The 57671-nt window shown below is 73.2% G+C and carries 48 protein-coding genes (2 of these 48 running past the window's edge); 33 read left to right on the top strand and 15 right to left on the bottom strand.

The window, feature by feature from the left end; all coding sequences use genetic code 11:
* Window positions 1-362, bottom strand: the 5' end (the start) of a protein-coding gene (locus IO39_RS11555) for an acetylxylan esterase (protein WP_043620126.1). Its footprint begins 622 nt before the window's first position; only the first 362 of its 984 coding nucleotides appear in the window; it begins with the start codon at window positions 360-362; its stop codon lies off the left edge, out of view.
* A gap of 115 nt (window positions 363-477) precedes the next feature.
* On the opposite strand from IO39_RS11555, the gene IO39_RS11560 reads away from it, so the two are divergent.
* From IO39_RS11560 to IO39_RS11580, 5 genes are all read left to right on the top strand, one after another.
* The gene (locus tag IO39_RS11560) at window positions 478-753 is read left to right on the top strand and encodes a hypothetical protein (protein WP_052422760.1); all 276 of its coding nucleotides are present in this window, start codon (window positions 478-480) and stop codon (window positions 751-753) included.
* Window positions 754-926: 173 nt separating this feature from the next.
* Entirely contained in the window at window positions 927-2219 is a 1293-nt protein-coding gene (locus IO39_RS50495; protein ID WP_157548201.1) for an alpha/beta fold hydrolase, read from the top strand.
* Window positions 2220-2408: 189 nt separating this feature from the next.
* Complete coding sequence (locus IO39_RS11570) at window positions 2409-2951, top strand: DUF4142 domain-containing protein (RefSeq protein WP_052422762.1); 543 nt, start codon at window positions 2409-2411, stop codon at window positions 2949-2951.
* Window positions 2952-3011: 60 nt separating this feature from the next.
* Entirely contained in the window at window positions 3012-3725 is a 714-nt protein-coding gene (locus IO39_RS50500; RefSeq protein ID WP_052422763.1) for a hypothetical protein, read from the top strand.
* A 117-nt stretch (window positions 3726-3842) separates the two neighbouring features.
* Window positions 3843-4805: a DUF2382 domain-containing protein gene (locus IO39_RS11580; RefSeq protein WP_063765255.1), complete on the top strand. Its 963-nt coding sequence runs from the start codon at window positions 3843-3845 to the stop codon at window positions 4803-4805.
* 131 nt (window positions 4806-4936) lie between these two features.
* Here the strand turns inward: IO39_RS11580 and IO39_RS11585 are convergent, their stop codons facing one another.
* Window positions 4937-6637, bottom strand: a complete 1701-nt coding sequence (locus IO39_RS11585; protein WP_043620128.1) for an exo-alpha-sialidase — start codon at window positions 6635-6637, stop codon at window positions 4937-4939.
* Between the two features lie 254 nt (window positions 6638-6891).
* On the opposite strand from IO39_RS11585, the gene IO39_RS11590 reads away from it, so the two are divergent.
* From IO39_RS11590 to IO39_RS11615, 6 genes are all read left to right on the top strand, one after another.
* Window positions 6892-7929, top strand: a complete 1038-nt coding sequence (locus tag IO39_RS11590; RefSeq protein ID WP_157548205.1) for a hypothetical protein — start codon at window positions 6892-6894, stop codon at window positions 7927-7929.
* Between the two features lie 69 nt (window positions 7930-7998).
* Window positions 7999-8301: a hypothetical protein gene (locus IO39_RS11595; protein WP_043620132.1), complete on the top strand. Its 303-nt coding sequence runs from the start codon at window positions 7999-8001 to the stop codon at window positions 8299-8301.
* A gap of 71 nt (window positions 8302-8372) precedes the next feature.
* Window positions 8373-9773, top strand: coding sequence for an FAD-binding oxidoreductase (locus tag IO39_RS50505; RefSeq protein WP_084772702.1), 1401 nt, complete (start codon window positions 8373-8375; stop codon window positions 9771-9773).
* 194 nt (window positions 9774-9967) lie between these two features.
* Entirely contained in the window at window positions 9968-11542 is a 1575-nt protein-coding gene (locus IO39_RS11605; RefSeq protein ID WP_169789053.1) for an MFS transporter, read from the top strand.
* Between the two features lie 26 nt (window positions 11543-11568).
* Entirely contained in the window at window positions 11569-12732 is a 1164-nt protein-coding gene (locus IO39_RS11610) for an FAD-dependent monooxygenase (RefSeq protein WP_043620139.1), read from the top strand.
* Window positions 12733-12973: 241 nt separating this feature from the next.
* A complete protein-coding gene (locus tag IO39_RS11615) occupies window positions 12974-14011 on the top strand; it encodes a fatty acid desaturase family protein (RefSeq protein WP_211266980.1) in 1038 nt (345 codons plus the stop codon).
* On the opposite strand, the gene IO39_RS11620 is transcribed toward IO39_RS11615, so the two are convergent.
* Entirely contained in the window at window positions 14001-14291 is a 291-nt protein-coding gene (locus IO39_RS11620) for a hypothetical protein (RefSeq protein WP_043620145.1), read from the bottom strand. The genes IO39_RS11615 and IO39_RS11620 overlap by 11 nt on opposite strands.
* A 73-nt stretch (window positions 14292-14364) precedes the next feature.
* On the opposite strand from IO39_RS11620, the gene IO39_RS11625 reads away from it, so the two are divergent.
* The 3 genes from IO39_RS11625 to IO39_RS11635 all read left to right on the top strand — a co-directional run bounded on the left by IO39_RS11625 (window position 14365) and on the right by IO39_RS11635 (window position 16882).
* Entirely contained in the window at window positions 14365-15027 is a 663-nt protein-coding gene (locus IO39_RS11625; RefSeq protein WP_157548206.1) for a hypothetical protein, read from the top strand.
* Between the two features lie 195 nt (window positions 15028-15222).
* Window positions 15223-15885, top strand: coding sequence for a copper resistance CopC family protein (locus IO39_RS11630; RefSeq protein WP_052422767.1), 663 nt, complete (start codon window positions 15223-15225; stop codon window positions 15883-15885).
* A complete protein-coding gene (locus IO39_RS11635; RefSeq protein ID WP_043620149.1) occupies window positions 15875-16882 on the top strand; it encodes a hypothetical protein in 1008 nt (335 codons plus the stop codon). The genes IO39_RS11630 and IO39_RS11635 overlap by 11 nt, the downstream gene beginning before the upstream one ends.
* 46 nt (window positions 16883-16928) lie before the next feature.
* Here the strand turns inward: IO39_RS11635 and IO39_RS11640 are convergent, their stop codons facing one another.
* Window positions 16929-17915 carry an aldo/keto reductase gene (locus IO39_RS11640; RefSeq protein ID WP_043620152.1) on the bottom strand — a complete coding sequence of 329 codons (987 nt, stop codon included), beginning with the start codon at window positions 17913-17915 and terminating at the stop codon, window positions 16929-16931.
* Window positions 17916-18102: 187 nt separating this feature from the next.
* Here IO39_RS11640 and IO39_RS11645 point away from each other — a divergent pair, with 187 nt between their 5' ends.
* Window positions 18103-18960 carry a helix-turn-helix domain-containing protein gene (locus IO39_RS11645; protein ID WP_043620155.1) on the top strand — a complete coding sequence of 286 codons (858 nt, stop codon included), beginning with the start codon at window positions 18103-18105 and terminating at the stop codon, window positions 18958-18960.
* A 119-nt stretch (window positions 18961-19079) separates the two neighbouring features.
* On the opposite strand, the gene IO39_RS57605 is transcribed toward IO39_RS11645, so the two are convergent.
* The 4 genes from IO39_RS57605 to IO39_RS11665 form a co-directional block, all read right to left on the bottom strand.
* Complete coding sequence (locus IO39_RS57605) at window positions 19080-20987, bottom strand: hypothetical protein (protein WP_043620159.1); 1908 nt, start codon at window positions 20985-20987, stop codon at window positions 19080-19082.
* Between the two features lie 119 nt (window positions 20988-21106).
* Window positions 21107-21724, bottom strand: coding sequence for a pentapeptide repeat-containing protein (locus tag IO39_RS11655; protein ID WP_043620161.1), 618 nt, complete (start codon window positions 21722-21724; stop codon window positions 21107-21109).
* Window positions 21725-21757: 33 nt separating this feature from the next.
* Entirely contained in the window at window positions 21758-22921 is a 1164-nt protein-coding gene (locus IO39_RS11660; protein ID WP_043620163.1) for a cation:proton antiporter, read from the bottom strand.
* 8 nt (window positions 22922-22929) lie between these two features.
* Window positions 22930-23412, bottom strand: a complete 483-nt coding sequence (locus IO39_RS11665) for a cation:proton antiporter regulatory subunit (RefSeq protein WP_043620166.1) — start codon at window positions 23410-23412, stop codon at window positions 22930-22932.
* 426 nt (window positions 23413-23838) lie between these two features.
* Here IO39_RS11665 and IO39_RS11670 point away from each other — a divergent pair, with 426 nt between their 5' ends.
* From IO39_RS11670 to IO39_RS11680, 3 genes are all read left to right on the top strand, one after another.
* On the top strand, window positions 23839-24483 hold the full coding sequence (locus IO39_RS11670; protein WP_043620169.1) for a response regulator transcription factor: 645 nt from the start codon (window positions 23839-23841) through the stop codon (window positions 24481-24483).
* Between the two features lie 170 nt (window positions 24484-24653).
* A complete protein-coding gene (locus tag IO39_RS11675) occupies window positions 24654-25073 on the top strand; it encodes an ATP-binding protein (protein ID WP_157548208.1) in 420 nt (139 codons plus the stop codon).
* 70 nt (window positions 25074-25143) lie between these two features.
* Window positions 25144-26163 carry a PAS domain-containing sensor histidine kinase gene (locus IO39_RS11680; RefSeq protein WP_245641920.1) on the top strand — a complete coding sequence of 340 codons (1020 nt, stop codon included), beginning with the start codon at window positions 25144-25146 and terminating at the stop codon, window positions 26161-26163.
* A 29-nt stretch (window positions 26164-26192) separates the two neighbouring features.
* Here IO39_RS11680 and IO39_RS11685 read toward each other — a convergent pair whose 3' ends face one another.
* Together IO39_RS11685 and IO39_RS11690 are read right to left on the bottom strand one after the other, a co-directional pair.
* Window positions 26193-27383 (bottom strand): acetate/propionate family kinase, encoded by a 1191-nt coding sequence (locus IO39_RS11685; RefSeq protein ID WP_043620459.1) that lies wholly within the window; start codon window positions 27381-27383, stop codon window positions 26193-26195.
* A complete protein-coding gene (locus IO39_RS11690; protein WP_043620174.1) occupies window positions 27359-29662 on the bottom strand; it encodes a phosphoketolase family protein in 2304 nt (767 codons plus the stop codon). Before IO39_RS11690 ends, IO39_RS11685 begins: the two co-directional genes overlap by 25 nt.
* A 271-nt stretch (window positions 29663-29933) precedes the next feature.
* Here IO39_RS11690 and pgi point away from each other — a divergent pair, with 271 nt between their 5' ends.
* From pgi to IO39_RS11705, 3 genes are all read left to right on the top strand, one after another.
* Window positions 29934-31565, top strand: a complete 1632-nt coding sequence (pgi, locus tag IO39_RS11695) for a glucose-6-phosphate isomerase (protein WP_043620176.1) — start codon at window positions 29934-29936, stop codon at window positions 31563-31565.
* 58 nt (window positions 31566-31623) lie between these two features.
* Window positions 31624-31974, top strand: coding sequence for a spore germination protein GerW family protein (locus tag IO39_RS11700; protein WP_043620179.1), 351 nt, complete (start codon window positions 31624-31626; stop codon window positions 31972-31974).
* 196 nt (window positions 31975-32170) lie between these two features.
* Window positions 32171-32797, top strand: a complete 627-nt coding sequence (locus IO39_RS11705; RefSeq protein ID WP_043620182.1) for a LysE family translocator — start codon at window positions 32171-32173, stop codon at window positions 32795-32797.
* 104 nt (window positions 32798-32901) lie between these two features.
* Here IO39_RS11705 and IO39_RS11710 read toward each other — a convergent pair whose 3' ends face one another.
* The gene (locus IO39_RS11710; RefSeq protein WP_052422769.1) at window positions 32902-33624 is read right to left on the bottom strand and encodes a VIT1/CCC1 transporter family protein; all 723 of its coding nucleotides are present in this window, start codon (window positions 33622-33624) and stop codon (window positions 32902-32904) included.
* Window positions 33625-33855: 231 nt separating this feature from the next.
* On the opposite strand from IO39_RS11710, the gene IO39_RS50510 reads away from it, so the two are divergent.
* Window positions 33856-34515, top strand: coding sequence for a Uma2 family endonuclease (locus tag IO39_RS50510; RefSeq protein WP_052422770.1), 660 nt, complete (start codon window positions 33856-33858; stop codon window positions 34513-34515).
* 52 nt (window positions 34516-34567) lie between these two features.
* Here IO39_RS50510 and IO39_RS11720 read toward each other — a convergent pair whose 3' ends face one another.
* Together IO39_RS11720 and pulA are read right to left on the bottom strand one after the other, a co-directional pair.
* Entirely contained in the window at window positions 34568-35227 is a 660-nt protein-coding gene (locus tag IO39_RS11720) for a hypothetical protein (protein ID WP_245641921.1), read from the bottom strand.
* 151 nt (window positions 35228-35378) lie between these two features.
* Window positions 35379-38204: a pullulanase-type alpha-1,6-glucosidase gene (gene pulA, locus IO39_RS11725; protein ID WP_245641922.1), complete on the bottom strand. Its 2826-nt coding sequence runs from the start codon at window positions 38202-38204 to the stop codon at window positions 35379-35381.
* Between the two features lie 387 nt (window positions 38205-38591).
* Here pulA and IO39_RS11730 point away from each other — a divergent pair, with 387 nt between their 5' ends.
* The 9 genes from IO39_RS11730 to IO39_RS11765 all read left to right on the top strand — a co-directional run bounded on the left by IO39_RS11730 (window position 38592) and on the right by IO39_RS11765 (window position 53538).
* Window positions 38592-39881 carry an extracellular solute-binding protein gene (locus IO39_RS11730; RefSeq protein ID WP_043620188.1) on the top strand — a complete coding sequence of 430 codons (1290 nt, stop codon included), beginning with the start codon at window positions 38592-38594 and terminating at the stop codon, window positions 39879-39881.
* Between the two features lie 3 nt (window positions 39882-39884).
* Window positions 39885-40886: a carbohydrate ABC transporter permease gene (locus IO39_RS11735; RefSeq protein WP_043620191.1), complete on the top strand. Its 1002-nt coding sequence runs from the start codon at window positions 39885-39887 to the stop codon at window positions 40884-40886.
* Complete coding sequence (locus tag IO39_RS11740; RefSeq protein WP_245641923.1) at window positions 40883-41734, top strand: sugar ABC transporter permease; 852 nt, start codon at window positions 40883-40885, stop codon at window positions 41732-41734. The genes IO39_RS11735 and IO39_RS11740 overlap by 4 nt, the downstream gene beginning before the upstream one ends.
* Window positions 41735-41806: 72 nt before the next feature.
* Window positions 41807-44077 (top strand): hypothetical protein, encoded by a 2271-nt coding sequence (locus IO39_RS11745; RefSeq protein WP_043620197.1) that lies wholly within the window; start codon window positions 41807-41809, stop codon window positions 44075-44077.
* 29 nt (window positions 44078-44106) lie between these two features.
* On the top strand, window positions 44107-44250 hold the full coding sequence (locus IO39_RS56015; protein WP_169789051.1) for a hypothetical protein: 144 nt from the start codon (window positions 44107-44109) through the stop codon (window positions 44248-44250).
* 62 nt (window positions 44251-44312) lie between these two features.
* Window positions 44313-47711 carry a phosphodiester glycosidase family protein gene (locus IO39_RS11750; RefSeq protein ID WP_245641924.1) on the top strand — a complete coding sequence of 1133 codons (3399 nt, stop codon included), beginning with the start codon at window positions 44313-44315 and terminating at the stop codon, window positions 47709-47711.
* Between the two features lie 253 nt (window positions 47712-47964).
* Window positions 47965-49119, top strand: coding sequence for an amidohydrolase family protein (locus IO39_RS11755; protein ID WP_043620203.1), 1155 nt, complete (start codon window positions 47965-47967; stop codon window positions 49117-49119).
* Between the two features lie 88 nt (window positions 49120-49207).
* Entirely contained in the window at window positions 49208-50542 is a 1335-nt protein-coding gene (locus tag IO39_RS11760) for a M20 metallopeptidase family protein (RefSeq protein ID WP_084772710.1), read from the top strand.
* A gap of 104 nt (window positions 50543-50646) precedes the next feature.
* Window positions 50647-53538 carry a glycoside hydrolase family 2 TIM barrel-domain containing protein gene (locus IO39_RS11765; RefSeq protein ID WP_043620206.1) on the top strand — a complete coding sequence of 964 codons (2892 nt, stop codon included), beginning with the start codon at window positions 50647-50649 and terminating at the stop codon, window positions 53536-53538.
* Window positions 53539-53826: 288 nt separating this feature from the next.
* Here the strand turns inward: IO39_RS11765 and tuf are convergent, their stop codons facing one another.
* On the bottom strand, window positions 53827-55005 hold the full coding sequence (gene tuf / locus IO39_RS11770) for an elongation factor Tu (RefSeq protein ID WP_043620209.1): 1179 nt from the start codon (window positions 55003-55005) through the stop codon (window positions 53827-53829).
* 226 nt (window positions 55006-55231) lie between these two features.
* A complete protein-coding gene (locus tag IO39_RS11775) occupies window positions 55232-56527 on the bottom strand; it encodes a UDP-glucose dehydrogenase family protein (protein ID WP_043620213.1) in 1296 nt (431 codons plus the stop codon).
* A gap of 455 nt (window positions 56528-56982) precedes the next feature.
* On the opposite strand from IO39_RS11775, the gene IO39_RS11785 reads away from it, so the two are divergent.
* Together IO39_RS11785 and IO39_RS11790 are read left to right on the top strand one after the other, a co-directional pair.
* Window positions 56983-57249: an alpha/beta hydrolase family protein gene (locus IO39_RS11785; protein ID WP_281200072.1), complete on the top strand. Its 267-nt coding sequence runs from the start codon at window positions 56983-56985 to the stop codon at window positions 57247-57249.
* Window positions 57213-57671 carry the start of a serine hydrolase domain-containing protein gene (locus IO39_RS11790; protein ID WP_245641925.1) on the top strand. Its footprint extends 852 nt past the window's final position, so 459 of the gene's 1311 nt are visible here — the first part of the coding sequence; its start codon is at window positions 57213-57215; its stop codon lies beyond the right edge, outside the window. The genes IO39_RS11785 and IO39_RS11790 overlap by 37 nt, the downstream gene beginning before the upstream one ends.

Genomic DNA, 57671 nt, shown 5'->3' on the forward strand with positions numbered 1-57671 from the left:
CCGTGCCCGCGCGTCTCCATGACGAACACCGCGTACCCCGCGACCGGCCACATCAGGTGGTCCTTGGGGAAGCCGCGACCGCCGCTGTAGCCGATGTACTGCATCACGCACGGCAGCGGTCCCTCCGCGCCGGCGGGGAGCAGGAACCAGCCGTTGATGCGGTGACCGCCCCAGCCGGCGAACGACGCGTCGTACACCTCGACGCCCTTGAGGGGCAGGTCGTAGGGGACGTACTCGGCGGCCAGGTCGAACTCGCGCGCCTCGGCCAGGGTCGTGGACCAGAAGGCGTCGAAGTCGGCGGGCTCGTCGCGCTCGGGCAGGTAGCTGCGCAGTTGCTCCAGCGGGAGGTCGAACAGTGGCACAGTGGCACTCCAGCTTGTAGAAAAGGTTGTTGTCATTTTCACCCCAGGGCGCCGGAAAGCGCTATCCCACGTGCTGATTCTGCTGAAAGCGGGATATCTGGGTAGACGCTGACCCGTGACGGTGCATGTTATCGAGGTCCCCTACTCCCACCTCTATCCCGGTCTGATCCTCGACGCCCCGGCGGGCGCCGACGACTTCCTCGTGCAGTTCGGCGACGAGTCCGAGTCGCGGGCGCAGCTGCTCCGTGACGACACCGGCCGCCCGGTGCTCAGGCTGGGCGGCTACATGACGGCCAGGGGCACGGTCATCGACGAGCGCATCTGGACGGTACGCGAGTCCGTCCGGCACGGCGACCGCCTCCGCCTCCGCCTCGGCCGTGCCCTCCCCTGACCCGTGCCCTCCCCTGACCCGTGCCCTCCCCTGACCCTTGCCGGCCCCGCGTTCTTGGCCGGGCCCGGCTGCCGCCCGGCCCCGCCTGACGTCATGACAGGGCCGCCGGCTTGGGCGGACCGGGTTGCCGACTTTCCTGAAGCGGGTCGGAGGTGTGGGCTACCGTCCCTTTTGTGGCTTCTTTCGCCGGTGTGGCCGGGCGGGCGCTGACGGGTGTCGCGGTGCTGGCGCTGTCGCCGGTCGCGGGCCTGGCCGCGCTGGCCGGGACGGCGATGGTGGCCGGGGAGCCGGTGGCGTTCGCGGTGGCGGGGCTGGCGGTGTTCGCCTGGGTGTTCCTTCTCGGGCTGCTGCTCTGCGTGCCCAGGCCGCGCCCGGCGTGGGGGCGCCGGTTACGGGCGGGGGCCGTGCTGGCGGTGGAGGGCATGGTCGTCTGGCAGGTCTCCTCGGCCACCCTGACCTCCACGCCGGGCTCCACGACCCAGGGCCCCGGGCCGGGCTCCGCGCAAGGGCCGGGGGCGGGCGTGCCCGCCGAGGTGGCCGGGCAGCGGGAGTGGCGGCTGCCGACGGGGTCGCGGCTGGCGTACGTGCGGGTCGCGCCGAAGCGGGTCACCCGGCCGGAGCCGGTGGTGTTCCTGCACGGTGGCCCCGGCGTCGGCGACCTGGCGGGGGACGCGGCCTTCTTCGGCCGCCTGGCGGCCGCGGGCTTCCAGGTCTACGTCTACGACCAGCTCGGCGCCGGCCGCTCGGCCCGGCTGGCCGACCCCGCCGGGTACGGCCTGGACCGGGACGTGGCCGACCTGGAGGCCATCCGCCGGGCCGTACGCGCCGAACGGCTGAACCTCGTCGCCAGGGACCACGGGGCCCGGCTCGCGGCCGCGTACCTGGCGGACCATCCGGACCGGGTGTCCAGGGCGGTCCTGCTGTCCCCGGCGGGCCTGGCCCCGGGGCGCGCGGCGGACCGGTCCGTGGCCGCCGCGTTCCCGCTCGGGCCCGGGAGGTGGCCCGACCCCCGTACGCTGGCCGTCTCCACCCTGCTCCAGGTGGATCCGCGGGCCGCGCACGCCTTCGCCGGTGACCGGGGGCTGGACGCGCATCTGACGCTCACGCTGCGCCGCCGCCCGGCGGATCCGTGCCTCGAACGCCCCGGGCAGGCGGGCACGCCCGGACACGGGGGATATGTCGCCCTGGCCGGGCGGCCGGTGCCCGGGTCGTTGCGGTCCGACCTGGCGCGGGTGACGGCGCCGGTGCTGATCGTCAAGGGCGCCTGTGACACGCAGAGCTGGTCGGCGGCCGGCGAATACCGGCGCGCGCTGCCCGAGGCCCGCCTCGCCTACGTCGGGGACGGCGCCACCGCCTCCGGCCACGGCAACGCCCATCTCGGCGTGCTGCGCGCGTTCCTCACGGACGGTGACGTGCCCGCCTACGAGGGCGACGGCCCGCCTCCCGGCTACCGCGGCCCCGCCTGAGGAGGACGCGCCCCCGCCCGAGCACCACGGGCCCGCGTCAGGAGCGCGGCCCCTCCTGAGCACCACGGGCCCGCGTGTGGAGCGCGGCCGCCTGAGGACGCGCCCGGGTGTCCCGAATGCGGGGGTGGCGCCCGACCGGCGGTTACTGTCTGTAGCGGAGACACGTATCACCATGTCAGAGGAAACCTCATGCGCACTCGTCTGTCCCTGTCGCTGACAGTCGTGGCCCTGGCGGCCCTTCCCGGCTGTGCCGGTGACGTGGCGCCGCAGGAGGCGGCGGTGGCCGTACAGACGGACACGCAGCCGTCCGAGCAGGACAAGGCCTGGATGCGGACCATCCACCAGGGCAACCTGGCCGAGGTGCAGGCCGGGCGGCTCGCGCAGGGCAAGGGCACCACGAAGCGGATCAAGTCCATCGGCGAGATGCTCGTCAAGGACCACACCCGGCTGGACGTCAAGGTCACCCAGGCGGCCACGCAGCTCGGCGTGGAGCTCCCCACGTCCCCGTCCGCCCACCAGCGGGCCGAGGTGGCCCGGCTGCGCAGCTCCACGGGCCAGGACTTCGACCAGGACTTCCTGTCGGGCATGGTGAAAGCGCACACGGAGGCGCTGGCCGCCACCAAGGTAGAGGTCTCCCACGGCTCGTCACAGACGGTGAAGGCGCTGGCCAAGACCGCGCAACAGTCCCTCCAGGAACACCTGGGCGTCCTCCGCCAGGCCCAGGGCGGCTGACGGCGTGCCGCTGGGGCCGGCGCGCTGAAGAGCGCGGGTGGCGGGAGGGGTGACGGGCGGATGATGCGGTCACGGGGGCTGCTCGTGCGGGGCACGATCACCGTCGAGTCGCCGCTGCTGGGCGAGCACGGCGAGCACGAGGTGCCGCTGCGCCTGTCCAAGGGGCTGCCCCTGCCGGGCCGGCTGCCGGACGTGCCCGCGCTGCCCGGCCGGCTGCCCGGCGTGCTCGGCCTGGCCGTGCGCCTGCCCAGCGGCGTGGACCTGCTCCTCGCGTCCGGGCACGGCGCGTTCCCGGTGCCCAGGCGCGCCTTCACCTCGGGCCCGTACTCCAGCCTGGCCTGCTACCAGTGCGGCCGCCGCAGGCACCGGATCGTGGCCAGGCCCGAGGGCGAGCGGGTGCCGGCCGACCCGGCGCTCCTGCCGGCCGCCCTGGCACGCGGCCCGCTGCTGTTCCACCTGTGGGCGGGCGTCCACTACCTGGCCCGGCTGCGCGCCCACACCCCGCTGCCCGGCCGTGACCTGGTCTTCGACCCCTTCCGCAACAGCGATCCCGCCCTGCATCCCGCCTCGTGGAGCCTGTGGCGGTTGTGGCACGCCACCCGCACGGGGAACGGCGCGGCGAACGGGTACGCGGAGGCCGGCTCGGCGCACGGCCCGGCGCCCAGCCAGCCGCCCAGTCAGCCGCCCAGTCAGCCGCACGGCCCGGTGCGCGAGGCTCGGGACAATCCGTCGGAGGGGGCGGGAAGCTGGCGAGATCGGGAAGGCGGGCCCTGAGCCGTTCCACGAATTAGCACCAATCGTGCCCTTCTCTTGCGTGGCGTTATAGCGATTTGGGGTATTTGTCCCATTTGAACCATCGACGAGAACACACATGGGGGGATCGTCGTGGCCATGCAAACAGAGATCCGTAACCTGCTCGACTGTCACGTCGTCGGGTCGGACGGGCAATCGATCGGAAAGGTGGGACAGGTCTACCTCAACGACGGTACGGGGGAGCCGGAGTGGGTCACCGTACGCACGGGGTTCTTCGGGATGAAGCAGACCTTCGTGCCTCTGGCCAACGCCCGCCGCACGGGCGAGGAGATCCACGTCCCGTTCGACAAGGAGATGATCAAGGGGGCGCCCAACATCGACGTGGACGGCCGTCTGTCGCTGAACGAGGAGGCCGACCTCTACCGCTACTACGGCATGCAGCCGACCGACATCCCGCGCCAGCGCGGCGAGACCCGCACGCGCGGGCCGGTGACCGGCGAGGACCGGACGGCCGGCCTGGCCGGCGAGACGACCGGCGGCGTGACCGGCGAGACGGCCGGTGGAATGACCGGTCAGACGCGCCCCACCCCGGCCGCCGGCGGACCGCGCGGCCTGGGCGGTGAGATGCGGGGCCGGCTCGCCGAAGACGGCGACATCGACATGACCAGGTCGGAAGAGCAACTGCACATCGGAAAGGAGAGCAGGGAGACCGGCCGCGTACGCCTGCACAAGTACGTCGAGACCGAGAACGTCACGGAGAGGGTCCCGCTGTCGCACGAGGAGGTCGTGATCGAGCGGCAGCCCATCCGTGAGGGTGAGGCCACCGGGACGTACGAGATAGGCGAGGACGATCGGGAGATCATCCTGCACGAGGAGCGGGCCGTCGTCGGCAAGGAGACCAGGCCCGTCGAGCGCATCCACGTGAGCAAGCAGGACGTCAGCCACGAGGAGACCGTCGAGGGGCAGATCCGCAAGGAGCGGCTGGAGATCGACGAGGAGGGAGTGCGCAAGGGCGAGACCGGCACCGCCGGCGAGCGCGAGAGCGGCCCGGCCGGTGATCGCGACTACGAGCCCTACGGCTACCGGAAGAACCGCCCGTAAGGCTCACTCTCGGAACGGGAAAGGCGTCGAGCGGGGCGCCCGCGCGGGCCCCCGCGGGCGCCTGTCCTTTTCCCTGGCTGACCATTGTCGATAACCGCGAGAAAACTTTATGGTCCGGCCCGGCGGGCATTTCAGGAATAGAGCTCGACCTCGTTCAGCATGCTGCACGCCCGGCCTATTTCCGGATCGCAGCCGGCGCCGGGCGGAATGACGATCTTGACGTGCCTGGCGGTGCGGCCGAGGTCGTCGTAGCGCAGGGCGTGGTCGGTCCTGCGCTTGATCGTCACGACCGGCTCGCCCCACGAGCGGCCGTCCATGGACAGGTAGACCCGGGCGCTCGCCGGATGCCCCGGGCGCAGGCTGAGGCCGATCCGGCTCAGCCGGTGGGCGCGGCCCAGGTGCAGCACGTAGCGCCCCCGGCCGGCGCCGACCGCGCTCGACCAGTAGCCGGTGCTGCCGTCCAGGGCCCCGCCGGGGCGCGTGCGCGGCCGGGCGCGGCTCGTCCACCGCATCGTGGTGGAGATCCGCAGCGTGCCGCGGTTGCGCATCCTGGCCAGGTCGAGCCGGGTGCCGGGGGTGCGGACGTCGAACAGCAGGCGCTTGATCGCGTACCAGCCGCCGTCCTCGAACAGGCCGTGCGCCGGGCACGCCGTCTCGTCGAGCCGCCCGTCCGGCAGCACCCCCGGCAGCTTGCAGCTGTCGAACACCTGGATCAGCCGGTGCGGCCCGACGGCGGCCAGCCCGGTGTAGCCGGACGAGCCGTGCGTGTCCCAGACGCCGTCGCGGTTGTGGTACGTCACCCGGGGCTCCAGCCACTCCTCCCCGAGCCCGTCGGGGGAGGCCGCCAGCCAGTTGTCCGGCCGGCCCGCGCTCAGCACGAGCACGCCGCCGGGCATCAGCAGCAGCCTCGGGGCCACGCCGCGCACCACGCAGTCCTGCCCGGCGAAACGCAGCTCGCGCGGCGGCGACCAGGTGCGCCCGCCGTCGGTGGAGCGGCTCTGGCGCAGCGTCGAGTACGGCCCGCCGTCGCGCCGCATCACCGCCACCAGGCTGCCGTCCGCCGCCTGCGCGATCGCCGCCTCGTTGTAGGCGAACCCGGCCTCCTCCGGCACGGCGATCACCCCGCGCCGCTGGAAGGTGCGGCCGCCGTCGCGGCTGGCGTACACCTCGGACTGGTAGGCGCCCGTCTCGCGGTAACGCGCGTACACCGTGATCAGGATCGTCCCGTCGGCGAGCTGGATCGGCGCGCCGTGCGCGGCGCCGCCCGGCAGCAGGTCGCCCGGCGTGGTCAGGGTGGCCTCCGAGCGCACCCAGCTCTCGCCGTCCTGCAGCGCCGAGGAGGTCAGCACGCCCAGCCGCGCCGTGTGCGGGCCGCTCCTGCGCGGATAGTACTCGGTGGCGAAGAAGCGGCCGTCGAGCAGCTCGACCGGCGACTCGCGCAGCGGCGTGGCCTCGGACGGGCCGAACGTGCGCCCGTCGTCGTCGGAGACCGCCGCGGAGCTGGTGAGCGTGACGACCTTGTCCACGTTGGTGGTGAAGGTGGCGATCACCTTGCGGGCGGGAGCGCCGCGCGGGCCGGTCACGTCGAGGGCCGAGACGTTGGGGAAGCCGGCGAAGTCGAGCCGCTGCGCGGCCGTCGGCTCCCGCCCGCCGGGCGGCGGATTGGGATGAATCCAGTCTAGTGAGGAAGCAGTATCGATCAGGTAAGCCCCGGACTCGGGGGAGTGATCCGGTAGCGCGCAGTAACCGCCTCCTGCCTGCGGCTGGCCGGCGTACGCGGGCAGCCCCACGGCCACGGACAGGGCCGCGACCACGGTCTTGGGCACCGGCACGGGCTCACTCCTCGCCTGTCGTTCACCATCCGCCGCACGTACGGACTCTAGATCATCCGCCTCCCGTAACCCGGGATTCACCTGCGGGAATTCGCGGTGTCACCCGCCGCCCGCCCGGGTCCGCCGAAGAGTCAAGCGTTAGACGTTAAGTGACAGTTGACAGGAAAGCCGCGTCTTACGACGATCGGGACGGCACTATTAAGTGTCAATTTACGAAGGTCGAGTCAGACCGCACGGGTCAGGAGGTGGCCCCGATGAGCATCGAGCCGCGGGCGAGAGTGGCCCCAGAGCGCGTGCTGCCAGGCCCGGTGCCCATGGCGCCGGAGACCGCCGCGCAACAACGCGTCGTACGACGCATCTGCACCAGGGTCGCGCCCGAAGGCATGGACATCGGCGTGGCCGAGCTGCCCCCGGGCGGTCTGCAGGTGTGGATCGACACCCCGGTGCCGGTGGGCCCGCAGGAGTCATGGGTCCTGCACCACCGCATGGCCCGCGAGGTCGCGCTGGTCGGCTGGCACTGCGAGGCCGACGCCGACCGCCTGCTGGTGCTGGGCTGGAGCGCGGCGTGCCTGCACAACCGGGTGCGCCTGCTGCAGAGCGGGCTGCGCCGGCTCACCGACTTCGAACCGACCGCGCAGCGGGCCGTGCAGCTCGACGGCCACGGCCCGGACGACGACCGGCCCGCCGCGCTGCTCGTGTCCGGCGTGTGCGCCGCGATCGAGCGGCGGCTGCGCTGGCCCCGGCGGCTGGCCGAGCTCGACGGGTTCGAGCGCGGCTCGGCCCTGCCGCACCTGCAACTGCTCCTCGCCCAGGTCACCGGCCTGGAGGCGAAGGTCGCAGCCGCCTGCCAGGAGCACCTCGTCATGGCGCGGGTGCTGGCGCGGGCCGTCTGCGAGCACTACGCGCGGCACGCGGACCTCGCCCGCGCGCAGCGGGAGGTGCTGGCGGAGACCCGCCGCTGGGTGCACGCCAGCTCCATGATCCGCGGCTCGGCCGGCGCCCGGCTGGGCTCCGCCGGCGCCGGCCGTCCCCACATGGGCCTGGCCGAACGCCGCATCGCCGCGAGCGTCATCAACCACGGCGTCACCAACCACGTCACCAATCACGGCGTCACCAACCACGGCGTCACCAATCACGGCGTCAACCAGGGCATCAAGCACGGCGTGCCGCGGGCCACCCCCGCGGCCGTCGCTCCACGAGCCGGGCACGACGACCCCGTCGCCCCACGGGTCACGCCCGCCCGCTCCGCCGCTCCACGGATCGCCCACGATTCCGAGGAGGGCGCGCGCTGACCTCGATCCGCTCAACGGCGAGCGGTCGCCCGGAAAACCCCACCCGAGTCCGGTAGGAGAGCTCCCGTCATGCGAACCCCCCCGCACCTTCCCGCCCGCCCCAGGCGCGAGCACGGCGACCACGTCCGGCGTCACCCCTACGGCCTGCACGATCTGCCCGCGCGCGGCCTGCACGACGTCCCCGCGCAGACCGGTCCGCGCGGCCTGCACGACCTGCCCGCGCAGGCCGTGCCGCGCAGCACGCTCGACTTCGCCGACCCCGCCCCGCCCCCCGGCGCCGACCTCTACGTCGAGCAGCGCCTGCTCGACATCAGGGAGATGTCCAACCAGGCCATCGGCTCGATCGACGACCTGCTCCAGCACACCGCCTGACGGGGTGCCCCCACGGCCCGGGACCCCGGAGCCGGAAGCGAATCTCACCTTTGAGCACTTTGAGGAGAGCCATGCAGGGACCATCGCGACTGGAGCTGCGGTCGCGCGACGTGGGGGGCCACCGTACGCGGGCCGTGGCGGGCGTCGAGACGCCGCGCAGCCTCGACGAGGTGCGCGCGCTCGTACGCCAGGCCACGGCGGACGGGCACCGCCTCTACCCCGTCAGCACCGGCAGGAACTGGGGCATGGGCTCGGCCGTCCCGGTCACCGACGACAACGTGGTCGTCGACCTCGGCGGCATGAACCGGGTGCGCAGCCTCGACCTGGACGCCGGCTACGCCGTCATCGAGCCGGGAGTCACCCAGCGCCAGCTCGCCGCACTGCTGCGCGACACGCCGTGGATGCTCAACGTCACCGCCTCCTGCGCCGACACCTCGGTCGTCGGCAACGGGCTGGACCGGGGTGACGGCTGCGTCCGCTCGCGCGTGCACGACGTGGCCGGGCTGGAGGCCGTGCTGGCCGACGGCAGCGTGGTCACCACCGGCGGGCTGGACCCGGCCGGGCGCTATCACGGCAGGGTGGCCGGGCCCGACCTGACGTCCGCGTTCGTCCAGCACAACCTGGGCATCGTCACCGCCATGGCCGTGTCGCTGGTGCCGCGCCCGCAGACCATCGGGCTCGTGCACGGCCGCATCCCGCGCGACCAGGCCGGCACGGCGATCGGCGCGATGACCGGCTTCCTGCGCCGGGGCAACCCGGCCGCCGGGCTGATGCGCGTCCGCGAGCTGACCATGATCCCCGCCGCCGGCGAGTGGACGCTGCCCGCCGGCGTCGACCCCGGCCTGTTCACCATCCTGGGCCCGCTCATGGGCAGCGACGCCACTGTGGAGCTGGCCGAGGAGCTGCTGCGCAAGGCGCTGATCGAGGTCGAGGGCGCCGAGGCCGTACGCGTCGTGGACGCCGCCGAGGTGGCCCCCGGCGACCCGCTCTACGCCAGGGCGCTCATGGCGCAGGGCATCCCCACCTGCCGGGGCGTGCACAACGCGCTCGGCGTGACCTCCTGCGACCAGATCGACGACGGCCCGATGGGCTTCCTGGCGCTGCTGCCGCTGCTGCCCATGCACGCGCGCAGGACCGAGCACATCCTGGCCGCCATGCAGACGGCCGTGGACCGCCACGCCACCGCCCTCATGATCGAGTGGAACCTCGTCAGCACGCACCTCGCCAACGGCGTCATCCAGATCTTCTTCGACCGCGCCGCCCCCGACGCGCCCCACCGCGCGCACCAGCTCCGCAACGACGGTAGCTGCCTGCTGCGCGGGAACGGCTGCGCCATCTACCGCTCCGACATCGACCACGCCGCCGCCGACGTCTGGTCCGAGACCAGCACCGCCGGCCTCGGCATGCTGCACCGCCTCAAGACCGCGCTCGACCCGGACGGCCTCATCTCACCCGGCCGGTACGGCGCCTGACCACGGCGCGACCGAAGGACCGAACACCTGAACCACGCACCACCTGAACCACGCACCACCTGAACCACGCACCACCTGAACCACGCACCACCTGAACCACGCAACACCAGAACCACAACGTCCCGGCTCCGCCGCCCGCACTGCCGGAGTGTGCCGCCGGCGGAGAAGAACCGACGCTTTTCATGGGAGGACACGTGCGTTCGTCACCAGCGGCCGTCAGCGCGACCGGCGCGGGCCGGCGTCACGGAGTGATGCTGCGCCTGGTCGGTGCGGGTGTCATGTTGACGGTGATGGCCGACACCACGGCTACCACCCTGGCAGTGGGAGTGCTGCGGTACACACCCGCCGGTGCGGGCATGCCGCTGGGTGACCTCGTCTGGCTGACCAGCGCGGCGTTCATCCCGATCGCGGCCCTGCTGGCGACGGCCGGCCGCTGGGCCGACCTGTTCGGCCGCCGGCGCGTGCTGGCGGTCGGGCTGGTGGTGTTCGTGCTGGGCGGCATCGCCACCGTCACCGTCGACTCCTGGTCGTACGTGCTGGCCGCGCGTGCCGTCCAGGGCGCCGGCGCGGCGGCGATGATCCCGGCCAGCCTCGGGCTGCTGCTCGGGGAGCTGCCGGAGTCGCAGCGCCGCGGCGCGATCGCGCTGTGGAGCTCGGCCTCCGGCCTCGGCTGCCTGCTCATGCAGGCCGGCGGCGGCTGGCTGGCCGCCACCGTCGGCTGGCGGGCGCTGTTCGTCCCCGACGTCGTCATCGGCGTCGCCCTGCTGGTCGCGTGCGCCGCGCTCCCCGCGGGCCGGCGCGGCACCGCCAGGGGCGTGCCGGACGTGCTCGGCGCCTGGCTGCTGGCCGCCGGGATCGCCGTGGTGGTCCTGGCCATCTCCAAGGCCATGGCCTGGGGCATGGACGTGGTCTGGCTCGCGCTGGCCGCGCTGGCCCTGATCGGCGGCGCGCTCGCCCAGGCCAGGCACCACCGCCTGCCGGCGATCGACCTGGCCCTGTGGAAGCGGCCCCGGTTCGTCTGGGGCTGGCTGGCCACCTGGGGGTTCGGCGCGCTGTCGTACGGGCTGCTGACCGTGCAGCCGCTGTACCTGCTGCACCTCGGCTACCCCATGCTCGAAGTGGCCATGTGGCTCACCCCCACCTCGGTCGCCGTCGTCGTGACGAGCTTCCTGGCCGGCCGCGCCGTCAAGCGGGTCGGCGCGTACGGCCTCATCTACGCCGGCTCGCTGCTGTGCGGCGGCGCCTGCGTGCTCGCGCTGATGCAGGCGGGTCCCACCGTGTGGGGCCTGGTCGCCAGCGTCGTGGTCGGCATCGGGGTGGGCGCGCTCGCGCCCGGCACCTCCGTCGCCACCACCCTGGCCGCCCGCCCCCACCAGTACGCCTCCGCCGTCGGCGCGGCCACCATGGCCCGCATGGTCGGCGGCGCCGTCGGCGTCGCCGTGGTGTCGGTCGTGATCGACCACCCGTTCATGACCGGCCCCTTCGCCGGCCTGGCGGGCGCGCTGGCGCTGTGCGTGGCCATCTCGGTGCTCATCGGCGCGCTGGCCCTGACCAAGATCACCCGCCTGCGGCCGGATCCGGGCGACGACATGATCAAGGTGCCCCGCCGGCTGCTGCTCGAGCTGCGCATGACCCTCGCCACCGTCGCGGCCGAGGCCGACGCGCTGCTGCCAGTCGAGACCCGCACGCCTCCCACCGACAACCACGTCCCGCGGCCGCGGACGGCCGAACCCGGCCCGCTCGCCGGGATCCGCGGTCACACGAACTAGGTCAACCTTTCGAAAGGGCTCTCGTCATGGCAACCACATCGTGCGACGTCGCCATCGTCGGCGCCGGGCTCGGCGGCTGCTTCCTGGCCTTATTGCTGGGACGCCGCGGCCGGAACGTCGTCGTCATCGAGCAGGGACCGTCGGTCCCGAGCGCCGGCGCGGACTTCCTCAAGCCGCCCGGTCTGCGGGTGCTCGCCCGGCACGGGCTGGCGGACCTCGTCGGACGCCATGGCCTCAGACGTGACGTCATCCGCTACTACCACGACGGTGACCCCATCCAGGAGTGCCGCTTCCCCGACGGCGGCTTCCTCATCCGCCCCTACCGGGAGCTGGTTGAGCTGATCTACACCTCGTGCGCGATGGAGGGCGTCGGCTTCTGGTTCGACGCCAGCATCGCCGACATCGCCATCGGCGCGGGCCCGGCGGGGGAGCGGGTGGAGGAGCTGACGCTGGCCGACGGTCGCCGGTTGCGGGCCGCGGTGGTGATCGGCGCCGACGGCACCAAGTCTGCCGTGCGGGAGGCGCTCGGCATCCCGCAGGAGACGATCCCGTACGAGCGGCTGCTCATGCGGGTGGCGACCGTGCCGCTGAGCGCCAGCGTCGCCCAGCTCAACCGGCTCTACTTCAGCTCCGAGGGCTGGCTCACCTACCTCTATCCGATCAGCAGGGACCAGGCCCGCGTCTTCGTCGGCCTGCCGCCGGAGGACGACAAGGAGATCTTCCAGGACGGCATCCCGGCGCTGCTCGACGAGCTGAAGAAGTTCGTCACCGACAGCTCCGACGCCTTCAACTTCCTGCAGCCCGCCACCTGGCAGCGCATCAAGGTCTCCTCCATGCGGGTGGACGCCTACCACAAGGGCAACGCCGCGCTCCTCGGCTCGGCGGCGTTCGCCTGCCACCCGATGACGGGCATGGGCATGAGCTACACGCTGCACGACGCCGAGATCCTGGCCGACGTCATCTGCGCCGCCGACGGCGACCCCGAGCTGCTCGACCGGCTCCTGCACGCCCGCTACGAGCCCCGCAGGGAGGCCCACCGCCGGCTCATCGACTACGGCGACGCCCTGGCCGCGACCTTCCGCGACCGCACGGCGTACCTGGCGGCCTTCCGTCCCGACCTGCACGTCCACGGCCAGGCCGCCGCGCCCGGGAGCCTGCCCGCCCCGCCGCCCGCCCCGCTGCCCGCCTGAGCCGGCGCCCCCGCCGCCCGCCATTCCCCACCCAGGTGAGAGTCGTCGTCCAGTGCCACGCTGAGTGCGATGGGCCGGTTCCATCCCCGGGTGGCGGGGGAGCCCACGCTGAGCCCCACGCCGTGGCCGGAAGGTAGGGCGTGCACTACCACCAGGACGGGTGACAGCGGGGGTCCGCCCGCACCCCGTCTCTCGCGATGCTGAGGAGCGTTCACCTAATTCCCGGCATCGGAGACGAAACGTGACTGTGACTGAGACCTCCCGCCCGGCCACGCGGGAACGGGGCAGCGACTTCGCGAGACTGTCGCGGCGCATCGCCCAGGCCGGGCTGCTCGACCGGCGGCCCGGCTACTACGCGATCCGGATCAGCCTGGTGGCCGCCCTGTTCGCCGGCACCTGGGCGTTGTTCGCCGCCGTCGGCGACTCCTGGTGGCAGGTCCCCGTCGCGGTGCTGCTGGCGGTGGCGTTCGCGCAGGTCACGCTGCTGGCCCACGACCTGGCCCACGGGCAGATCTCCCGGTCCAGGAAGAAGAGCAGGATCGCCGGGCTGCTCGTCGGCAACCTGGCCGTCGGGCTCAGCTACGGCTGGTGGATGGACAAGCACACCCGCCACCACGCCAACCCCAACCACGAGGACCACGACCCCGACGTCTCGCCCGACGTCCTCATCTGGTCCCAGAAGCAGGCCGAGGCCAGCCGGGGGCTGCCCCGGTTCATCGGGCGGTGGCAGGCGTTCCTGTTCTTCCCCCTGCTCACGCTGGAGGGGCTGAACCTGAAGGTGTCGAGCTTCCGCGCGCTGCGCAGGAAGTCGCTCAAGAGCCGGGGCGTGGAGGGGCTGCTGCTGAGCGCGCACGTGCTGGCGTACCTCGGCGCGGTGCTGCTGGTGCTGCCGCTGCCCAAGGCGCTGCTGTTCCTGGCCGTGCACCAGGCCTGCTACGGCGTCTACCTCGGCTGCACCTTCGCGCCCAATCACAAGGGCATGCCCGTGCTCACCGCCGAGGACGAGCTCGACTTCCTCCGCCGCCAGGTCCTGACCTCCCGGAACGTGCGCGGCGGGCGCCTGGTCAACACCGCACTGGGCGGCCTGAACTTCCAGATCGAGCACCACCTGTTCCCCAGCATGCCGACCGCGAACCTGCGCAAGGCCCAGCCCATCGTGCGTGAGTACTGCGCCTCGCTCGGCGTCGACTACGTCGAGTGCGGGCTGGTGGAGTCGTGGGGCCAGGCGCTGCGCCACCTGCACGAGGCGGGCCGCCCGCTGCGGGCCGTCAGGACGTGACGACCAGCTCCAGCCCGTTGAAGTCCTCCCGGACCTGATGGCCGGCGTCGGCCAGGACCGTCCTCAGCGCGAGCTGGACCGCGGCCCTGATGGTCGCGTGCCTGACGAGGTGGTCGGCGGAGGTGCCCCAGGTGATGACCACCCCGCGCGTGGGGTCGTGCCAGACGCCGAGTCCGCCGTCGGCGGACATCAGCGACGGCTCGACGGTGAAACCCGCGTCCGTCAGCTCCCGGCGGACCGTGCGTTCCAGGTCCTGTCCGGCGCTCGTGACGATGTCCATCAGAGTCCGCTGCCCTCGTACGCGCGCTTCGAACCTCGGGGACCCGGCAATTCCTTGTGGAAAGATGTCGGCTGTGCCCGTAGCCGCGTCCCGCGCCCTGCCGCCGGCCGCGACCGCGCCGTCGCCGGTCGCGCCACCGGCGGCCGCGTCGCGCACGCCACCGGCCGCGACGGCTCCAGGGCCGGCCGTGGCGGCGTCCGCGGTGTTGCGGCTGGCGCGGGCCGTCGTGTTCGCGACGGTCTGCGGCGCCGTGTCGGCGGGCGGGCACGCGCTGGCCGGCGGCGCTCCCGTGCCGTTCGGCGTCTACCTGGCGGGCGTGCTGGCCGCGCTCGGGCTGGCCTACCTGATCGACGGGCGCGAACGCGGCCCCGCGGCGGTGCTGGCCGCCACCGTGAGCACCCAGATGGTGCTGCACCAGATCTTCGACCGGCTCGCCCCCGGCGACCCGGCCGCGCCCGGGCACGCGCATCCCCAGGCCGGCATGGCGCTGATCCACCTCACGGTGGCGGCGCTGACGGCGTGGTGGCTGCACCGGGGCGAGAGCGCGCTGTGGCTGATGATCCGCCTGTACGGCGCGCCGCTCCCGGCCGTCCGGCTGCCGGTCCTCCTCGACGCGGCGGCCGGCGCGAAGCCGCTCACCTGGCGGCCGATGGCCTCCGGCCTGCCGCCCGCCCTCTCCGGCAGGGCCGTCTCCTGCCCGATCACCAGGCGAGGCCCGCCCGCCCGGGCCCTCTGACGGACGCCAACGACACCCGCCACCGCCGCGCCGCCGGCCCGGTGAGGTGTCGCGTCCGTTGCCGGATTCCGCCGACACGCCCGGGCGCGCCACCTGACTGATGTCCGGTTTGTCGGCTTTTGTCCTTGCCTGTCGTCCGGACGTCCCGGCGCCAACGGGCGCGGTCGTCCGGAAGATCATCTCTGGAGACCCATCATGGCATTCCTGCCGCGACACATCCGCAAGGCCGCGCCGGTCGCCCTCGCCTGCGCGCTCGCCCTGGCCCTGCCCGCCGCCCCCGCCTATGCCCACGACAAGCTCAAGAGCAGCTCACCCGCCAAGAACGCCGAGGTCTCCGCGATCGAGGAGATCGAGCTCGAATACACCGCGACCGTCAAGTTCCCGTTCGTCGTCCTGCACGACGCGGCGGGCAAGGAGGTCGCCCTCGGCGAGCCCCGGCTCGACGGGGTCGTGGTGACCACCGACGTGCCGCAGCCGCTGACGCCCGGTTCGTACGTCATCGCCTGGCGTGTCGTTTCCTCTGACGGGCATCCGATTGAGGGCGAAATCCCCTTCAGCGTGAAAGGATCATCTTCCGCGCCGGCTTCGCCCTCACCCACCGGTGAGGGGGCCGCGGCGGTGACCCCGTCCGCGGGGGCGTCCGCCGCGTCGTCCACCGCGTCGTCCTCCGGGCCGACTACTGAGCCGACTACTGTGCCGACTGCCGGGCCGACCGCCGGTGTGGGGGACGTCACGGCGTCGGGGGGCGTTCCCGGCTGGATCTGGGGCGGGCTGGCGGTGCTTGTCGTGCTGGGTGCGGTCATCTGGTTCAGAAGCTCGCGCCGTGGCCCCGATCGGGAGGACGTGAATGCTGATTGAGCAGGCCAGGAAGGTCGCACGGCAGTGGGTTCGCGAAGAGGGGGCGGCGCTGCCGGGCTTCGGCGGCGCGTTCCTGACCGGGTCGGCACTGTGGGCCGGCCCGGGCGACGAGCTGCCGCCGGCCTCTGACGTGGACGTCATGGTGGTCGCGGAGCCGGGTGCCCGCATCGGGCATATCGGGAAATTTCGCTATCAGGGGGTGTTGCTGGAGGTCTCCTCCATGGGGCCGCCCGGCTCGGCGCACGACGTGCTGAGCGACTACCACCTGGCCGGCAGCTTCCACCTGCCGTGCGTGCTGGCCGACCCGTCCGGCCGGCTGACCGAGCTGCAGCGCGTGGTCGCCCGCGACTTCGCCGAACGGCCCTGGATCCTGGCGCGGTGCACCAACGCCATGGACCGGGTGCGGGGCTGGATCAACGGCATGGACGAGTCCGCGCCGCTGCCCGACCAGGTCAACGCCTGGCTGTTCGGCACCGGGGTGACCGCGCACGTGCTGCTCGTGGCCGGGCTGCGCAACCCCACGGTGCGCCGCCGGTACGCCGACGTCCGCGACCTGCTCGCCCGGCACGGCCGGCTCGACTACCACGAGAGCCTGCTCGACCTGCTCGGCTGCGCCGACCTCGGCGCCGACCGGGTGGAACGCCACCTGGCGGCGCTGGAGAAGGCGTACGACGCCGCCGCCTCGTTGCGCACGCCCTCCTACCGGTTCGACTCCGACGTCTCCCCGGTGGCCCGGCCGGCCGCCATCGACGGCACCCGGGAGCTGATCGAGGAGGGGCTGCACAGGGAGGCGGTGTTCTGGCTGGTGGCCACGTACGCGCGGTGCCTGGCCAAGCGGGCGGCGGCCGGGCAGCCCGTGCCCGCCGGGCACGAGGACGGCTTCCTGGAGCTGCTGGCGGACCTGGGCGCGGAGACGTTCGCCGACCGGCGGCGCCGCGGGGACCGCGTCCTCGCGGCGCTCCCGGGCCTGTGGCAGACCGCCACCGGCCTCTGCTGACACCCGGGACACCCGGCGGCCGCGGGCTCCGTCGCGCCTGGCGGGGTCAGCGGCCGTCGAGGCGGGGGATGGCGTCGCCGTAGAGGTCCGGGCTGCGGTCCGCCTCGCCGATGAAGTCGCCGGGGAAGCCCAGCTCGAAGGGCACCGCCGCCTCCAGCCGCCGCATCACCTCCGCCGGCAGCTCCACCTCACCGGCCCCCAGGTTGTCCTTGAGCTGGGCGGCGCTGCTCGTGCCGAGGATCGGGTGCACCCCGCGCCGCAGCGCCCACGCGATGGCGACCTGGGAGGGCGTGACGCCCAGCTCGGCGGCGGCCTCGATCACGGCCCGCTCCCCGGCCCGCTCCCGCTCGCCGAGCGACTCGGGCGACACGCGGGAGGCCGCGGCCCCCGGCTCGGCGTACCGGCCGGACAGCACGCCGCGCGCGAGCACGCCCCACGCGGCCACGCTGATCTCCTGCGCCCGCGCCATCGGCAGCAGCTCCCGCTCGATGTCGCGCCACAGGAGGCTGTAGGGCACCTGGAGGCCGGCGAACGGCGTCCAGCCGCGCCACTCGGCCAGCGTGTTGGCCCGGCTGACCACCCAGGCCGGGCTGTCGGAGACGCCGACGTAGAGCACCTTGCCGGCGCGGACCACGTCGTCCAGCGCCCGCATCGTCTCCTCGATCGGGGTGTGCCGGTCCCAGACGTGCACCCACAGCAGGTCGATGTAGTCGGTGCGCAGCCGCCGCAGGCTCTGCTCCAGCGACAGGACGAGGTTCTTGCGGTGGTTGCCGGCCGCGTTCAGGTCGGTGCGATCGCGGGTGGGGGTGTACTTGGTGGCCAGCACGAAACGGTCGCGGCGCGCCCGGAGCAGCTCGCCGACGACGCTCTCGCTCTCGCCGTACATCGAGGCCGTGTCGATCACGTTGCCCCCGGCCTCGGCGTACAGGTCGAAGATGGTGCGCACCTCGGGCGTCACCTCGCGATAGGTCATCGCGCCGAGGAACAGGTCGGAGACCCGCAGCCCGGTGCGGCCCAGCAGCCGATAACGCATGACCACTCCTCTCAGTCGAATCTGCTCGGACGCCGGCCGGGGACCGGCGCGGTCGCGGATCGGCGGCGTGCGCGCGCTCCGCATGGTGACAACCTGCCGGTCCGCCGCGCGCGGAGGAAGACCGCGCCGAGACTGGCCCTGCGGGGGCCACGATACGCACCGCCCGGCCCCCCTAGACTCACCGGTCATGAGCGACAACGAGCTGGGTGCCTTCCTGCGCGAGCGGCGTGAGGCGCTCAAGCCCGCCGACGTCGGCCTGCCCGGCGGCGGCCGGCGGCGCACGCCGGGGCTGCGCCGGTCGGAGCTGGCCACGGTGGCCGGGGTGAGCGTCGAATACCTGACCAGGCTGGAGCAGGGCCGCGACCGCAACCCGTCGGTGCAGGTGCTCGTGTCCCTCGCCGACGCGCTGCGCATGACCCCGGAAGAGCGCGTGCACCTGCGCTACCTGGCCAAGGTGACCAGCGGCGGCATCGCGTTGTGCCCGGGGGCGGGGCACGTGCCCGCCCATACGGTACGGCCCGCCGTCCGCGCCGTGCTCGACCGGCTCGACCCCACGCCCGCCGTGCTGCTCAACCGGCTCGGCGAGGTGCTGGCCCACACCTCGGGCTTCGAGCGCGTCTTCGGCCCCCTCGGGCTGCTGGAGGACGACCGGCCCAACCTCAACCGCTACGTGTTCGCCGACGTGCGCGCCAGGATCGCCTTCCCCGACTGGGACAAGGTCGCCGACGAGCAGGCCGCCGCGCTGAGATACGAGGCCGGGCCCGACGACCCGTACGCCGCCGACCTGATCGACACGCTGGCCTTCGCGGCGGGCGAGGCGTTCACCGGGCGGATGTCGGGGCCGTCCGGGCCGCCGCGGCCGGCCCCCGTGCAGCGCCTGGCGCATCCGGAGGCGGGGGAGCTGCGGCTGGCCAGGGAGCCGCTCGACCTGGCGGGCGGCGAGGAGCGCATCCTCGTCTACCTGCCCGCCGACGACGCCACCACGGCCGCCCTCGACCGCCTCACCGGCCGCCGCCCCGGCGCCCTGCGCGCCGTCACCGCCTGAGCCCCCGCCGCTCGGCGACCCCGGTCACGCGGCCCGGTCGCTGAGGGCCGGGGCGGCCAGGCCGGGGTCGCGGGGCGCGGCCTGAGGGAGCGGGTCAGGCGCGGCCCTGAGGGAGCGGGTCAGGCGCGGCGCAGGGAGCGGGTCAGGCCGGCGGCGATGGTCGTGGCCAGCACCCAGCCCGCCGCGATCAGCCCGTACGCCAGCCACTGCGTCCCCCCGCCCGGGTTGAACGCCTTCTCCTGGCCGAAGTCGATGATCGGCAGCAGCAGGTCCAGCGTGTAGACCGGCGCGTTGAACGCCGGCGACTCCCCGCGCTTCAGCGGCGGCGGCGGGACCAGCGAGAACACCACCGTCCCCGCCACCAGCAGCGCGGCCAGCCAGCCGGCGGCCCGCAGCGGGCGGAAGCCGTAACCCACGGTGACGTCCTGGAGGTGGCCCCAGAACCTGGCGTACCAGGGGAGGGTGGCGCGGTGCTGCCGCTGGCCGGCCAGCAGGGTGTGGCGGGCGTCGGCGTCGCTGCCCAGCCGCCGGTACATGGCGGCGAGCTGCTCGTAGGCGTTCGGCAGGTAGCCGTCGGGGTCCCTGCGCAGCCAGCCGAGGCGCTCGGCGGCCGGCAGCATGGGCTCCAGCACCTCGTACGCCAGCCCGTCCATGCGCAGGTCGTCCGGCCACACGCGGGCGTCGTCCTGGAGCACCCCGATGCGCGCGTGCCGCAGATCGACCGTGCCCTCGACCGGCTCGGCGGTGCGCAGCGCCAGCTCGCGCGCCTCCAGCCGGCGGCAGTCGAGCGCCTCGGCGCCGGGCGCCGCCAGGGTGGCGCCGTAGAAGTTCAGGCGGCTGCCGATCCGCGCGTGCGGCAGGCGCACCCGGCCCCGGGCCGAGAAGCCGTCGCAGAGGCTGAGCACCTTGCCGACCGTCAGCCCGTTGGCCGTCAGCGCCGCGCCGCCGGGGTTGACCAGCTCGGCGCCGTGGAAGTGGGCGGGACCGGTCACGGAGGCGTCGACCAGGTTGATCTCGCCCTCGGCCCGCAGCCCCCCGCGGGCCAGCAGCGCGCCGTCCACGGCGAGGCCCTCGCCCGCCAGCGCCACCCCGCCGGGGTTGCGCAGGCGCGCGCCGTCCAGGTTGAACGTGCGGCCGATGGCGGCCGCCTCCAGCCAGACGTAGCCCTCGGTCTCGATCAGCGACAGGAACAGCCCGCTCTCGGCGTTCAGCCCGCCGCCGTGCAGCGCCCGCCGGCCGGGGTGGCGCAGCCGCGAGGCGCGCAGCGTGAGCGGGCCGCTGACGCGGGCGAAGCGCAGGCTGAACTCGCCGTCCACCTCCATCCGCCGGGCGAAGAGGCCGACCTGGACGACCATGTTCGACCCGTCGAACGCCGGCCGGCCGTCCGGCGCCCGCAGGCGGGCGTCGTCGAGGGTCACGGCCGCGCCGACCCTGGCCGCGGTGAGGTTGATCTCGCCGTCGCAGCGCAGCCCGTCTCTGGCCAGCAGGTTGCTGCCGACGTCGAGGTGCTCGGCGTTGACGGCGGTGCCGCCGGGGTTCTCCAGGCGCGCGCCGTTGAGCGAGAAGTCGCTGCTGATCCGGGCGCTGCGCAGGCGCACCTCGCCGGTGACGTGGCAGCCGGTGAGCCGCAGGTCGCCCTCGACCTGGAGGTTAGAGGCGACCAGGCCGGGCAGGACGGAGCCGGTGAAGCTGAGGAAGCGGGTGCGCGCCTGGTAGAGGTCGGGCGCCTCGTCGAAGACGCAGTCGCGGAACGTGGCCGGCAGGCCGATCTCGCCGAACGCCAGGTGTAGCCGGCCCGTGATCCGGGCGCCCGCCAGGCGCAGGGCCGGCTTGTCGGCCGGGTCGTCGTAGTCGCCGAGCAGCAGCCCCGCCAGCACCTCGGCCCGGACGGCGCGGCCGGGGCCCCAGGCGGCGGCGTTGGCGGGGGAGTCATGGCCGGGGTCTCCGGTGCGCAGGTCGACGTCATGGCCGCGGGCGACGGCGGCGGTGAGGGCCTGTTCGGCGGGGGTGAGTTCGGCGTTTCGCACACGGACATCCTGGGCGAACCTCGCCCGGAACGGGGCTCGTTCCCGCATGCCGGACGCCCCAGGGGGGCCGGGCTTCGCGCGATCGCCGCCGCGAACCCGGGGATCAGCGGCGCCGGGGGCTACGCGCGCACGTCGAAGCCGAGGGCCCCGGCCACCACCGTCGCCTGGAAGGCGTCGATCAGCGCGCCCTTGAACGTCACGCCGGTCGGGTCGAACGTGCTCAGGTCGCTGCCCCGCAGGTCGCACTTCGTCAGGTCGGCCTCGCGCAGCCACGCCCCCGTCAGGTCGGCCCGCAGCACCTCGGCGCCCTCCAGCCGGGCCCCGGTCAGGTCGGCCTCGCGCAGCCGGGTGCCGTGGAAGGCGCTGCCGCGCAGGTCGGCGCCGGGCAGGCCGACGTAGGACCAGTCGCCGCCCTCCACCTTCAGCAGCCCGAACGTGCAGCCGTCGAACATGCTGCCCGTCAGCTTGCACCCTCTGAACGTGGCGTCGAAGAACGAGCAGCGCGAGAACGTGCAGGTGAGGAAGCGCGCGTCCTCGTGCACCGACACGTTGAACCGCACGTTGCGGAACGCGCACTCCTCGAACGTCGAGCCGTGGTCGATCGCCTCGGTCATGTCCACGTCCTGGAACAGCACCCGGTGATGGGTCTCACCGGAGAACTCGCGCCCGTCCCAGTTCGCGGACCTGACCGTCGTCTCCGTCGGAGGCGCCGGCACTCCGTGTTTGCGTTCCGCCATGCGAGCACGCTAGCGGAGGCGACCGACACTTCCTCAGGCCGCCCGTTTGGCGATCGCGGTGATGAACGGCTGCACCAGCTTGGCCGCCAGGGGGCCGAACGCCGCCAGGATGAGCACGTACGCCGCCGCCAGCGCCCCCAGGTCGGGGTGCACGCCCGCGCCGACCGCCAGGCCGGCGATGACGATGTTGAACTCACCGCGCGGGATGAGCGCGATGCCCGCCCGGGCCTGGCCGGCCTTGGCGATGCCCGCCCGCCTGGCCGCGTACATGCCGGTCAGCAGCTTGGTGATCATGCTGACCACGGCCAGCAGCGCCGCCAGGCCCGCCACCGGCAGGATCTTCGCCGGATCGGTCTGGAGACCGAAGAAGACGAAGAACACCGCCGCGAACAGGTCGCGCAGCGGCGCGAGCAGCGCCTGCGCGTCCTCGGCCAGCTCGCCGGAGAGCGCGATGCCCACCAGGAACGCGCCGACCGCCGCCGAGACCTGCAGCTGCTGGGCCAGGCCGGCCACCAGCAGGGCCAGGCCGACGACCTTGAGCAGCAGCACCTCGGAGTTCGGGCTGGTCACGAACGCCTCGATCCAGCGTCCGAAGCGCAGCGCGACGACCAGGACGACGCTCACCGTGAGCAGCGCGATGCCCACCGAGACGGCCCCGCTCACCAGGCTCAGCCCGGCCAGCATGGTCGTCAGGACCGGCAGGTAGATCGCCATCGTGAGGTCTTCGAAGACCAGCAGCGACAGCACGGTCGGCGTCTCCCGGTTACCGATCCACCCCAGGTCCGACAGCACCTTGGCGGTGATGCCGGAGGAGGTGGCGTAGGTGACGCCCGCCATGGCCACGGCCGCGACGGGCCCCCAGCCCAGCAGTAACGCGATGATGGCGCCGGGAGCGGCGTTGAGGACCAGGTCCACGATGCCCGCGCGCGCGTTGCTCGTCAGGCTCGTGACCAGTTCGTCGGCGTTGTACTCCAGGCCCAGCGTGAGCAGCAGCAGGACGACGCCCAGCTCGGAGCCGATCGAGAGGAACTCCTCGCTCGTGGCCAGCGGCAGCACGCCACCGGTCCCGAACGCCAGGCCGGCGATCAGGTAGAGCGGGATGGGGGAGATCCCGACCCGCAACGCCAGCGCGCCCAGAACTCCCAGGCCGAGGAGGACAGCACCGAACTCGAGAAAGATCACCGCGGTGTGGTGCACCCGCGGCCCTACCCTTCCGCCAGGATGCCGGCGACCTCGCCGGTGCTTTCCTCGCTGCCCACGACGACCACGACGTCTCCCGCCTGGAAGACGAAGTCGGGGCCGGGGCTGGTGAAGACCCGCCCGCCCCGCGCCACGGCGACGATGGAGGCGCTCGTACGGGTGCGCACGCGGGCGTCGCCCATGGGCCGTCCCGCGTAGGGGGAGCCCGCCGGGATGGGCAGCTGCACGCTGACCAGGCCCTCGACCTGCTGGTGCAGCTGGTTGAGCCGCGCCACGATCCGCGGGGCGCCGAGGAGCTCGGCCAGGGCGTCGGCTTCCTCGTCGTTGAGCTTGACCGTCTGGCAGACGGCGTCCGGGTCTTCCTTGTCGTAGATGACCAGGTCCCGGCGGCCGGTGCGATGGGATACGACGCCTACCCGCTGTCCTTTGCGGGTGGTGAAATCGTGTCGAAGTCCGATCCCCGGCAGTGCTGTTTGTTCGACCTCCACCTATCCCACCCGTCCAGATCCAAACATTTCCGGACAACCCTACCAATGGCATACCCCGCCATTGTCTTTACCAATAGCGCGAGATCTCAGGCTCGCGGATCACGTCCCCGCCGGGACGCAAGGGCAGGTGAAGGGGCAGGTGGCGGGGGGCGTCGCCCGAGCCCGCGGCGCGGGCTCGGGCGGCGCGTGCGACGCTCCGGCGGGCCGCCGCCGGGGCGGCCCCCCTGCGCGCCGCACGCCGGGCGTGCGAGACTGCTGTCGAACGCACGGACCGGCCTGGAGCCGACACCGGCCCGGCCCGCCACCGCGCACCCGCCGGCGACGCCGGGTGCCGCGCCTTGTCCGCCGGCGGTCACGTCCGACGGCAGCCCGGTCCGGACGGCAGCGACACCACTACGGCAGCGACATCAAAGGGACAACGCCACCATGCCGACCGCCCCTCCGATCCGGCTGGTCCTCGTGGAAGATCACGCGATGGTCGCGGAGGCCATCGGCCTGGCGCTCGGCCGTGCCCCCGACCTTGAGGTGGTGGCCCAGGCGGGCACCATCGCCGCCGCGCTGGCCGACGTCGGCCGCTGCCAGCCCGACGTCGTCGTGCTCGACCGCAGGCTCCCCGACGGCGACGGCATCGCGGCCATCGACCGGCTGGCCGCCGTCGCGCCCAGGGCCAGGGTGCTGGTGCTGACCGGGGAGGCGACCGCGTCCGTGGCGGCCAGGGTCGTGGCGGCCGGAGGGGCGGGGCTGCTGGTGAAGTCCTCGCGGCTGGGCGAGCTGGAGTCGGCGGTGCGGGAGGTGGCGGCCGGCGGGGTGGTGTTCGCGCCGGGGCTGCTGCCCGGCGTGCTCGACCGGCTGACCGGCCGCGCCGGGCACGTGGGCTCGGCGCTGACCGCGCGCGAGCGGGAGACGCTGATGCTCCTGGCCGAGGGCGCCAGCACGTACGAGATCAGCGACCGGCTCGGCGTGACCCGCAACACGGCGCGCAACCACGTCCAGCACGTGCTGGAGAAGCTGGGCGCCCGCTCCAAGCTGGAGGCGGTGGCCTTCGCCCGCAGGGACGGGCTGCTGGACTGACCCCCCAGGCGGCCGGAGGACGGGCGACGACGGCCGGACGGAAAGCGCGCGGAGGGCGGAAAGCCGGTTGGAGTGACGCAAACGCACCAGACAGCTTCCCACAGCTGTATCAGGCGGCCTGGAGCGCTTGCGTCTCGTGACGGGCCGCCGCACTCCTCGAAAGTAGAGGCGTGGAAAGTGAGGAGGCCGCGACGTACCAGGTGGACACACTTCTGCCCCAGGAGATGAACAGCATCACAATGGCCCGCCACCTGGCGGGAGAGGCCCTGCGGGAGCACGGCTACCGGGGGCGTCACGAGGACGTTCTGCTGGTGGTCTCGGAGCTGGTGACCAACGCCCTCGTGCACGGTGACGGCCCGCCGGAGCTGCGGATCGGGGTGCGCGCCGGGCGCGTGCGCGTCGAGGTCGGCGACACGGGCGCGAAGCTGCCGGAGACCCGTGACCCGGGCCCGTCGAGCGGCTGGGGGCTGCACGTCGTGCGGCTGCTGTGCACCGGCTGGGGCGTCTCGCCCGGCGAGGGCGGCAAGGTGGTGTGGTGCGAGCTGGCGGTCACGTTCGCCCCGGTGCAGACGGGCGGCGCGGAGGTGTGATCGAGTTTGGCTCTTGAGCCGGCTCGTGCAAGGCTGCGGTATGCCCGAGGATGACCAATCGCAGGAGGATATGAGGCTCCTCGTCCAGAGCATCCGTGATTACGCCATCTTCATGCTCGACCCGCAGGGCGTGATCGCGAGCTGGAACGTCGGCGCGGAGCGCATCAAGGGATACACCGCCGGTGAGATCATCGGCACCCACTTCTCCGTCTTCTACCCGCCCGAGGACATCGCGGCGGGCAAACCCGCCGCCGGGCTCCGGGTGGCCGCCGCCGAAGGGCGGTGGGAGGAGGAGGGCTGGCGGGTCCGCAAGGACGGCACCAGGTTCTGGGCCAGCGTGGTCATCACCGCCCTGTACGACGACGCCGGCGCCCTGCGCGGATTCGGCAAGGTGACGCGCGACCTGACCGAGCGGCGCACCCTGGCCAGGGCGCTGGACGAACGCGGCATGCTGCTCGCCCGCCTGGTCAAGGCGCAGGAGCGGGAGCGCCGCCGCATCGCCTCCGGCGTGCACGACGACAGCATCCAGTCGATGGTCGAGGTGGGCATGCGGCTGCGGTTGTGGGGCGAGGGCCTGCCGGAGGAGTACGCCGCCACCCTGGGGGCGCTCGACGCCGCCGTGGACACCGCCGTGCACCGCCTGCGTGACCTCGCCTTCGACCTGCGCCCGCCGGCCGACGGCCTGGTGGAGAGCGTGGACGGCTACCTGAAGCAGACGATGCCGGGCGCGGGCGTGGCGTACGAGCTGCGCGACCGGCTGGACGGCGAGCCGCCCGCCGAGACCGTTGTCACCGTCTACCGCATCTGCCAGGAGGCTCTGACGAACGTGCGCAAGCACGCGGGGGCGCGACGGGTCACCGTGGAGCTGACCTCGCTCGACCTGGGCGTGCACGTCCGGGTCCGCGACGACGGCGCCGGCCTCACGTCCGCCGGCGGCGGGGCGGGGCACTTCGGGCTGATGGAGATGCGCGAGCGCGCGGAGGCGGCGGGCGGTTGGTGGCAGATCGCCGGCGCGCCGGGCGCGGGCACCACGGTGGAGTTCTGGGTGCCCGCCGTCTCCCACGCCTCCCCGGACCCGGACCGGCTCTGACCGGCCGGGACCGGCGCGGAACGAGGGAGTCAGCCGGTGAGGGAGTCGCCGATCAGGGCGAGGGACTGGCGGGCGATCTCCCATTCCTCGTCCGTCGGGATGACCAGCACCGCCACCTCCGCCCCGGCCGGTGACACCGCCCGCTCCCGCGCGGTGGCCTCGGCGTTGCGCGCCGGGTCCACGGCGATGCCCAGCCGCTCCAGCCCGGCCAGCGACTCGGCCCGGGTGGCGGCGTCGTGCTCGCCCACCCCGCCGGTGAACACGATCGCGTCCACCCGGCCGAGCAGCGCGTAGTAGGCGCCGACGTATTTGCGGATGCGCCGCGTGTAGACGTCGAGCGCCAGCCGGGCCTCGGCGTCGTCGCGGGCCCGCACCTCCCGCATGTCGCCGGTGCCGGTGAGCGCGAGCAGGCCGCCCCGGTGGCTCAGCGCCCGCTCCACCTGCTGGGCGTCGAGCCCGTCCACCCGGGCGAGGTAGCCGGCCAGCGCCGGGTCCACGTCGCCCGAGCGGGTGCCCATGACCAGCCCCTCCAGCGGCGTCATGCCCATGGAGGTGTCGACGCTGCGCCCGCCGGAGATCGCGGTGGCGCTGGCGCCGTTGCCCAGGTGCAGCACGATCAGGTTGAGTCCGGCGAGGTCACGGCCGAGCAGCTCGGCGGCGCGGCGCGAGACGTAGGCGCACGAGGTGCCGTGGAAGCCGAAGCGCCGCACGCCGAGCCGCTCGCGCCAGTCGCGGTCCACGGCGTACGTGTACGCCTCCGGCGGCAGCGTGAGCTGGAAGGCCGTGTCGAACACCGCCACCTGCGGCACCCCGGGGAACGCCTTGCGTGCCACCCGGATGCCGGCCAGGTTGACCGGGTTGTGCAGGGGCGCGAGCGGGGCCAGCTCCTCGATGGCGGCGATCACCGCGTCGTCGATGAGCACGGCCTCGGTGAACCGGTCGCCGCCGTGCACGACCCGGTGCCCGACCGCGACGGGGTCGAGCGCGGGCCCCGCCGCCTCGAACGCCTCCATGACCGCCGTCAGGCCCTCGCCGTGCCCGGGGAAGCGCTCCTGGCGTTCGTACGCCGGCCCGTCGCCCGCGTGGTGCGTGAGCCGCCCGCGCTCCTCGCCGATGCGCTCCACCAGCCCGCGCGCGGGACGCTGGTGGGTGCGCACGTCCACCAGTTCGTACTTGATGGAGGAGGAGCCCGTGTTCAGGACGAGGATGTGCCCGGCCATGTCCACGACCTTATCTCCGGCGGGTCCTCCCCATGATCCCGGGTGTGCGCCCGGGCCCGCAGCCGCGCGTCGCTCATCTCCTGCCGCAGGTGGGCGGCCGTGCTGCCGAGGCCGGGGACGCGGTCGATGACGTCCATGACCAGGTGGAAGCGGTCGATGTCGTTGAGCATGCACATGTCGAACGGCGTCGTGGTCGTGCCCTCCTCCTTGTAGCCGCGCACGTGCAGGTTGGCGTGGTTGTGGCGGCGGTAGGTGAGCTGGTGGATCAGCGACGGGTAGCCGTGGAAGTTGAAGACGATCGGCCGGTCGGTGGTGAACAGGGTGTCGAACTCCGCGTCCGGCATGCCGTGCGGGTGTTCCGACGGCGGTTGCAGCCGCATGAGGTCGACCACGTTGACGACGCGCACCTTCAGCTCGGGCAGGTGCTCGCGCAGGATCGCGGCGGCGGCGAGGGTCTCCAGGGTGGGCACGTCGCCGGCGCAGGCCAGCACCACGTCCGGCTCGCTGCCCTGGTCGGTGGAGGCCCACGGCAGGATGCCCAGGCCGCGCGTGTTGTGCGCGACGGCCTCGTCCATGGTGAACAGGTCGAGCACGGGCTGCTTGCCGGCCACGATCACGTTCACGTAGTCGCGCGAGCGCAGGCAGTGGTCGCCGACCGAGAGCAGCGTGTTCGCGTCCGGCGGCAGGTAGACCCGCACCACCGACGCCTTCTTGTTCACCACGACGTCCAGGAAGCCCGGGTCCTGGTGGCTGAAGCCGTTGTGGTCCTGCCGCCACACGTGCGACGACAGCAGGTACGTCAGCGACGCCACCGGCCGCCGCCACGGGATCTTCTGCGACGACTCCAGCCACTTGGCGTGCTGGTTGAACATCGCATCCACGATGTGGATGAACGCCTCATAGCAGTTGAACAGCCCGTGCCGCCCGGTCAGCAGGTATCCCTCCAGCCAGCCCTGGCACAGGTGCTCGCTCAGCACCTCCATGACCCGGCCGCCGGGGCCCAGGTTCTCGTCCGTCGGCAGCGTCTCGGCGTCCCAGGCCCGGTCGGTGACCTCGAAGACGTCCGACAGCCGGTTCGACGCCGTCTCGTCCGGACCCATCAGCCGGAACGTGCGCGGGTTGGCCGCGATCACGTCGCGCAGGAACCCGCCCAGCACCCGCGTGGGCTCGCTCGACTGCTCCGCCGGCGCCTTCACCTCGACCGCCGAGCGGCGGAAGTCGGGCAGCCGCAGCGGCTCCAGCAGCTCGCCGCCGTTGGCGTGCGGGCTGGCGCTCATCCTGCGCGTGCCGCGCGGCACCGTGTCCAGGATGCCCTGGACCGGCCGCCCGTCGGAGCCGAACAGCTCCTCCGGCCGGTACGAGCGCATCCACTCCTCCAGCATGGCCAGGTGCCCGGCGTTCTCGCGGACCTTGGCCAGCGGCACCTGATGGGCGCGCCAGGTGCCCTCGACGGGTTTGCCGTCCACCTCCCGCGGCCCGGTCCAGCCCTTCGGGGTGCGCAGGATGATCATGGGCAGGCGGTCGGCGTCGCCCGCCTTGTACGCCGCCATCTCCTCGAACGCCACGTCCAGCGTGCCGGCCATCTCCTCGTGGTCGGCGCCGACCAGGTGGGGGCGGTAGCCGTACCCCTCCATCAGCTTGAGCAGCTCCTGCTCCGGGATGCGGGCCAGCACCGTCGGGTTGGCGATCTTGTAGCCGTTCAGGTGCAGGATCGGCAGCACCATGCCGTCGCGGCGCCGGTCCAGGAACTTGTTGGAGTGCCAGCTCGCCGCCAGCGGCCCGGTCTCCGCCTCGCCGTCGCCGATGATGCAGGCCACCACCAGGTCGGGGTTGTCGAAGGCGGCGCCGTAGGCGTGCGCCAGCGCGTACCCCAGCTCGCCGCCCTCGTGGATCGAGCCCGGCGTCTCCGGCGCGACGTGGCTGGGCACGCCGCCGGGGAAGGAGAACTGGCGGAACAGCCGCCGCATGCCCTCCACGTCCTGCGACACGTCCGGGTACCGCTCGGAGTACGACCCCTCCAGCCAGGCGTGCGCCACCGCCGCCGGGCCGCCGTGACCCGGCCCGGCGATGTAGATCATGTCCTGGTCCCGCTCGCGGATCACCCGGTTCAGATGGGCGAAGCAGAAGTTCAGGCCGGGCGTGGTGCCCCAGTGGCCGAGCAGGCGGGGCTTGATGTGCTCGGGCCGCAACGGCTCGGTGAGCAGGGGGTTGTCCAGCAGGTAGATCTGCCCGACGGACAGGTAGTTCGCCGCCCGCCAGTACGCGTCTATGTGCTCCATGCCTCTGCTGCTTCCTCCACAGAGGGCGCTGAATCCCCTATCGCCCGACAAGACCGATTCGCCCTCCACTGTCCGGCCTGCCGCCCCCGCCCGGGCGGCGACGCGGACGGCGATCGCGCCCGCCGCGGGCGCCCCTGGGACACTGGGCTTGCAAAGACCACTGGGCGTCTAAAGACTCCGCTCCGCCGTGCGCGGAATGGACGATGGCGGGTACGGGGTTACGCAACGATGGACCAGGCATGATCGGTTTGGCGACGCGAGGAGGAAACGCGTGAACGGCGACATCACCCAGAGCCAGGAGTGGGCGGCCCTGGGCAAGCACCACGAGGAGCTGGCCGGCAGGCAGCTGCGTGAGCTGTTCGCGGAGGACCCCGGCAGGGCCACCCGCATGACGGTGACCGCCGGCGACCTCTATCTCGACTACGCCAAGCACCGCGCCACGCAGGAGACCCTCGACCTGCTCGTGGCCCTGGCCGAGCGGGCGGGGCTGCGCGAGCGCATCGGCGCCATGTTCGGCGGCGAGCACATCAACGTCAGCGAGGACCGCGCCGTGCTGCACGTCGCGCTGCGCCTGCCGCGCGAGGCGGAGCTGGTGGTCGACGGCCAGGATGTCGTGGCCGACGTGCACGCCGTGCTCGACAAGATGAGCGCCTTCTCCGAGCGGGTCAGGTCCAAGGAGTGGAAGGGCGCCACCGGCAGGCCGATCGAGACCGTGGTCAACATCGGCATCGGCGGCTCCGACCTCGGCCCCGCCATGGCCTACGAGGCGCTGCGCGACTACGCCGACGCCGGCATCGCGGCCAGGTTCGTCTCCAACATCGATCCCGCCGACATCACCGGCAACCTCGCCGGGCTCGACCCCGCGACCACGCTGTTCGTGGTCAGCTCCAAGACCTTCACCACCCTGGAGACCCTCACCAACGCCAGGGTCGCGCGCCGCTGGCTGGTCGAGGCGCTGGGCGAGGAGGCCGTCTCCAAGCACTTCGTGGCCGTCTCCACCAACGCCGCCAAGGTGGCGGAGTTCGGCATCGACACCGACAACATGTTCGGCTTCTGGGACTGGGTCGGCGGCCGCTACTCCTACGACGGCGCCATCGGCCTGTCGCTGATGATCGCCATCGGGCCCGACCGCTTCCGCGAGATGCTCGCCGGCTTCCACACCATGGACGAGCACTTCCGCACGGCCCCGTTCACCGAGAACATGCCGGTCCTGATGGCCCTGCTCGGGGTGTGGTATACCGACTTCTTCGACGCCGAGACCCGCGCCGTCCTGCCCTACAGCCAGCGGCTGCACCGCTTCCCCGCCTACCTCCAGCAGCTCACGATGGAGTCCAACGGCAAGTCCGTGCGCGCCGACGGCACCCCGGTCACGGTCAACACCGGCGAGATCTTCTGGGGCGAGCCCGGCACCAACGGCCAGCACGCCTTCTACCAGCTCCTGCACCAGGGCACCCGGCTCGTGCCCGCCGACTTCATCGGCTTCGCCGAGCCGTACGAAGACCGCGAGGGCATGCACGACCAGCTCACCGCCAACCTCCTGGCGCAGACCACGGCGCTGGCCTTCGGCAAGACGGCCGAGGAGATCGCCGCCGAGGGCACCGCGCCCGAGATCGTGCCGCACAAGGTGATGCCGGGCAACCGCCCCACCTCCACGATCCTCGCCCCCAAGCTCACCCCGTCCACCCTGGGCCAGCTCGTCGCGCTCTACGAGCACATCGTGTTCGTCGAGGGCACGATCTGGGGCGTCGACTCCTTCGACCAGTGGGGCGTCGAGCTGGGCAAGAAGATGGCCCTCGATCTCGCCCCCGCGCTGACCTCCGACGAGCCGCCCACCACGTTCCCCGACCCGTCGACGGAGCAGCTGGTCCGCAGGTACAGAGAGCTGCGCGGCCGCCGCGTCTGACCGGCCGTTCCCGGCCGCGGCATCGACGGGGCGGCGTCCAGGGGTGACGATGGCGGGCATGGACATCATGGCACTGGTGGAACAGTCGAAGGACGCCGCGACGGTCAAGCGGGTCTTCGGCGAGCCGATCCAGCACGGCGACGTCGTCGTCATCCCGGTCGCCAGGGTCGCCCAAGGGGGCGGCGGCGGTCAGAGCCAGGGCAAGGGGGAGAAAGGCGAGGAGGGCGCCAACGGCGGCGGCTTCGGCTTCGGCGCGACGCCGGCGGGGGTGTTCGTGCTCAAGGACGGCGACGCGCTCTGGCGCCCCGCCATCGACGTCAACCGCATCGTCGTCGGCGGCCAGATCGTCGTGGTCGTGCTGCTGCTGACCTTGCGCACGATCCTCAAGAAGCGCCGCCGCAAGCGCTGACCCCGACGGGCCGGGGCTGTTCCTCGGGGAGGGGGCGCCACAGCAGGGGCCGGCTCCCAGGGGATGCCGCCACCCGGCCTGACCTGGAGGAGCGCCTTCACAGGCGCCGGCCTGGCCAGGGCCGTCGCCGCCGGTCCTGGCCCCTCGGGGGCGGACCGGTGCGCCCGCCGGGGCGGGTGATCGTAGGCTGGGCGGCATGACATCCATGGCACAGGTCGCGGTCTTCGGGGGAGTGGTGCTGCTCGGGGCGATGTCGCCCGGGCCCGACTTCGCGGTGGTCGTACGCCGCTCGGCGATCTCGGGGCGCGGGAGCGGCATGGCGGCCGCGGCGGGGATCGCGGTGGGCGTGTTCGCCTGGGTGGTGGCCGCCGCCACCGGGGTCGCGGCGCTGCTGGCCGCCTCCGCGATGGCGTTCACCGTGGTGAAGGTGGTCGGCGCCGCCTACCTGGTCTACCTCGGCGTCAGGTCGTTGCGCGCGGCCTGGCGCGGGGGCGGGGAACTGCGGCTGGACGTCCCCGACCCCGGCGGGCGCGGCGCGTGGGCGGCGTTCGCCGAAGGGCTGCTGACGAACGTCCTCAACCCGAAGGCGGCGCTGTTCTTCGTGGCCCTGGTGCCCCAGTTCCTCGACGCCGGCGTCTCCGTGCCGGCGCTCTCGGCGGTCGCGCTGGCCGGGACGATCGCCTGGTTCCTGGTGGTGGCCAACGTCGTGAGCATGCTGCGCAAGGTGTTCGCCAGGCCGATGGTGCGCAGGGCGGTGGACGGCGTGACGGGCGTCGCCCTGATCGGCCTGGGCGTCAAACTCGCCACCTCCACCCGCCCCTGACCGGCAGGGCCGTACGAGCCCGCCCACGCGCCCCCCGGGCCTGCGACGCGTCCGGCCTGGCGGCGTGACCCGGCCGGCAGCGCGTACACGACCCAGGGAGGGGGTCAGGCGACCGTCACGCCGAGCAGGTGGCCGAGGCCGAACGTGACGGCGGCGGCGCCGACGCCGAGGGCGAGCTGGCGCAACCCGCCCAGCCACCACGGCCGGGCCGTCATCACCGCCACCGCGGCCCCGAACCCGAACAGCGCCACCACGCTCAGCACCAGCGCCACCACCAGCCCGGACGCCCCGAACAGGAACGGCACCAGCGGCACCAGCGCCCCCGCCGCGAACGCGCAGAACGACGAGGCGGCGGCCAGGTAGGGCGAGGGCAGGTCGTCGGGGTCGACGCCGAGCTCCTCGCGCACGTGCACCCGCAGCGCCTGCTCGGGGTCGGCCGACAGCCCGGCGGCCACCCGCTCGGCCAGCTCGGCGTCGAGCCCGCGCGACCGGTAGAGCGCCGCCAGCTCGGCCTGCTCGCCCGCGGGGTTGCGGGCCAGCTCGCGCCGCTCGACGGCGATCTCGGCCCGCATCAGCTCGGTCTGGGACTTCACGGACGTGTACTCGCCGGCGGCCATGGAGCAGGCTCCGGCGATCAGCCCGGCACACCCGGCCAGCACCGCTCCCTGCCCGGCCCCGGCCGCGCCCACCACTCCGGCGATCAGCGCGAAGTTGGACACGAGCCCGTCCATGGCCCCGAACACCGCCGGCCGCAACCAGCCGCCGGTCACGTCCCGGTGGCTGTGGTGCTGCTCAGGGGTTTCCGGACGGACAAGCTCGATGGTCATAAATGCCCTCCAAATACGATCTCTCCCCTCAAAACTGGCATATCGGAACGGAGGTTCGCAACGAAGGAAAGGCTTGCCTGACCAGCGATTGTCGCATTGGGTGACGGAACGGATGCGGGTCGCGTCAAGGGTTGGTAATGTCCTCGCGTGCCTCGGTGTGATCACGCGAACGCGTATGGCCGCGACCCGTTCCTGGATCGCAAGACTTGGCATGGGCAAGGTGGCGACGGCATGACGCTGTCGCCGGTCATGACGCTGTTGCCGGTCGAGGGCCGGCCGGTCACCCATCCGCCCTCCAGCCACACGCTCCTGTGCCCCTTCTCCGCTGCCGGCGGTCACACCGTCGATGACTGGCGCAAGCTGCCCGAATCCCGGGAGCGCATCGAGCTGATCGACGGGAATTTCCGGGTGAGCCCGCCGCCCATGGGGCTGCACGCGCTGTGCGCGGGTAGCTTGCGGTCCATCCTCGCCCGCGCGGTGAAACCGGACCTGGTGGCGGTGGAGACGGTCAACGTGGTCGTGGGGGAGGACGGCCTCATCCCCGACGTCGCGGTGCTGCCCCGGGATCTCGTCATGTCGCGCATGGCCGTCTTCCCGGCCTCGGAGGTGGTGGCGGTGGCCGAGGTGGTCAGCCCGGGGCCCGGCAACCGCGGGCGCGACCACGAGATCAGGCCGCTTCGCTACTACGAGATCAAGCCGCTTCGCTACGCCGAGGCAGGCATCGAGCTCTTCATCAGGATCGACCTGGAGGGCTCCGGGATCCCGCGCGCCGAGGTGCTGACACTCGGCGCGCAGGGCTACGAGCCGGCCGGCCACGCCAAGGCCGGCGAGTCGCTGACCCTGCCCGAGCCCTTCCCCGCCTCCTTCGGCCCCGCCGACCTGCTGCTCTGAGAGCGCGCTCGGCAGCGCTGTGCGGCCGGCGCCGCCGAGCCCGCGGAATCCGTCAGGCGTGGATCGGAGGCGTGACGGCGGGCGTCTCGGCGGGCGTCTCGGTGGACTGGGTGCCGCGGATCAGGGCGTCGCAGTCGGCGATCGTCTCCTCCAGCAGCGTGCGCAGCAGCGAGTCGGGGTCGTCGATGCACGCCTGCACGATCCCGACCACCGAGAGCTGCACCGCGTTCGGCGCGGCGTACCGGCGGAAGCCCTTCTCCGTGATGCGGGCCGCGCGGCTGAAGCGCCTGGCCTGCTCGGCCGCGTGCGGCACCTCCTCCATCGCGCGCCGGCTCCGCTCGCTCAGCCGCCCCGACGGCGCGCCTTCCAGCCTGGCCAGCATCTCCTCGGCCGCCAGCACCGACACCGCCAGCGCGAGCTGGCGCTCGGCCGCGGCCACCGGCAGGGCGGTGGTGGCGCAGCGCAGCGCGATGTGGGCGTCCACGCGCAGGTCGTCGCTGGCCAGCCCGATGATCGAGGGCACCAGCCGGACGAGCTGGGCGCGGCTCTCGTCGCTGGTGTTGTCGTTGACCAGGCGCGCGAGTGCGGCCAGCAACGGGTGCGTGCAGGCCGGATGGTCGCTCCAGCGCTCCCCTGCCAGGTAGGAGGCCAGCTCCATGAAGCAGGCGCCGCGCTTCGGATTGCGATGCCTGCCGCGGGAAAGAACCGGCATGTGATCAAGGTGATTGTCCACGGGTGCTCCACTGCTCCACGCGATCGCCACGTCTCCGACGCCGTCCAACCAGTTTGCGCCGGACTGCGGCTCTATGCCAGTGATGCGGGGTGTTCTGGATGAACGTTCCCGCTACCCGCCCGGGTCACACTCACACCTCCACGAAGACCGCGACCGTGCGGGCGGGGACCGTCAGGGCGCCGGTGGCGGGGTCGAAGGAGGAGGTCCGCACCACCGGATCGGCCGATCCCGCCTGCACGGGATGGAGCGCCACCCGCCGCCCGCTCCCCGGTGCCGCCTGCCGTTCACCCTCCGGTGCCGCCTGCCGCTCGTCTCCTGGCGCCGTCTGCCGTCCGCTCTCCGGCGGCAGCGGCTGGACCTGGGGGGAGGGGGTGGCGTTGAAGACGACCGTGACCGAGCGCCAGCGCGGGTCCAGGCCCTCGGTGTCCACCCGCATGGCGATCACCCCCTCCGCCGAGGCGGGGAACGTCAGCCGCCGCCGCACCTCCTCCGCCGACCCCAGCGCGAACGCCGGCGACGACGCCCTGATCCGCAGCAGCTCGCCGAACGCGGCCCGGGCGGCGTTGATCGCCGCGCAGTCCGGCCGCAGCGCCGGGTCCGCCAGCAGCGGCCGGGCGTAGGGCCATCGGGCCTCGTTCGCGGCCCGGGGCGGCAGGCCCGCGCCGAAGCCGTTGCCCTGCGCGCAGTCCCACAGCAGCCGGTTGAACCAGTCGCCCGAGTCGTAGGAGTCGCGGTCGAACGACTTCGAGCGCAGCCGTTCCGAGCCCGCGTGCACGAACGCCGCCCCCTGCGCCAGCACCACCGTGGCCAGGGACAACGTCTGCATGCGCACCCGGTCGGCCATCGGCGTGTCCCGCGGCAGCTTGTACGCCAGCGCGTCGAAGAGCGTCTCGTTGTCGTGCGCGTCCACGTACGTCACCGACTCGCCGGGAGCGGCCGTGCACCCGGCGGGGGAGCCGTTGTGCCAGACCTCCGAGCCCTTCCTGCCCGACGGCAGCACGTAGTCGCGCAGGCCCCCGGCCAGCCCGATCATGATCAGCTCGCAGCAGTGCGCCAGCCGCTCCCGCCGCTGCTCGTCCGTCCCGTCGGCCGGGGAGCCGTTGGGCGCGCCCGCCAGCCCCGAGCCGAAGCCCTGCACGCGCGGGTCGGCGTCGAACGGGCTGCCCCCGCGCACCGCGTCGCGCAGCCCGTCGTCGAAGGCGCCGATGCCGGTGCCCGCCAGGTTCGCCCGCGTCGCCTGCTCGAACCGGGCGCCGTCGGCGACCTCGCCGAAGTTCCAGCCCTCGCCGTACAGGATGATCGACCTGCCGTCCACGCCGTCCGCGTCGGGGGTCAGCGCGTCGAGAGCGCGGCGGACGGCGAGCAGGTTGGCCTTCGGGTGGTGGCCCATGAGGTCGAAGCGGAAACCGTCGATCCGGTACTGCCTGGCCCACGTGACGACCGAGTCGACCACGAGCCTGCCCATCATCAGGTGCTCGGGCGCGGTGCCGGGGCAGCAGGTGGAGGTGGCCACCGTGCCGTCGTCCAGCAGCCGGTGGTAGTAACCGGGGACGATCGGGTCGAGCACCCCGGTGCAGTGCGTGTGGTTGTAGACCACGTCCATCACCACGCGCAGCCCGGCCCGGTTGAGCCCGGCCACCATGGCGCGGAACTCCTTGATCCGCCGGTCCGGCTCGGTCGCGTACGAGCCCTCCGGCACCGTGTAGTGCTGCGGGTCGTAGCCCCAGTTGAAGGAGTCCGTCGCGGCCGTGCGCGCCACGCACTCCTGTTGCAGCTCGGAGTCGGGCGGCAGGGCGGCGAGGTCGCGGTCGGGCTCGGTCCGGTCGGCCCGGCGCTCGGGGATCGTGGCCAGGTCGAAGACGGGCAGCAGGTGCACGTGCGTCAGGCCGTCGCGGGCCAGGGCGCGCAGCTCGCGCATCCCGGCCGTCTCCGGCTCGGCGAAGGCCGCGTACGTGCCGCGCAGCGCGGGCGGCACACTGACGTCGGAGGCGGAGAAGTCGCGCACGTGCAGCTCGTAGATGGAGGCCCGGTGCAGCGGCACCGCCGCCGGCTTGGCCGCCCGGTCCCAGCCGGGCGGCTTGAGCGCGCGGGCGCCGAGGTTCACGAGCCTGCTGCGCACGCCGTCGGCGGTGACGTCCAGGCTGTACGGGTCGGTGACCTCGTTCGTGACCACCGCCCCCGCCGCCGGGGAGTAGACGGTGACGAGGTAGGTGTACTCGCGGCCCAGCCAGGTCGGCAGGCCGCGCACCGACCACACGCCGGTCTCGTCGTCGCGCCGCATCGGGTGCACGGTCCGGCCGCGCGGGCCGTACAGCGCCAGCTCCACCTTCCTGGCGGTCGGGGCCCACAGCGCGAGCCGGGGGATCAGCCGGCCCGAGGGGCCCAGCGGGACGGCGGCGGCCCCGGCGTACAGGTCGTCCAGCACGCCGGGGATCTGCACGCCGGTCGCGGCCCGCAGCGCGCCGGCGGGGTCCCGCCGCACGGCCGCCACCTGGCCGCGCAGCGCCGCGCGGACGAGGCCGGCGTCCCCGCCGGCCACCTTCAGCGCGTCGCGGCGGGCCAGGTGCGGCCACGCGCTCCGCTGCGCCCAGGTGAGCGTGCCGGGGACGAGCCGGATGAGCCGGTGGTCGCCGGTCAGCTCGCCGTCCTCGACGGCGAGGCCGCCCCGCTCGCCGCAGGCCAGCCAGTGCCGCGCGGACGCGCCTTCCGGGCCGTCCGCCACGGCCTGAGCGCCGTCCCAGACCACGGTGTCGCGGTCGATCCAGTGCGCCCTGGCCTTGCTCAGGTCGGTGTCGCTCAGGTCGGTGTCGCTCAGGTCGGTGTCGCTCAGGTCGGTGTCGCTCAGGTCGGCCAAGTCGGCAGTGTTCGGCTCGGCGCTGCTCGGCTCGGCGCTGCGCGGGTCGGCGGACCGGTGCTCGTCGTCGGCCTGGTCGATGGTCTGGCTCAGGGTCTTCACCCCCTCTGCGGGCGCCGATCTGGGTGCCGGGCTCGGTCTCGGTGTCGGGCTCGGTCTCGGTGTCGGGCCTGCCGTCTTCATGCCCTTCCGGCCCGGGGTGATGCGGAAGCGCGCGCGTCCTGGCAGCGGTTTGCATGATTTCTGGAAATTTCCGCAACAAGAAGGGCGCATCCCGCTGACAGGGCGGGCCGCGGCACGGTCGTGATCAGGGACGACTTTCGCCCGATGGGCGATGAGCTGCCGAAACTCGGCAAGACCGGCAGGTCACCAGGAAGATCGATTGATGTAACGACTTGCAGAACCTTGCGCTCCCATCTACCGGCGGGCGTCACGGCGGCGTAACGTCCGGCTTACTCCGACCTCCGACCGAGCTGTGAGGAGAAGGACATGCGACGACTCTTACCGCCCGCAGCGGTCGTTGCGGCACTCGCGCTGGCGGTCGCCGCCTGCGGCGGCGGTGGCGGCGATCCCGCCCCGCCCGCCGCCTCGGTCGCCGACCCGTCCCAGGTGAGCGGCGAGGTGACGTGGTGGGACACGACGCGCCCGGAGAGCGAGGGGCCGACGTTCCAGGCGTTGATCAAGGAGTTCCAGGCGAAATACCCGAAGGTCAAGGTCAACTATGTGAACGTGCCCTCGGACCAGGCGCAGAACCAGTTCCAGACCGCCGCCCAGTCCGGCACGGGCGCGCCCGACGTGATCCGCTCCGAGGTGGCCTGGACCTCCCAGTTCGCCTCGCTGGGCTACCTGCAGCCGCTCGACGGCAGCCGCGCCGTGGACAAACCCGAGGACTTCCTGCCGGGGCCGCTGAGCAGCACCGAGTACGACGGCAAGACCTACGCGGTGCCGCAGGTCACCGACACGCTCGCGCTGATCTACAACAAGCGGCTGCTGAAGGAGGCCGGGCACGACGAGCCGCCCGCGACCGTCGCCGAACTGAAGCAGGTCGCGCTCGACGTCAAGGCCAGGACCGGCGCGGCCGGGCTGGCGCTGAACGTCGACTCCTACTTCCTGCTGCCCTTCATGTACGGCGAGGGCGGCGACCTCCTCGACGTCGCCGGCAAGAAGATCGTGGTCAACTCCCCGGCGAACGTGAAGGCGATGGAGACCGTCGCCGACCTCATCAGCTCCGGCGCCGCCCCCAAGCCCGCCATCACCGAGAGCTACGCCAACGCGATGACCGCGCTCAAGGAGGGCAAGGCGGCCATGATCTACAACGGGCCGTGGGCGCTGTCGGAGATCTACCAGGGCAAGGAGTTCCGGGACAAGGCGAACCTCGGCATCGCGCCCGTCCCGGCCGGCACGGTCAAGGCCGGCGCGCCCACGGGCGGCTGGAACCTGGCCGTCTACGCCGGCTCGAAGAACATCCCGGCCGCGTACGAGTTCGTGCGCTTCATGACCACCACCGAGGCGCAGGCGAGGATCGCCAAGGAGATCAGCCTCCTGCCCACCCGCGCCTCCGCCTACGCCGACCCGGACGTGCGGGGCAACCCCGACGTGGCGGTGTTCAAGCCGATCATGGACACCGCGGTGCCGCGCCCGTGGATCCCCGAGGGCGGCCAGCTCTTCCAGCCGTTGCTGGAGGGTTACCAGGCGCTGGTCGGCGGCATGTCAGGGCCCGCGGACATGCTCAGGCAGGTCGATGAGCGCTATCGCGGGATCATGAAGGACTGGAGCTGACCGGTGGCGGTCTCGACCACGAGGCCGGCGGCGCCAGGCGGTCGCGGCGGCGGCCCCGCCCGCGCCCGCCGCCGCGACCGCCCGGGGCCGCTGCGCCGCGCGCTGTCGGCCCACTGGTACGCCTGGGCCATGGTCGCGCCCGTGCTGGTGGTGATGGCGGTGCTGATCGGCTGGCCGCTGGCGCGCGGGCTCCACCTGTCGCTGACGGACGCGACCGAGGCCAACCTCGGCCGCACCATCGGCGTCAACGTCATCCCGGCCACTTACGAGTTCGTCGGCCTGGACAACTACCTGGAGATCCTGACCAGCGCCCTGTTCTGGGACAAGCTGGGGTGGACCGTGGTCTGGACGGTCGCCTGCGTCGGCCTGCACTACGGCATCGGGCTGGGCCTGGCCGTGATGCTCAACCGCCGCATGCGCCTGCGCTCGCTCTACCGGGTGCTGCTGATCCTGCCCTGGGCCGTGCCGCCGTTCGTGGCCGCCTTCATCTGGCGCTACCTCTACAACAGCGACTACGGCGTGATCAACGGCTTCCTCGCCCTGGCCGGGCTGGACGGCGTCGGCTGGCTGGACGACCCCACCACGGCGAAGATCGCGGTGGTGGCGGTGAACGTCTGGCTCGGGGTGCCGTTCATGATGGTCGCGCTGCTGGGCGGCCTGCAGTCGATCCCCGCCGAGCTGTACGAGGCGGCCGAGGTGGACGGCGCCCGCCCCTGGCAGCGGTTCAGGGCCGTCACGCTGCCGGGGCTGCGCCAGGTGTCCACCACGGTCGTGCTGCTGGGCACGATCTGGACCTTCAACATGTTCCCCGTCATCTTCCTGGTCACCGGCGGCGGGCCGGGCAGCGAGACCGAGATCCTGGTCACCTACGCCTTCCGCGAGGCGTTCACCGGCATCCGGAACTACTCGGGGTCCGCGGCCTGGGGTGTGATCATCCTGGCCATGCTGGTCGTGCTGGCCGCCGGTTACCGCCGTACCCTGCGCCGTCAAGGAGATCCGTGGTGAAGAGCAGAACGCGGCGGCGCGGCGAGCGCGGCCGGGCCGCCTCCATCGGCCTGCACGCGGGCCTGCTGGCGGCCGTCGCGGTGTCCCTGTTCCCCGTCGTGTGGCTGGTGCTGACCTCGCTCAAGCCGCGCGACGGCTGGCTCTCGGCCGAGCTGCGGTTCTTCGACGACCCCTCGCTGGACAACTACACGCGGGTGCTGACCGCCACGGCCTTCCCGCAGTGGCTGCTCAACAGCGTGCTCACGGCCGGGCTGAGCACGCTGCTCGGCGTGTTCCTGTCGGCCTCCGCCGGTTACGCGATCAGCCGGTTCCGCTTTCCCGGGCACCGCTCGGTGATGTGGCTGCTGCTGATCACCCAGATGTTCCCGGTGGCCATCCTGATCGTCCCGCTGTACAACCTGATGGCCGCGCTCGGGCTGCTGAACCAGATCCCCGGCCTGGTGATCGCGTACATGACGATCGCGGTGCCGTTCTGCGCCTGGATGATGAAGAGCTACTTCGACAGCGTGCCGATCGAGATCGACCAGGCGGGGATGGTGGACGGGCTGACCCCGTTCGGCGTCTTCTGGCGGGTGGTGCTGCCGCTGGCCAGGCCGGGCGTGGCCGTGACCGCGTTCTACTGCTTCATCACCGCGTGGGGCGAGGTCGGCTACGCCACCGTGTTCATGTCGCAGCAGGACAAGCGGACGCTCGGGGTGGGGCTGCAGCAGTTCGTGGGCCGGCACTGGTCCGACTGGGGGCTGATGACGGCCTCGGCGGTGCTCATCGCCATCCCGGCGGGCGTGGTGTTCCTGCTCGTGCAGCGCCACCTGGTCACCGGCCTGACGGCGGGGGCCACGAAGGCGTAGCAGCCCGGCTTGCCCTTTGAGTAATCGAACAATCACTTTGCGTCATCATGGTCTTCGCAGGATGCTGGTCACATGGACGGATTCCTCGACGAGACCTGCGGGGGCGTGACCGAGCTGCGCGTCCACGGCGTCTCGGGCACGCCCCCGGCCGGCATCCTCAACCACCCCACCCCCCGGCTCGTCGCGGGCGACGGCACCACCGGCTTCTACCGGCGGTGGTGGGCGAGCGGCCGGCCGGCGGGCGAGCATCCCGACGTGCCCGGAGTGCGCCGCCGCGAAGCCTACGCCTGGGGCAATCTCACCTCCGGCGGCAGGACGATCGCGCTGTGGCTGCTCCTGCTGCCGTTCTCGCTGGCGAACCTGTCCTACTTCATGCTGCCCAGGCCCGCGCGCGGGGTGCGGCTGCGGCACGCGGCCGAGGCGGCGCAGCGCCTGTTCGCGCTGCTGCTCACCGGCACGCTCGTCGGCGCCGTCACCCGGGCGGCCGTCGATCTCGTCGGCTGGCAGTGCACCGCCGCCGGCCGGGCCTGCGCCTCCGACACCGCCCCGGTCTGGGTGCACTGGCTGGGCGCGCTGTGGGGGCACGAGCCGTCGCGCCGGCTGGCGGTCACCGCGCTGGTCCCGCTGCTGGTCGTCGTCCTGCTCTGGTGGATCGCGCGGCGCACCTGGCAACGCGACGAGCGTACGATGCCGCCACCTTCTGGCGTGACCTCCGAGGGTGGGGTTTCCGGGGGCCGGGCCTCCGGGGGTGAGGTGCTGCTGGCCAGGTCGCGGCTGTGGCACGGCGGGCCGCCCGTGTGGCGGCTGCGGGTCGTGCACGTGGCCTTCTCGGTGGCCTCCATCGGGGTGGCCGTGGCGGGGCCGTTCGCGGGCACGCCACAGGGGCTCGTGCTCACCGTGGCCAATGCCGCCGTGCAGCTCGCCGCCGCCGTGCTGGTCACGCTGCCGTCCATCGCCAGGCGGCTGGACCCGCACGCGGGGGAGCGCACGCCCGCCTGGCTCGGGTTCGCCTGCCACGCGCTGCGGGTGACGGCGCCCGTGGTGTTCCTGGCCACGATCGGCGCGGCCCTGGCCGGGATGCCGCCGGGGACGTCCGGCGCGGTCTTCTGGCGCCTGCCCGGCGTCGGCATCGGAACGTTCCAATACGCGCTGACGCTCGGGCTGGGGCTGTTCCTCCTGCTCGCCCTGGCGGCGCTGGCCCGCCTGGACCGTGCGGCCGGCGGTGCCGGGCAGCGGGCGGTCATGGGCGGGATGGCGGGGTGGTTCCTGCTGATGGTGGCCGCCGGCGTGGCCAACGTGCTGGCGCTCGGGCTGCTGTTCTGGACGGCCGCGTTCTTCGGCACGCCCGCCGTCGCCGCGGGCGCGGGCCCGGCCGGCAGGAGGCTCTTCCTCGACGAGCAGGTCTGGTGGACGGCGGCCCTGGTGCCGTTGCTGGCGCTCGGGCTCGCCGCCCTGGCAGGCGCGTTGTGGCTGATCCGCGAGCGCGAGGCGGCGCGGCTGGCCCGCGAGCTGAAGCCGCACTACTCCGAGCGCGACGACGCCGGGGCGGTCGCCCGCATGTGGGCGCTGGCCTCGCTCACCGACCGCGCCGGGCTCGTGCTGGGCGTGCTGACCGGGATCGGCGTCGCCGGGTCCGCCGCGGTCACCGTGATCTACGGGCTGCGGCTGTTCACGCCCGACGGCGGGGTCGCCGGGCTGCTGGCCACGCTGGGCAGCTGGGTCATGGTCGCGGTCGTCGCGGGCCTGGTGCTGGTCGGGCGCCGGACCTACCTCGACTCGCGGCTGCGCAGGACGGTCGGCATCGTGTGGGACATCGCCACGTTCTGGCCCCGCGCCATCCACCCGCTGGCGCCCCCCTGCTACACCGAGCGGGTCGTGCCCGAGCTGATCACCAGGGTGCGCCGGCTCGCCGCGACCGAGCGGGACCGGGTCGTGCTGTCCGGGCACAGCCAGGGCAGCGTCATCGCCGCCGCCCTGGTGCTGCAGCTCGGGCCCGAGGAGCGCGCCCGGGTCAGGCTGCTCACGCACGGCTCGCCGCTGCGCCGCCTGTACGCGTCCTTCTTCCCCGCCTACTTCGGCGACTCCGGCCTGGGCGCCGTGCGCGACTCCGTGGCGTGGTGCAACCTCTACCGGCTGAGCGACCCCATCGGCGGGCCCGCGTTCCGCCGCGTCGACCCGCTGGCCGGCGGCGAGCCGGACGGCGTGGACCGGTTCTGCTGGGACCCGCGGCCGCCGGAGCCCGGCGAGCCGTTGCCGCAGGCGCGGTGGCACTCCGACTATTGGCTCGAACCCTCCTACGACGAGGCGCTCGACCGGCTGGTCACCGTCAAGCCTGCCGCCTGAGCGGTTCGTACGGGTTCGCGCGGGCGCCCATGTTGCGCGCCGGGCTGATCGGCGCGCTGGTCAGCGGAGTCGTGGGCATGCTGGTCAACGACTTGGGCACGGCGGTGCTGTCCATGGCGGTGGCGCTGGCCGTGCCGCTGGTGCTGCACGCCGGAGTACGCGCCACGGCGTGAAATTTTCTTTTGGTTCACCCGGTGGTCTTGAAAGTTATATCCACGAGCGATTGAGTTCGGTCGTGCAGACCCTCCGATTGCTGGCCGCCGCCGCGCTCGTGTTAGGCCCCATGGCCCTCGGCGCGCCCGCGCAGGCCGATCCCGTAGCTCCCGTGGAGGACGCGCCCGAGGCGTCGTCCTACCCCGCCCCCGCCACGCTGCTCGCCCCGTCCGCCGCGGCGGCGCCGCAGCGGCTGGAGACGGCCAAGAAGACCCGGCCGATCGCGCCGGGCATCTCACTGACCTCGTTCGACACCTACGACGCGCAGGGCTGGCTGCGCGCGGACGCCGTCACCGCCGACCTCGGCGGCGCCAGGGCGGACTACGTGTTCTCCGGCGAGGTGTCCAAGACCGAGCCGCTGTCCGGCCCCGCCAGGCGCTCGAAGGCCGTCGCCGCCGTCAACGGCGACTTCTTCGACATCAACAACTCCGGCGCGGCCCGGGGCATCGGCGTGCAGGACGGCACGCTGATCCAGTCGCCCGCCGCCGGGCACGACAACGCCGTCGCGATCACCGGGGACGGCGTCGGCCGCGTGCTCAAGATGCACTTCGAGGGCAGCGCCACCCCCGCCGGCGGCGCGCCGATCGCGCTCACCCAGTTCAACCAGATCGTGCAGCGTGACGGCGTGGGCCTGTTCACGCCGCTGTGGGGCTCCTACGACCGCGCCCGCGCGGTCGAGGGCGCCACGGCCGTCACCGAGGTCGTGCTGGCCGGCGGCGTGGTCTCCGAGGTGCGCGGCGCCGCGGGCAGCGGCCCCATCCCCGCCGGCACCACGATCCTGCTCGGCCGCGACGCCGGGGCCGCCGCCCTGGCGTCGCTCAAGGCCGGCGACCGCGTGGATGTGGCCTACCGGCCCAAGCCCTCCGACGGCGGCCCGGTCAAGGCCGCCGTGGGCGGCAACTGGGTGCTGGTCAAGGACGGCGTCGTGCAGAACTCGGCCGACCCGGCCGCGCACCCCCGTACGGCCGTCGGGTTCTCGGCGGACGGCAGGAAGATGTACCTGCTGACCGTGGACGGCCGCCAGGCCGACAGCCGCGGCGTCACGCTGAACGAGCTGGCCGCGATGATGGCCGACCTGGGCGCGGCCAACGCGCTCAACCTCGACGGCGGCGGCTCCTCCACCATGCTGGCCCGCGAGCCCGGCTCCGCCGAGGTCCAGGTGGAGAACAGCCCCTCCGACGGCGGCGAGCGCCACGTCCCCAACGGCCTGGCGCTCTACGCGCCCGAGGGCAGCGGCAAGCTCAAGGGCTTCTGGCTGGAGACGGCTAGCGACCCGGCCAGGACGCCAGGCGTCGGGCCCGTCGCGGGCGGCCGTCCCGACCGCGTCTTCCCCGGCCTGACCAGGCGGCTAACCGCCGCGGGCTACGACGAGACGTACGGCCCCGCGGCCGGCACCCCGTCGTGGCGGTCGAAGCCGGCCGTGCACGGCGTCGTGCGCGACGGCAGGTTCCACGCCCTCGTGCCCGGCCCGACCACGGTCACCGCCTCGCGCGGCAAGGCCAGGGGCAGCATCGACCTGACCGTGCTGCAGCCCCTGGAGCGGCTCGGCGCCACCGCCGACCGGCTCGGCCTGGCCGGGGCGGACAAGACGGCGGCGTTCGGCGTGGTCGGCTACGACCGCAACGGCAACTCCGCGCCCATCGAGCCCGCCGACCTCGCGCTCGACTACGACAAGGAACTGTTCGAGGTCACCGCCGCCGAGCACGGCCACTTCACCGTCAAGGCGAAGCGGGCCACCGGCTCCGGCCTGATCACCGCCAAGGTCGGCAAGATCAGCACCGCGGTGCCGGTGACGGTCGGATTCGAGGACAGGCCGGTCGCCGACTTCGAGGACGCGGCCTCGTGGACCTTCGCCGCCGCCCGCGCCACCGGCTCGCTGTCGGCCGCGCCCGGGCAGAGCGGGGGCGGGCTCAAGCTCTCCTACGACTTCACCACCTCCACCGCCACGCGGGCCGCGTACGCCAGCCCGCCGCGGCAGATCGTGGTGGAGGGGCAGCCGCAGGCGTTCGGGCTGTGGATCCACTCCACCGGCAAGGGGGAGTGGCCGAGCCTGGAGTTCTACGACGCGCTCGGGCAGTCGCAGATCCTGCGCGGGCCGTACATGACGTGGACCGGCTGGAAGTACGTCGAGTTCGCCGTGCCGGCCGGCGTGAGCCACCCGCTCAAGCTGCGGCGCTTCTACGTGGCCGAGACCAAGGCCGACGCCAAGTACACCAACGAGATCCTCATCGACGGCCTGGTCGCCAAGGTGCCGCCGTCGGTGTCCGCCCCCGCCGTGGCGGAGGTCGCCGACCCGGTGGTCAAGGACGAGGTGGCGCGGATGCCGTGGCGGTTCGCGGTCATGTCGGACGCGCAGTTCGTGGCCAGGGACCCCGACAGCGACATCGTCAGGAACGCCCGGCGCACGCTGCGCGAGATCAAGGCGGCGAAGCCCGACTTCCTGGTGATCAACGGTGACCTGGTGGACGAGGCGTCGCCGGAGGACTTCGCGCTGGCGAAGAAGATCCTCGACGAAGAGCTCGGCGGAACAGTGAAATATCACTACATTCCGGGCAACCATGAGGTCATGGGCGGCAAGATCGACAACTTCCGGGCCGTCTTCGGCGACACGTACCGGACCTTCGACCACAAGGGCACCCGCTTCATCACCCTGGACACCTCCCGCCTGAACCTGCGCGGTGGCGGCTTCGACCAGGTGGCCCTGCTGCGCTCCGCGCTGGACGCGGCGGCGAAGGACTCCTCGATCGGGTCGGTCGCGGTGCTGTTCCACGTGCCGCCGCGCGACCCCACGCCCGGCAAGGGCAGCCAGCTCGGCGACCGCAAGGAGGCCGCGCTGGTGGAGGGCTGGCTGGCCGACTTCCAGCGCGAGACCGGCAAGGGCGCCGCCTACATCGGGGCGCACGTGGGGACGTTCCACGCCTCCCGGGTGGACGCGGTGCCGTACTTCATCAACGGCAACTCCGGCAAGAACCCGGCCACCGCCCCCGAGGACGGCGGGTTCACCGGCTGGTCGCTGTGGGGCGTGGACCCCGTGTCGCGCGCCGAGGCCGAGCACGTCAGGCGCAACTGGTTCGCCGACGCGCCCGACTGGATCGGCACGCAGGTGCGCCCGCACGTGGACGAGCTCACGCTCACCGCGCCCGCCGCGATCGCCGTCGGCACGCCCGGCACGGTCACGGCCACGGTCGGGCAGGGCGCCAGGTCGGTGCCGGTCGCGTACCCGGTGTCGGCCGAGTGGTCCGGCTCGCCGAACCTGCACGTCGGCCCGCGCGGGACGGCCAAGCCCTGGCACGTCGCCGTGCTCGACCCCGCCACCGGCACGCTGACGGCGCTGCGGCGGGGACAGGTGACGGTGGCCGTCACGGTCAGCGGGGTCACGCGGCAGGCGACCGTGGCCCTGACCGCCAGGGCCGCCGCCTGAACGCCGCCGCCTGAACGCCACCGCCTGAACGCCACCGCCTGAACGCCACCGCCTGACCGCCACCGCCTGACCGCCTGATCGCCTCCTGGCCGCCTGGCCGGTGCGGTCCGTCGCGTGACCGCCTCAGCCGGCCGGGCCGCCTGAGCGGCGCGGTGGTCCCGGGGCCCCTCGGAACGGACGCCCGTTCCGGGGGCCCTCGCGTGTCCGGCCCGGGGGCCGCGGGTACGAGAGCGGCGTACCGGGAGGATCGCCGATGACCATGGAGCTGGATCTCGTGCCCGCCGGGCTCGCCCGTGCCATCGAGGAGCTGCCCCTGGTGGACCACCACGTGCACGGGGCCACCACGCACGACCTGTCGCGCCTGGCGTTCGAGGAGATGATCACCGAGTCCGACCGGCCGGTGCCGGAGTGGATGACCCAGTTCGACTCCCAGCTCGGCTTCGCCATCCTGCGCCACTGCGCGCCCGTGCTCGGGCTCGGGCCGTTCTGCACGCCGGAGGAATACCTGGCCAGGCGCGCCAGGCTGGGCGCCGGCGAGGTCAACCGCCTGCTGCTCGGCGCCACCGGGGTCGGGCACTTCCTGGTCGAGACCGGCTACCGCGCCGAGGAGCTGCTCGGGCCCTCGGGCATGGCCGAGGTCAGCGGGGTGCCGGCCGACGAGGTGGTGCGGCTGGAGAGCGTGGCCGAGCAGGTGGCCGCCGCCGGGTGCGGGGCCGGCGCGTTCGCCGGCCGGTTCGCCGAGGCGCTGGAGGAGCGCACCCGTACGGCCCGCGCGCTCAAGACCGTCGCCGCCTACCGGTGCGGGCTCGACTTCGATCCCGCGCCGCCCTCCTCCGCCGAGGTCGCCGAGGCCGCCGGGCGCTGGCTGGCCGCCGGGGGCGGCCGGGTGACGGACCCCGTGCTGGTGCGGCATCTCGTCTGGGCCGGGCTGGAGCGGGGGCTGCCGCTGCAGTTCCACGTCGGCTACGGCGACCCCGAGCTGGACCTGCGGCGCTCGGACCCGCTGCTGCTGCGGGGGCTGATCGAGCTGGCCGAGCCCACCGGGGTGCCGCTGCTGTTGCTGCACTGCTATCCGTACCAGCGGCACGCGGGATTCCTGGCGCAGGCGTACCCGAACGTCTTCTTCGACGTGGGGCTGGGCCTGCACTACTCGGGGGCGCGCGCCGCGGCGCTGGTGGCGGAGAGCCTGGAGGTGGCGCCGTTCGCCAAGCTGCTCTTCTCGTCCGACGCGTGGGGGCCGGCCGAGCTGCACCACCTGGGGGCGTTGTTGTGGCGGCGGGCGATGGCGCGGGTGCTGGGCGGGTTCGTGGCCGAGGGCGAGTGGTCGGCGGCGCAGGCCGTGCGGGTGGTCACGATGGTGGGGGCGGAGAACGCGCGGCGCGTCTACGGGCTGGGAACCGGGGGATGAGAGGGGCAGGCGCGGCTTGAGTGCCGCGTCTGGGGGAAGCGGTTACGGCTGAGCCGGAGACGAGGGACTTCATGACGGGGGATGGAGGATGAGCACCGACGGGCACGGAGCCTGGGCGGAGGCCGAGCCGAGGGCGGAGCTCTGGGAGACACGACCGGGGGCGCGACCGGAGACACGGCCGGAGACACGGACGGAGACACGGACGGAGGAGCGGCCCGAGGCGCGGACGGAGGCGCTGCGGGAGGCGCTGCGGGAGGCGCTGCGAGAGGCGCTGCGCAGGGAGCTGCCCGCCGCCGTGGCGCTGCGGCGCGCGCTGCACGCGACGCCGCACGTGTCCGGGCAGGAGGGGCCGACGTTGCGGCGGGTGCTCGACGCGCTGCCCGCCGAGCCGGTCGAGCACATCGCGGGCACGGGCGCCGTGCTGCGGGTCGGCGGGCCGGGGCTGGCGGTGGGGGTGCGCGGCGAGCTGGACGCGCTGCCGATCACCGAGCGCACCGGGGTGCCGTGGGCCTCGGTCAACGGGGCCATGCACGCCTGCGGCCACGACGTGCACCTGGCGGCGGTGGTCGCGCTCGCCCGCGCCGTCGCCGCGACGCTCCCGGGCGGCGGGTGGGACGAGTTCGCGCCGCTGCTGGTCGTGTTGCAGCCGCGCGAGGAGACCTACCCCTCGGGCGCGCTCGACGTCGTCACCTCCGGCGCGCTGGAACGGCACCGCGTGCACGCCATGATCGGCGCCCACGTCCAGCCCGTGCTGCCCGAGGGCGTCATCGCGTGCACCCCGGGCCCGGTGAACGCCTCGTCCGACGAGTTCCGGGTGACGGTCACGGGGGCCGATGGGCATGCCGCGTACCCGCATCTCACCCGCGACCCCGTGCTCGCCATGGCGCAGGTGATCGTGGCCGCGCAGCAGCTCGTCAGCCGGGTCGCCGATCCGATGACGCCGACCGTGGTCACGTTCGGGACCGTGAACGCGGGCACCGCGGCCAACGCCGTGCCCGGCGAGGCGGTGGCCAGGGGCACCCTGCGCACCATGTCGCAGGAGTGGCGCGAGCGGCTGCACGACCGGTTCGCGCAGGTCGCGGGCGACACCGCCAGGGCGTACGGATGCGCCGCCGCCGTCGAGATCATGGACGGCGAGCCGATCCTGGTCAACGACCACGAGCTGGCCGCGCGGGCGGCCGTCCGGCTGCGGGAGCAGGGCTGGGCGGTCTCCGACGAGCTGCGGTCGTGTGGGGCCGACGACTTCGCCAGGTACGGCGAGGTGGCGCCGTTGCTGATGATGTTCGTCGGCGTGGACACCGAGGCCGGGCTGCACAGCCCCGCCTTCCTGCCGGACGACTCGGCCGTGGGCGCCGTCGCCGAGGCCATGCTCGCCGGCTACCTGGCCGCCTCCCCGCCGGCCGGGCAAGAGGCCGCTCGCTGACGGGCCTGCCGTCCGTACGAGGAGGCCGTCGCGGGGCGGGCCTGCCGGCCGGACAAGGGACCCATCGCTGACGAAACCACAGCGAACCTCTAGGCTCGGCGGAGATGGATCTCGAAACTTTCACCCCCGGTTCGGGCCGGCTCGCCCCCAGAGCCGCACTCGCCTCCGACGCACCCGTCATCGACCTCAACGGCACCTGGCGCTTCCGCCTGTCACCCACCGCGAACGTGCCCGGCGACTTCGCCGAGCCCGGCTACGACGACGCGGACTGGGACGACCTGTCCGTCCCCTCCCACTGGGCCCTGCACGGGCACGGCGCCCCCGCCTACACCAACGTCTCCTTCCCCATCCCCATCGACCCGCCCCGCGTGCCCGACGAGAACCCGACCGGCGACTACCGCCGCGCCTTCGACCTGCCCGAGGGCTGGACCGGCGGGCGGTTGCGGTTCGAGGGCGCCGAGTCCTTCGCCCGGGTCTGGCTCAACGGCCACGAGCTGGGCTTCTCCACCGGCAGCAGGCTGCCCGTCGAGTACGACGCCGGCCCGTACCTGCGGCCCGGCCGCAACGTGCTGGCCGTGCGGGTGCACCAGTGGTCGGCCGCCACGTACGTCGAGGACCAGGACATGTGGTGGCTGCCCGGCATCTTCCGGGACGTCACGCTGACCCGCTCCACCGCCGACGTCTACGTCCGCGCCTCCTACCGCGACGGCCGCGGCACGCTGGCCTACCTGGAGGGCGCCGGCCCGCTGAGCATTCCGGAGCTGGACGTCTCCGGCCTGGAGCCGGGGTCGGAGGTCACCGTGGACGCCGAGCCGTGGACGGCCGAGACCCCGCGCCTGTACGACGCCGTGGTCACCTGCCCCGAAGAGACCGTACGGCTGCGCGTCGGCTTCCGCACGATCTCCATCGAGGACGGCGTGCTCCTGGCCAACGGCCGCCCGCTGCTGCTCAAGGGCGTCAACCGGCACGAGTTCCACCCGGAGCACGGCCGGGCGGTGCCGTACGAGACGATGCGCGAGGACGTGCTGCTCATGAAGCGGCACAACGTCAACGCCGTCAGGACCAGCCACTACCCGCCCGACCCCCGCTTCCTCGACCTGTGCGACGAGCTGGGCCTGTGGGTGATCGACGAGTGCGACCTGGAGACCCACGGCTTCGGGGAGGTCGGCTGGCGCGGCAACCCCACCGACGACCCGCGCTACGCCGACGCGCTGCTCGACCGCATGCGCCGGATGGTCGAACGCGACAAGAACCACCCCAGCGTCATCATGTGGTCGCTGGGCAACGAGGCCGGCGTGGGGCAGAACCTGGCCGTCATGGCCGACTGGACGCGCGAGCGCGACCCGTCCCGGCCGCTGCACTACGAGGGCGACCGGTCCTGCGCGCACACCGACGTCTACTCCCGCATGTACGCCTCCCACGCCGAGGTCGAGGCCATCGGCCGGCACGAGGAGGAGCCGCTCGACGACCCCCGCCTGGACGCGCGGCGCCGCGGCATGCCGTTCCTGCAGTGCGAGTACGCCCACGCCATGGGCAACGGCCCCGGCGGGCTGGCCGAGTACCAGGAGCTGTTCGAGCGGTACCCGCGGCTGGCCGGCGGGTTCATCTGGGAGTGGATCGACCACGGCCTGACCCACCCGGAGCACGGGTACGCCTACGGCGGCGACTACGGCGAGCCCGTGCACGACGGCAACTTCGTGATCGACGGGCTCGTGTTCCCCGACCGCACGCCCTCGCCCGGGCTGCTGGACCTGAAGAAGGTGTTCGAGCCGGTCAGGTTCGAGTTCGGCGACGGCGTCGTGCGCGTCGTCAACGGCTACGGCTTCACCGACGACCTGTCCCACCTGCGGTTCACCGCCACCGTGCAGGTCGAGGGCGAGACGGTGGCCGAGCACGTTCTCGACGTGCCTGCCGGGGGCGGCGAGTGCAAGCTGCCGGACCTCACGGGCGGGCCGTCGGGTGAGCGCTGGCTCACCGTGCGCGCCGAGCTGGCCGCCGACCAGCCGTGGGCGCCGGCCGGGCACGAGGTCGCCTGGGGCCAGGCCCTGCTGGTACGGCCCGCGCCCCGCGCGGTCGAGACCATCATGGCGTTCACCCGCGGCGACACCCGTTCCGGCGCCCCTGACGACGCCTCCGCCGCCACGCGGGGCGGCTCTCTGGGCGGTGCCCGTGGCGGTGCCCGTGGCGGTGCTCGCGGTGGTGCTCGTGGGGGTGGCGGGGAGCTGGTCGCGGGGGACTGCGCGTTCGACGCGGTGAGCGGGCGGCTCGTGCGGCTGTTCGGGACCGAGGTGGAGGGGCCGCTGCTCGACCTGTGGCGCGCCCCGACCGACAACGACCGGTACGGCGGGCTCGAAGCCGCCTGGCGCGGCCTCGGCCTGCACCGGCTCACCCACCGGACCGACGACGTCTCGCTCGGCGACGGGCTCACCGTGCGGACCCGGGTCGCGGCGGCGGCCACCGACCTGGCGATGCGCGCCACGTACCGGTGGACGTACGACGGCGGGCTGCGGCTGCTGCTGGACATCGAGCCCGAGGGCGACTGGCGGGTCCCGATCCCGCGGCTCGGGGTCACGATGACGCTGCCGGGCTCCTCGGTGGACCGGGTGACGTGGTTCGGGCTGGGGCCGGGCGAGGCGTACCCGGACACCGGCATGGCCGCCCGCGTCGGCCGCTGGTCGGGCACGGTGGAGGAGCTGCAGACGCCGTACGTGTACCCGCAGGAGAACGGGCACCGCGCCGACGTGCGGTGGGCCGAGCTGGGCGGGATCAGGGTGTCGGGGGAGCACACGTTCGGGCTGACCGCGCGGCGGTGGAGCACCGCCGAGCTGGCCGCGGCCCGGCACCGGCCCGACCTGGTGGCGGGGGACCGGGTGCACCTCCACCTGGACCTGGCCCACCAGGGCATCGGCACGGCCACCTGCGGCCCGGGCCCGCTGCCCGCCTACGACCTGATGGCCCGCCGCGCCACCCTCAGAGTCCGCTTCGACCCCGCCTGACCCCCGCACCGGCCCGCCCGGCCACCGGGCGGGCCGCGCCGGGCTTCCGGGCGGGCCGCGCCGGGCTTCCGGGCGGGCCGCGCCGGGCTTCCAGGCGACAGGCGAAAGGTGAAAGGCGAAAGGTGAAAGGCCGGGTCCCACATCACGCAGGACCCGGCCTTTGACCGGATGGGACCGTGCCCCATGGGGCGGTCCCCCTGTCGAGGAGGACCGCCCCACGGGAGCGTCAGCCGGTGGCGGGCACGTCGAGGACCGTGCCCCCGGGACCGCCGGTCCCGGGCGGGTGCGTCAGCCGGTGGTGGGCACGTCGAGGACCGTGCCCGCGCCGACCGTGAGGCCGCCCTCGCGGATCGCGAAGCCGAGCCCCGGCTCGACGGCGACCGCCTTGCCCAGCTCGACCCGCACCTCCACCGTCTCGCCCGGCAGCGCCTCGGCGCCCTCGGGCAGGACGAGCTCGCCCGGCACGTCCGTCGTCCGCAGGTAGAACTGCGGCCGGTACCCGGACGCGACCGGCCGCCGCCGCCCGCCCTCCTCCGGCGTCAGGAGGTAGACGCGGGCGGTGAACGAGCCGTGGGCCCGCTGGCTGCCCGGCGCGGCCAGCACCATCCCCCGCCGGACCTGCTCGCGGCGCACCCCGCGCAGCAGCACGGCGGCGTTGTCGCCGGCCTCGCCCCGCTCCATCGTCTTGCCGAACGTCTCCACGCCCGTCACGACCGCGGAGAACCCGTCGCCGAACCCGACCACCTCGACCGTGTCGCCGACGCGGACGGTGCCGCGCTCGATGGCCCCGGTGACGACCGTGCCCCGGCCGGTGACCGTCAGCACGTTCTCGACCGGCATGAGGAACGGCGCGTCCACGTACCGGACCGGCACGGGGATGTGCTCGTCCACCGCCTGGAGCAGCGCGTCGATCGACGCCGTCCAGGCCGGGTCGCCCTCCAGCGCCCGCAGCCCGGACACGCGCACCATCGGCACGTCGCGGTAGCCGTGCTCGGTCAGCAGATCCTGCAGCTCCAGCTCGACCAGGTCGGTCAGCTCCGGGTCGGCGCCGTCGGCCTTGTTGACGGCCACGACCAGGTGCTCGACGCCGACGCGCTTGGCGAGCAGCACGTGCTCCCTGGTCTGCGGCATGATCCCGTCGTGCGCGGACACGACGAGGATCGCGCCGTCGAGCTGCGCCGCCCCCGTGATCATGTTCTTCACGTAGTCGGCGTGGCCCGGCATGTCGACGTGGGCGTAGTGCCTGGTGGCGGTCTCGTACTCGACGTGGGAGATGTTGATCGTGATCCCCCTGGACGCCTCCTCCGGCGTCCGGTCGATCCGCTCGAACGGCGTGTACGTGGCCTGCCCCCGCTCCGCCAGGACCTTGGTGATCGCGGCGGTGAGCGTGGTCTTGCCGTGGTCGACGTGCCCCATCGTGCCGATGTTGAGATGCGGCTTGTTACGGACGTAGGCCTGCTTGGCCATGGTTCCTTCCCTTACGACCTGAAGCTTCCGTGACCCGTCAGGGTCGTCAACCTCCCCCCGCCGGGTCACTTCTGGACAAACGGGAAGAGGTCAGCGCTCCAGGCCGTCGCAGGCACGCTCGAACGCACCGAGCAGCAGTGCTGCGGGCGTCGTGTGGTGAGCGTGCCGGAACATGAGGAACATAGTGCGGTGCTCAGCACCGCGCCGCAACGGATTATTCCGCGCCCTACGGCCGGCCCACGCTCATGTAGGTGAACCCCAGGGCGCGCATCTCCGCCGGGTCGAGCAGGTTGCGGCCGTCGAAGAGCACCGGCCGGCGCATCGCCGCGGACGCCTTCGCCCAGTCGACGTCCTTGAGCTGCGGCCACTCGGTGACCACGATCGCCGCGTCCGCGCCCTCCATGGCCAGCTCGGGGGTCTCGTGCCGGGTGGTCGAGGTCCACGGCTCGGTCTCGGCGGGGCGGGCCATCGGGTCCCAGCAGCGCACCTCGGCGCCCTCGGCCAGCAGCCGCCCGGCCAGCACGGTGCTGGTCGCCTCGCGCATGTCGTCGGTGCCCGGCTTGAACGTCAGGCCGAGCAGCGCCACCCGCATGCCGGTCAGCGTGCCCAGCTCGTCTTTCAGCTTCTGGATGGCCCGGCGCTTCTGCAGGTTGTTGACCTCGATCACGGCCGACAGGAGCTGCAGGTGGTAGCCGGTGTTGCTGGCGAGCTGGCGCAGCGCCTCGGAGTCCTTGGGGAAGCAGGAGCCGCCCCAGCCGATCCCCGGCCGCAGGAAGTGGGGGCCGAGGCGGTGGTCGAGGCCGACCGCGCGGGCGACCTCCTCGACGTCGGCGCCCGTCTTCTCGCACAGGGTGGCGATCTCGTTGATGAAGCTGATCTTCGTGGCGAGCAGCGCGTTGGAGGCGAGCTTGACCATCTCGGCCGAGCGCACGTCCATCACGACGACCGGGCCGTCGACCCCGTCGTGCAGGTCGGAGATCAACTGCGCCGTGGCGTCGTCGGAGGCGCCGATCACGATGCGGTCGGGGTGCAGGAAGTCGGTGACCGCCCGGCCCTCGGCGGTGAACTCCGGGTTGGCGGCGTAGCCGACGTGGGCCAGGCCTGCTTCGTCCATCGTGGCCCGCACCCGCGCGCCGGTGCCCACCGGCACGGTCGACTTGACCACCACCGCCTTCAGGTGCGCGGCGCCCTCCAGCGACCTGATGACCGACCAGAGCCGCGACAGGTCCGCGTCGCCGGAGGCCGACGGGGGAGTGTCGACGCACACGTAGGCGATCTCCGCGCCGTCGAGCGTCTCGCGCAGGTCGAGGGTGAAGGTCAGGCGCTCCTTGTTCCTGGCGATCAGGTCGCCGAGGCCGGGCTCGTAGATCGGCACGTCGCCGGAGCGCAGCAGGTCGACCTTCTCCGGGTTGATGTCCCGGACCACCACCCGGTGACCCAGCTCGGCGAGGCAGGCACCGGTCACCAGACCGATGTAGCCGGCACCGAACACGGCCACCCGCCGTTCCGGCTTGCCAACCATGGCTGACCATCCAATCTCGCGGGCGCCCTCGCGGGAGCCCGCTGCTCGGGAGAGTGAGTTTGCCGAAACCGGCGGAGGATCTTCACCCTAACGTTCTCACTGCCATTCTCCCCGAACGCACCTGGTCCCCGATCCGCACCCCTCCCCGCCCCACGTGGCCCGCCGGTCTCACACACTCCGCCGGCCTCACATGCCCCGCCCGTCTCTCACGCCCGCCGGTCTCCCACGGCCCCGTCGGTCTCACGGTTCCGAGCGGGCGGGAGGTTGGTGGCGCACACAACGCGGGGCCCGGCGTTCGTCGTGCAGACCGAAGCAGGGCCGTCACGCATCACCTACGGTGGCGACATGCCCCATCTAGGCCTCGACGACCTCTACCGCTTCGCCGTCCCCTCCGATCCGGCCCTGCGCCCGGACGGCGGCGCTGACGGACGCCGCGTCGGGGGAGACGCCGCGACCTGACGGCCCAGTCCCCGATGACCCGGGCCGGCGAGGTCACCACGCCCACCCTCCTGCTGCACGGCGAGAGCGACGACCGGTGCCCCATCGGCCAGGTGGAGCAGTGGTTCGCCGCGCTGCGCGAGCGGCGGGTGCCCGTCCGGCTCGTGTGGTACCCGGGGGCCTCCCACCTGTTCATCATCGACGGCCGGCCCTCACACCGGTACGACTACAACGAAAGGATCATCGCGTGGCTGGAGCAATGGGTCAGCGGCTCCCCGAGCTGATCGCCGAATACGAGGTGCCCGGCGCGGCGCTGGCGTACCTGCACCAGGGAGAGCTGCACGAGTTCGCCGCGGGCACGCTCAACACCGCCACCGGCGTCGAGGCCACCACCGACTCGCTCTTCCAGATCGGCTCGGTCACCAAGGTCTGGACCGCCACCCTGCTCATGCTCCAGATCGAGCGGGGCAGGCTCACGCTCGACACCCCGGTGGCCGAGGTGCTGCCGGAGTTCAGGGTGGCCGACGCCGAGGTCAGCGAGACCGTCACGATCCGGCACCTGCTCACCCACACCAGCGGCATCGACGGCGACCTGTTCCTCGACACCGGGCGCGGCGACGACTGCGTGGAGAAGTACGTCGCGGCCTGCGCCGACCTGGCCCAGAACCACCCGCTCGGCGTCACCCAGTCCTACTGCAACTCCGGC

Origin of the sequence: Nonomuraea candida (genome assembly GCF_000725485.1) — a bacterium.
GTDB classification, from domain to species: Bacteria; Actinomycetota; Actinomycetes; order Streptosporangiales; family Streptosporangiaceae; genus Nonomuraea; species Nonomuraea candida.

Bases quoted from the DNA above. Each gene is read 5' to 3' on its own strand.
- IO39_RS11570 (WP_052422762.1), top strand. From the start codon at position 2,409: ATGCGCACTCGTCTGTCCCTGTCGCTGACAGTCGTGGCCCTGGCGGCC.
- IO39_RS50500 (WP_052422763.1), top strand. From the start codon at position 3,012: ATGATGCGGTCACGGGGGCTGCTCGTGCGGGGCACGATCACCGTCGAG.
- IO39_RS11580 (WP_063765255.1), top strand. From the start codon at position 3,843: ATGCAAACAGAGATCCGTAACCTGCTCGACTGTCACGTCGTCGGGTCG.
- IO39_RS11590 (WP_157548205.1), top strand. From the start codon at position 6,892: ATGAGCATCGAGCCGCGGGCGAGAGTGGCCCCAGAGCGCGTGCTGCCA.
- IO39_RS11595 (WP_043620132.1), top strand. From the start codon at position 7,999: ATGCGAACCCCCCCGCACCTTCCCGCCCGCCCCAGGCGCGAGCACGGC.
- IO39_RS50505 (WP_084772702.1), top strand. From the start codon at position 8,373: ATGCAGGGACCATCGCGACTGGAGCTGCGGTCGCGCGACGTGGGGGGC.
- IO39_RS11610 (WP_043620139.1), top strand. From the start codon at position 11,569: ATGGCAACCACATCGTGCGACGTCGCCATCGTCGGCGCCGGGCTCGGC.
- IO39_RS11620 (WP_043620145.1), bottom strand. From the start codon at position 14,291: ATGGACATCGTCACGAGCGCCGGACAGGACCTGGAACGCACGGTCCGC.
- IO39_RS11630 (WP_052422767.1), top strand. From the start codon at position 15,223: ATGGCATTCCTGCCGCGACACATCCGCAAGGCCGCGCCGGTCGCCCTC.
- IO39_RS11635 (WP_043620149.1), top strand. From the start codon at position 15,875: ATGCTGATTGAGCAGGCCAGGAAGGTCGCACGGCAGTGGGTTCGCGAA.
- IO39_RS11640 (WP_043620152.1), bottom strand. From the start codon at position 17,915: ATGCGTTATCGGCTGCTGGGCCGCACCGGGCTGCGGGTCTCCGACCTG.
- IO39_RS11645 (WP_043620155.1), top strand. From the start codon at position 18,103: ATGAGCGACAACGAGCTGGGTGCCTTCCTGCGCGAGCGGCGTGAGGCG.
- IO39_RS11655 (WP_043620161.1), bottom strand. From the start codon at position 21,724: ATGGCGGAACGCAAACACGGAGTGCCGGCGCCTCCGACGGAGACGACG.
- IO39_RS11670 (WP_043620169.1), top strand. From the start codon at position 23,839: ATGCCGACCGCCCCTCCGATCCGGCTGGTCCTCGTGGAAGATCACGCG.
- IO39_RS11680 (WP_245641920.1), top strand. From the start codon at position 25,144: ATGAGGCTCCTCGTCCAGAGCATCCGTGATTACGCCATCTTCATGCTC.
- IO39_RS11685 (WP_043620459.1), bottom strand. From the start codon at position 27,383: ATGGCCGGGCACATCCTCGTCCTGAACACGGGCTCCTCCTCCATCAAG.
- IO39_RS11690 (WP_043620174.1), bottom strand. From the start codon at position 29,662: ATGGAGCACATAGACGCGTACTGGCGGGCGGCGAACTACCTGTCCGTC.
- IO39_RS11700 (WP_043620179.1), top strand. From the start codon at position 31,624: ATGGACATCATGGCACTGGTGGAACAGTCGAAGGACGCCGCGACGGTC.
- IO39_RS11705 (WP_043620182.1), top strand. From the start codon at position 32,171: ATGACATCCATGGCACAGGTCGCGGTCTTCGGGGGAGTGGTGCTGCTC.
- IO39_RS11710 (WP_052422769.1), bottom strand. From the start codon at position 33,624: ATGACCATCGAGCTTGTCCGTCCGGAAACCCCTGAGCAGCACCACAGC.
- IO39_RS50510 (WP_052422770.1), top strand. From the start codon at position 33,856: ATGACGCTGTCGCCGGTCATGACGCTGTTGCCGGTCGAGGGCCGGCCG.
- IO39_RS11720 (WP_245641921.1), bottom strand. From the start codon at position 35,227: ATGCCGGTTCTTTCCCGCGGCAGGCATCGCAATCCGAAGCGCGGCGCC.
- IO39_RS11730 (WP_043620188.1), top strand. From the start codon at position 38,592: ATGCGACGACTCTTACCGCCCGCAGCGGTCGTTGCGGCACTCGCGCTG.
- IO39_RS11745 (WP_043620197.1), top strand. From the start codon at position 41,807: ATGGACGGATTCCTCGACGAGACCTGCGGGGGCGTGACCGAGCTGCGC.
- IO39_RS56015 (WP_169789051.1), top strand. From the start codon at position 44,107: ATGTTGCGCGCCGGGCTGATCGGCGCGCTGGTCAGCGGAGTCGTGGGC.
- IO39_RS11755 (WP_043620203.1), top strand. From the start codon at position 47,965: ATGACCATGGAGCTGGATCTCGTGCCCGCCGGGCTCGCCCGTGCCATC.
- IO39_RS11760 (WP_084772710.1), top strand. From the start codon at position 49,208: ATGAGCACCGACGGGCACGGAGCCTGGGCGGAGGCCGAGCCGAGGGCG.
- IO39_RS11765 (WP_043620206.1), top strand. From the start codon at position 50,647: ATGGATCTCGAAACTTTCACCCCCGGTTCGGGCCGGCTCGCCCCCAGA.
- tuf (WP_043620209.1), bottom strand. From the start codon at position 55,005: ATGGCCAAGCAGGCCTACGTCCGTAACAAGCCGCATCTCAACATCGGC.
- IO39_RS11775 (WP_043620213.1), bottom strand. From the start codon at position 56,527: ATGGTTGGCAAGCCGGAACGGCGGGTGGCCGTGTTCGGTGCCGGCTAC.